This is a genomic window from Halobium salinum, from assembly GCF_026586625.1.
GTDB classification, from domain to species: domain Archaea; phylum Halobacteriota; class Halobacteria; order Halobacteriales; family Haloferacaceae; genus Halobium; species Halobium salinum.
Genome location: NZ_JAODIW010000004.1, coordinates 167850 through 221376, shown reverse-complemented (window position 1 = coordinate 221376; position 53527 = coordinate 167850). Strand labels below are relative to the sequence as shown.

The window sequence follows — 53527 nt, the reverse complement described above, 5'->3', positions numbered from 1 at the left end:
ACGACAGGCACGTCGAGCAGGCGGAGGAGCTCGCGGGAGGTCTCCTGAATCACCGGCGTGAGTCGCTGGGTGCGCGCTTCGAGTCGGGCGGCCTGGACGGCGTCACCGCGTTCGCGGGCCTCCGCGAGTTTCTCCTCGGCCTTCTCGCGCTGCTCGCGGCGGGCCGCCACCTCGTCGTCTTTGAGCTCGGTGACGCCGCCGTCGAAGACGAACACGGGGTCGAGGTCGTGCTCGAAGAACTTCGGCAACCCCTGGACGAGGCCGACGAGGTTCGCCACCTCCTCGCCGTCGCTCGTCGTGTACGCCTCGTCGCGGGTGAACTTCACCGTCGTCGTGAGATACCGGTAGAGCCAGTTGTGCGCGTCGACGGCGACGACGCCGGAGACCTCCTCGAAGGGGACCTCCCGGAGGGACGCCAGCGCGCGCAGGTCTGCGTTACCCATCGCCCGTCGTTGGGGCGCATCGGGTTTCAACCTCCCGAGTCCGGCCCTCGGCGATGCGGCGTGGTGTCGCCTCACTGTAGGCGTATCTCCCGGCGCCGCGTCCCTTCGATACGGGTTCGAACCTGCGTAGACGCCGCGCTGGCGGCCGTGGTGCCGGTTTTCGCCGTCGGGGTTCGGTCATCCCGCAGAAGCGGGGCGTCGCCCGTTATGCCCGCGTCGGTGGTCCGTGCCGGGAGACGAGCCGAGTCGTCGTGGTGTGAGGGGCTCGACTCACGCCTCACCCGATTCGCGGTCGGAGTCCGAATCGGCGTCCGAGTCGCGCTCGCCCCCCACGTCGACCCCGTCGACGTCGCCGTCCATCGGCGCGTCCAGCACCGGCGGCGCGTCCATCCCCTCCTTCCGGTCGAGGAAGTCGTGTTCGGCGGGGTCGAGGTCGCGCTCGCGGAACACGTCGAGTCCGCACTGGTAGGTCGGGCGGTCGCGTTCGGCCGGGTACTCGAGGACGAGTTCTGCGAGGCCCGTCTGTCGCCCGGTGTAGCCGAAGCCGGCCTTGTACAGCGCCTCGTAGGAGAAGGGGTTGTTGACGGCGATGCGGAGGCGTCGGTAGCCACGCTCCTTCGCTCGTTCCCGGACGAACAGGGCGAGACGCGTCCCGAGGCGCTCCCCTCGGCGGGTGTCGGCGACGTCGATGTACCGAATCCAGAGCACGCCGGGGTCGGTGCGGTCCTCGTTGAACGCGGCGGCGGCGAGTACGTCCTCCTCGAACACCGCGGGGTCGACGACCGCCGGCTCCTCGGCGTCGGCGCCGGCCGACCCCGAGTTCGTGCCGTCCGCGTCGGCGGCCCCCGTCCCCCCTTCGACCGTCCCGCTCCCGCTTCCCGGGTCGCGGACCACCGCCTTCCCGGTGGTCGACATGACGAACTTGCCCGCGTAGCTGAACCGTCGGTAGTCGAGGCGGAGCGTGGGTCCGTCCTCGGGCCAGCCGAGCAGGGCGAACTGCATACCCCCGTTATCGTCTCGACACTCAAGAGGGCACGGCTTCGTTTCGACGACGGCGCCGAAGGTCGTAACACTTGTACCCCGACACCCTACCGGTACGCATGTTCGGTCCCGGCGACGTCCGATTCTTCGACCGTCTCGCCCGCCTCTACGGCCTCGGGATGCCCGCCGCCGACCGCGGTCGACTGGCGGCCGGCCTCGCCCGCGCGAACCGGCCCGTCGAGCGCGTCGTCGACCTCGCGGGCGGCACCGGCCGCGCGACGACCGAAATCGACGCCCCCGAGCGGGTCGTCCTCGACGCCGCACCCGGGATGCTCCGTCGGGTAGGGGAGCGCGACGGCGACCTCGCTCCCGTCACCGGCGACGCTCGGCGACTCCCGCTCGCCGACGCCTCGGTCGACGCCGTCACCCTCGTCGACGCACTGCACCACCTCCCGAACCAGCGAGCGGTCGCCGAGGAGGTCCGTCGGGTGCTTCGACCGGGGGGCGCCTTCGTCGTCGTCGACTTCGACCCCACCCACCCGCTCGGTCGGCTGGTCGTCCTCGCCGAGTCGCTCGTGGGGTTCGATTCGATTTTCACCGGTCCCGACGACCTCGCGCGCTTTCTCTCCCGTGTAGGGTTTGCGGAGACGACGGTCGTCGACCGCGGGTTCGCGTACACCGTCGTCGGCCTGAAAGGTGACGAGGGGTAGAACGCCGCGGCGAAGCGCGCGCCGTAGGCCGATGCGCCCGGCCGTTCGCCGTCGTTCGACCGTTCGCCGTCGTTCGGTCGCGCGCTCGGTCCGCGTCGTCCTCCGACCCCGTCCGTCGTCGCTCGACCGCGTCCGCGTACCGTCGTCCGGTCGCGTCCGCACGGTGTCGTGTGAGTGTCCCTGAACCGCCGCCCGCGAATAGTCGCAGACGCTACTCTAATTACCCCCGGGGAGCAACGCTCTCGCACATGGCCAGTTCGCAGCAGTCGTTCCTCGCGAAGCGCCTCGACAGCGACGCGCTCCCGCTCGCCGTCGGGGACGTGCTCGTGTTGGCGGCGCTCATCACGTTCGGCGTGACGATGCACAACGGGACGGGAATCCTCGCGTCGGACCCGGGGTACGTCGCCATCACGGTCGGCGTGTTTCTCGTCGGGTGGCTCATCTTCGCGCCCATCGTCGGCGCCTACTCGGCTGGTGCGGCCGAATCGGCGAAGGCCGCCATCCCCCTCGCCATTCGCTCGTGGGTACCGGCCGACATCGTCGGCGTCGGCCTCTGGACCGTCATCCGCGGCACCGACCCCATCGGCATCGTCATCTTCGCCCTCGTCACCATCGTCATCGGCTCGCTCGGCCTCGGGGTCTGGCGCTGGCTCTGGTTCAAGCTGACGTAACGCGCCTTCGTCGCTCTTTTTTCGGTCGTCTTCACGCTCTCACCGCCGCGCCAGCACCAGCCCCGTCGCCGCGGCGACGGCCGCGAACCCGGCGAGCGTCAGAAAGAGGACGGCGGGCGTCGCGTACGTCAGGATGGTGCCGGCCACGAGTCCGCCGAGCGCGCCGACGCCGAACACGCCGAGGTACGTGAACCCGTAGGAGAGCCCACGCGTCCCGGCGGGCGTGTACTCCGCGACCGTCGCCTGGTAGAACGGCTGGACGACGAACAGGAACGCGCCGAGAACGACCCCGAGGACGAGCAGGGGGCCGAGTCCCGCGTCGGCTACGGGGAGGAAGACGAGCGCGAGGACGGCGAGGGCGCCGAACGATCCGGCGATTCCGTACTCCACCGGAACGCGGTCGGTGAGCTTCCCGCCGGCATACTGGCCGAGCACACCGACGACGAGCAGGCCGGAGTAGAAGTAGTTTTCCGGCTTCAGGGTGCGCCCGCCGGTCGCCTCGACGCCGAGGAGGTCGCGCAGACCGGCCGGGAGCAACGCGCCGAGCGGAACCGGCTCGAACCCGGGGAGCCCTTCCAACAGGCCGGGGAGGAAGGTGAGCACGCCGCGGTAGTACAGCCCCGAGCACATCACGACGAGGAACACGAGCAGGAAGCTCCCGGCGAACAGCCGCCGCGACTCGGCGACGAACTCGCCGAGCGAGTCGACGCCGGAGGAGGCCTTGGAGCCGCCGTCCGCCGCGCTCTCCGAGTCGGCCGGGTCCGGCGCGACCGCCGCCGACTCGTCGAAGCGCGCACGCGCCGCGTAGGCGGCCGCTGCGAGCGCCGGGAGCGCGAGGAGTCCTGCAACCAGGGTCCAGTCGAAAAAGAGCAACAGCACGGCCGTCAGGAGCGGTCCGAGCCCGATGCCGAGGTTCCCGGCGATGCCGTGGTACGCGAACCCCGTCCCCCGCTCCTCGACGCCCTTGCTCAACAGCGCCAGCCCCGCCGGGTGGTAGACGCTGGCAGAGATGCCCCAGAGCGCGAGTGCGAGCGCCACGACGGCGAGGTTCGGCGAGAGTCCCAACAGGAGGAACGACCCCGCCATCCCGAGCAGGCAGGCCGTGATGAGCCGCCGCGAGCCGACGCGGTCGACGACGACCCCGCCGGGCAACGCGCCGAGCCCGAACAGAGCGTACCCGACGGTGACGACCGCGCCGACGGTCGCCGTCGTCACGGGCAGTTGGGTCACGAGGAGGTCGATGGTGTCGAACTCGGTCAGCCAGATGGTGACGAAGATGGGAATCGACAGTTCGTACGTGTGGACCATCCCGTGGGCGAGCATCACGAGGCCGACGATGGCGCGGTCGTTCCGGTTCACCGTTCCCCCCTCCGCGGAGACGACGGTTCAACGCACCGGTCCCGGCGACCGTCGCCCGTGCATCCCGGCCCGAGTGGCGACCGCCGTACCTGAACCGACCGTTCCGCGGCCGACTCACGACCAACTCTACCGTCACGCGAGTGCGGGGGTACGCGCGAGAACTCACAATCGGCTCCGTGTCGACATTCAACACTCCCGATACATAATGGTCTATCACGAAACGTTCGGTGGTTTGCCGACTCCTCAGCGCCTCTGAAGGCGCTTTTATGAATAACTTATGAGGTACTTATCCATCAATACCGCAGTGATTACCACCAATACATGGGAAAGAATTATATGTGGCACTCCCATAGTAGGTAATGTATTATGACTGGCTACTACGACTACGTTCTCGGTCTCATCCCGGTGGCGATGCTCGGAATCACCGCAGTCCTCACGCTCGTCGGGTTCTCGTTGTCACTCGCAGTGCCGGTCGGTGCCAGCGCCTCCGCTCTCGTCATCGGTCACGCCCTCTTCGTCAACGGGCCGGTCACACCCGGGACGGACGCACCGACGCCCGCAACCGCCACGCAGCAGGCGCCCGTCAACGCCGACTAACCCCGCTTCACGACCGACTCCCGGCTCTCTCACCTTCTCGCTCTCACTTTCTCGCTCTCCCGGCTCTCGTCGTTCTTCGACCCGTCTCTCACTTCTCGCTACGCTTCCCGTCTCTCTTGGCTCCCGACGTCCTTCCACTCACGCTCGGCTCCGTGACCCACGCTCCACGAGCGATGCCGCCGCCCACACGGTTTTGCCCCGTCTCGTCGAACGCGACGGTATGACGGAGACGCTGTTCCTGACGAGCGACGACGTCGCCGGCCTCGCCACGCCGGCCGAGTACGTGGACGCGGTCCGCGAGGGGTACCGCCAGCGCGGCGAGGGCGCCCCGGCCGAGCCGCGCACGAAGCTCCTCAACGCCGACCCGAAGGGGATGCTCACCAGCTACGCCGCGGTGCTCCCCGACACCGGCGCGATGGGCGGGTACATGTACGCCGCCGGGTTCGGAGCGACCGACGCGTGGTTCATGACGCCGCTGTTCGACGCCGAGTCGGGCGAACCGCTCGCACTCCTCGACGGTGCGAGCATGAACCCGTACAAGACCGGTGCCGCGGGCGCGGTCGGCGTCGACGCCCTCGCCCGCGAGGACGCCTCGACGCTCGCCGTCATCGGCAGTGGGGCACAGGCTCGCGGCCAGCTCCGGGCGACGGCGACCGTCCGCGACCTCGACTCGGTGGCGGTGTACTCGCCGACCCGGGAGAACCGCGAGGCGTTCGCCGAGGAGATGGACGGGGCGCTCGACGCGTCGGTCGAGGCGGTCGACGCGGCCTCGGAGGCCGTCCGCGACGCCGACGTCGTCGTCACGGCGACGACCGCCTCGGAGCCGGTGTTCGACGGCGACGACCTCTCGCCGGGGGCGCACGTCACCGCGATGGGGCAGTACAACCCCGAGAAACGTGAACTCGACACGACCACCATCGAGCGCGCGACGTACGTACCGGACCTCCGGAAGCGCGCGACGACCGACGCGGGGTCGTTCATCCACGCACTGGAGGCCGGCGTCGTCGACGAGAGCCACGTTCACGCCGAACTCGGCGACGTCGTCGCCGGGACGGCGCCCGGGCGCCAGTCCGACGACGAGATAACCGTCTTCGACAGCGGCGGGACGGGTATCGAGACCGTCGCCGCCGCGTCGCTCCTCCACGAGCGGGCGAGCGCGGAAGGGCTCGGGACGACTATCGAGTTCTTGCCGGCGAGCGAGGCGCTCACCGGTCGGGACTGACGAAGCGGCTCCGCGAGGGATGAAACGGCAAGGAGAGGGGAGTTCGACTCGGGAGGGAGTGGTGCGGCGGTCGCGTGCCAGTGAGTTTTCGACCCGCCGCGTCGGACGCCATCGGGGACGTGCCCGGTCTGCGTTCGCGTGGTGCCTCTGTGTCGCCCGGCAAATATCTATCTGTGGGTGAATGACTTACTTATTGACGTGCTAAAACCGGAATCCAACGCCGAAAAACGACGTGCAACGGAACGGGACGGTGGGAGTCGACGCTCCCCGGCCGGGCCGACCGGCATACCGTGGTTCACCCCACGAACGTCCAGAATCGCGCGGCGCGTCGGGTCGCGGCGAACGCCTGCGGGAGGGCGGCGAGCGCGAGCGTGGCCACGGCGACCGACACGACTGCGAGGGGCCAGGGCGCCCCCACGCGGAGCGCCGCCTCGACGCCCGTGAAGGTCGCGGTCGCGACGGCCCCGCCGTAGTAGCCCGCGCGGAACGGGAGGCTGTGGAAGTCCGAAAAGCGCGGCCACCCCGACGGGTCGAGGCCGAGGTACCGGCCCCTGACCGCCGCGACGCCGGCCGTACAGGTAACGAGGGAGACGCTCGCCGCGAGCGCGACGTACATCGGGTACGGCGCGCCGAGCAACAGGACCGTCACGGGGAGCGACAACAGGAACACCTCCATCCCGCACCAGAAGACGTAGTCGAGCAGCCGCTCGAAGCGGCGCTCCAGCGGGCCCGGCGTCCTCAGTGACACACCGAACGTAGCCGCCACAGCGACAAAGCGGTTCGGTCGCGGAATCCGACGGGTGCGGAGCGAGGGCCGGGCTCCGACCGTCGGACGCGACCCGACGTCACTCCAGTCGGTACCGGAGCACCGCCGCGATGCCGCCGAGGTTCTTCAGCTGTTCGCCCGGGGCGAACTCCGCCGAGAAAACGACCACCTCGCCGCCCTTCTGTTCGACCGACTCGATGACCTCGTTGGCGTCGCGGTCCCACTCACCCCGACCCTGGCGCTCCTCGCGCAGGCGCTCGTCGAGGACGAGCAGGGTCTCGACCGCGCCGAAGTCCGCGGCCTCGGCGGTCGCGTCGATGCCGTAGGTCGCCTTGTTCCCCGCCGCTATCTGCTCGGTGAGGCGGTCGATGAGTTCGGCCTCCCGGGCGATGCGGGTCTCCGCCTGCACCTCGTCGACGGCGCCGCGTTTGAGCACCTCGTGGACGCCGCGGTCGCCGGCGCTGGAGGTATCGACGACCGTGATGCGCTCTTCCAGGTCCCGGAAGTTCTCGACGATGTAGTCGCGAGCGTCCTGCTTCGTGAACCCCGGCCCGGCGAGGATGATGGCGTCCGGGTCGAGGTGGGTGAGCGCGGAGCCGAGTTCGTCGAACAACTCCGAACGGGGCCGGGCGTACTCCCCCTTCCCCGTCGGGCGGTTGAACGAGGCGTACTCCTCGGTGCCGTACTGCTGGACGGTGTGGATGTACGCCTCCCCCTCCTCGACCGTCGCGATGGCCACGTCGGGGTTCTCGGTGGCCTCCTCGGCCTCCTCGATGCGCTGAATCTGGTCCGGTTTGAAGCGTTTCTCTATCTCGATTTCGGCGCGCTCCTCGACGTTCAGCGTGTGGTGGTGGCCGAGTTGGTCCTCGCGCGAACAGCCGATTATCTCCCCGCCGACTCGGAGACGGTTGGCGAAACGCGCGAACTCAACGTCGTCGACCGAGATGGTGACGTACATGTGCTCGCGCTCGCCGCCGGTGTCTCGCATCTGCTCGTCGTCGCGCTGGATGCGGCGGGTCGTGTCGCCGGAGACGCGGTCGCCCGGTTCGAGGACGTGTGAGAGGTGCCAGAGGTCGTCGACGGTCTCGGGGACGAGCGTGATTCGCTCGCGCCCCTCCTCGCCGCGACCGCGGTTCTGGATGCGCATACCGAGCGTGCGGTTCGTGGGGTTACGACCCTTTCCCTCTGGTGACGGGTTCGGTCGGTCACGCCGTCCCGCGTCGGGTTCACCGGTCGGGTGACCACTCAGACGCGGGTCGCCGCCGGGGTCGCACCGGGTGACCCGTCTCGGACGCCCAGTCCCTCCGCGAAGCCGCGAGCGGTGAGGTAGTAGACGGCGACCTGCACGTAGAACAGGAGCGGCAGGCCGACGAGCGCTATCGAAAGCGCCGCGGCGATGCCGCCGAGTACGACGCCGACGACGACGGCGAGGAGCCAGGCCTTCGCGTAGGCAGCCGTCGTCGCCCCCGCCCACACCGTCGAGACGTCGAACGCGGCGCCGAAAGCGGCGTCCTCCAGCGCGAAGTTCGCGTAGGCGGCCGGAAGGACGTACGCGACGGCGAGCGAGACGACGAGCACGAGCAGGAGGACGACCCAGAACAGCGCCGAGACGCCGGCGGACGGGTCGCCGGACAGCACCGTGAACTGGAGTATCCAGACGGGGATATTGATGACGAGCGAGACGACGAACCCGACGACGGCCAGTTTCAGGCCGTCGACGAACAACGCCCTCCAGTCGGTGAACGACGGAGCGGTTTCGGTTCCTCGCGCCGCAGCCTGCATGACTCGGACCATGTAGCCTTGCAGGACGAACGCCGGCAGGACGAGGAGGCTCAGCGGAATCAACGCGGCGCCGATGAGGAAGGTTTGAATCCAATCGTCGCTGCGCCGCGGGAAGGCGAGTGCGTCTCCGAGCATCGTCCGAATCCACTGACGGCGTCGGGATAACCCTTCTCCCGCGCTCACTCCCGCCTCCGTCCTCTCCCGCGGCCTACCGGGCGCCTATCCGGTGTCGCTCTCGACCGTCGACTCGGCCTCCGTATCGGCATCGAAGCCGGTGCCGACGTCGCCGCCGGGTTCGACCCGTGACTCGGTCCGACCCGTCTCGGTTCCGTCCACCCCGACCACCCCGACCACCCCGTACATCCCTTCGACGACCAGCGCCGCCGCGGCGACCTCGAGGTAGAACGCGAGGAAGAAGCCGACGAGCACCCGGTCGAGCCCGCCGGCGGCGACCGCGGCGAGCCCCAACAGCGTCCCGGCGCTACAGAACGCGACGAAGTAGCGCGCGTCGGTCGCCGCACGGAGCAGCGACGCCCGGTCGAACGCGGCCCGGAGCCGCCCCGCCGCGGCGTAGTTCGCCAGCGCGGCCGGCAGGAGGTAGACGAACGCGAGCGCGAGGAACAGCGTCGTCAGCGACCCCGCGAGCACTCCGACGGTGGGGCCGAGTCCGAGGCCAGCGTCGCCGACGCGTCTGCTCAGCGCGCCCGTCGCGGTCACGGCGAGCAGGACCGTCGGCAGGAGCAGGTACGCCGCGCTCACGAGGAGGCCGCCGACCCCGGCACGTCCGACCCGCCGGACCGCGCGGAACGTCGGCGGCGGGCGTTCGGCGAGTCCTCGTGGCCCGTCGGCGGCACGGGCGAGCACGTGGACGAGAAAGCCGAGGACGAAGACGGCCCCGACGGGCGCCGCCGGGGGGAAGGCGGCGGCGAGCAGGTGGAGGCCGCCGCCGACGAGGAGCGTCTCGACGGCGTCGTCACCCCGCGTCGGGTAGCGAAGCGCCTCGCGTAGCATCGACCGACCGTTTCCTCGCCCCCGGTTTCACGGTGTCGCTTACGGCTGGTCGGCGTCGGTGAGGTCGGTGTCGATGCGGTCGGCGTCGGTGGGGTCGGTGGCAGCGTGGTCGGCGTCGGTGGGGTCGGTGACGGCGTGGTCGGCGTCGATGTGGTCGGCACACCGAGTCGACCGCGACGACCCCTCGGGGCGGGTAGACCCACGTTCCCACGCTCCGGGCCACTCCGAGCGCTCGGTCCGCTCCGTCTCCCCATCCGCCTCCGAATCCGGCCCGTCCGTCTCCTCGCCCGACCCGTCCGAGCCGGCGCCGGCGGGACGCATTGTCCCGTGTCCCTTCTCCCGTCCGCTTCCGGCTCCCGGGAGCGGCACCGTCCGGCCGGACTGGACCGACGCCGACGCCTCGGGGCGGACGCGGCTCGCCGCCGCACGGTCGGGCTCTCGGGGGGTGACCGTCGGAGTCGAGCCGGCCTCGGGCTCCGTTTCGGCAGGCCGTTCTAGGTCGGTTCGGCCCGACGCGTCAACGTTGAGGCCGACGGACGCACCGCGAGCGTACAGCGAGACGGCGACGACACGGGCGTAGAACAGGACTACGACGCCGACGAGGGCGACCGACAGCGGGGTTCCGAGGACGACCCCGACGACCCAGACGGTCGTCGCGAGACTCCAGGCGACGACGTACTGGTCGCTCCCGGTCGCGGCCCGGAGCCGACGCGGAGAGAACGCCGGAGCGACCCGGCCCTCCGCGGCGAGGACGGCGAGTGCGGCGGGGCGGACGTACGCGAAGACGAGGGCGTACGCGGCCGCGAGGAGGAGACAGAGGAGGGCGGCGAGCCCGCCGGCGGCCGTTCCGGTCGACACCCCGTCGAAGGCGCCGCCGGCCGCGCCGACGCCGATGAGGAGTCCCGCCGCCAGCAGTAGCAGGCCCGGGAACGCGTACGCGAACGTGACGACCGTCGCCCGGACGCCGTCCACGAGGAGGTCGCGCCAGCGCACGAACGACGGGGTGGCCCGCTCCCGTCGGAGCCCGGCACGGAGCGTCGCCACGTCGTAGCCGCCGAGGACGAGTCCGGGGAGCACGACGACGGGAGTAGCGAGGAGGGCGAGCGGACTCACGGCGAGCGCCGCGAGCCAGCCGCCGGCGAGGAGGGCGGTCGCGGCGACGAGCGCGCCGCCGACGAGGAGTGTCCCCGCGGCGTCGTTCGAACGAAGGGGCGCGTACAGCGCCTCTGTGAACATCGGCCTCACGTTGGGCCGGAGCGACATGAAGCTGTGGCTCGGTCGCCGTCCGGAGACGCGTGAGAGCGAACGAGAGAGGAGAGGAAGAAAGAAGAAAAGAGAGGTGCGCTCAGACCGCCGGCTGCTGGCCGGGGGCGTCGTCGCGCAGTTGGACCGGGTGGAGTTCACCCCAGGTCGTCCCGAAGATGTACGCGGCGGCGACGCCGACGTAGAACGACACGAACGGGGCGACGATGGCGCCGACGCCGGTGATGCTGACGATACCGACGAGGACGCTCGCGCCGATGGCGATGGCGATGGCGTAGGCCCACGCCGTCAGGTACTTGGTGCTAGTGAGCACCGGCCGAAGCTCGCCGAAGGCGAAGCCGGAGCCGATTCGCCCGGTCTCGCCGTAGTTCGCGAGCGCCGCGGGGATGAAGTACGCGGCGACGAGGCTGAGCACGAGCGTCAGGAGCACCCCGAACAGGACTCCGGCGGTGCCGAGGCCGGCCAGGATGCCGGAGTCGGTGCTGCCACCCGTGAAGAGGGTCAGTACGCCGAACCCGATGAACACCGTCCCGAGGATGGCCGGGACGATACCGTAGACGAGCGTGATGACGAACGCCTTCAGACCGTCGACGGTCATGTCGCCCCAGTCGTCGAACTCCGGGACGCGCTCCTCGCCGCGCATCGTGGCGCGCAGGACCCGCATGAGGTAGCCGTACACGATGAACGTCGGGACGATGAGGACGCCGAGCAGGCCGAGGACGCCGCCGATGAGTAGCGTCTTGACCCAGTCGTCGCCGTTCCGAAGGTAGTTGAGTGAGTTCTCGATCATGATGTGGCACGAGCCGGCCGGCTTTGCCGGTAGCTCTCGAACACATGATGGTTTTACAGGGATATAAGGATATGCCGAAATACCGGATATCCGGACTTTCCAGCCGTCCCTTCTCCGGTGATGGCCTACTCGTCCACCATCTCGCTCCCGCCCGGCGGCAGGAACTCCTGCAGGCGGTCCGCGCTCGCGACCTTCCGGACGAACGACTGGTCCGCGAACCGACCGCGGAACTCCCGGTACAGCATCTTCGCCATGTCGTTCTGGGCGTAGCGGCCGGGGCGGACCGTCACGCTCGTCTCCGCGTCGGGTTCGACGGCGGCGGGCGGCCCGCCGACGACGCGGGTGTCGGGTTCGCACCTGATGCCGACCGCGACCTCGCAGGCCACGTCGCGGTAGTACTCGCGGTCGCCGCGGACGGCGAACCCGCCTTTCTCGAGGTACTCCCCGCTCTCGGGCGTCTTCGACACCTGTGAGGCCTCGACCATGTACGCGTCGTCGGCGAAGCGGCCGTCCTTCCACACCGAGGAGTACGAGACGGCGAACTGCGCCGCCTCCTCTCGGGACTGCTCGGGAATGTCGACGTCCCTCGCCGCCTCGCTCGGGCCGGTCGCCTTCACGACCGTCACGGGACCGCCGTGGGCCTGCGTGTGAAAGAACAGGTCGTGCTTGCCGAGGTACTTCTTGACGATCTCCTCGTTCTGGTCGGCGTTGCGCCCGCCGATGACGAGAAAGCCGTCGCTCGTGTGGAACCAGCGGAAGCGCTCGTACCACTGCTCGTTCTGGCGGATGGGGATGGACTCCCGCGAGAGCCAGTCGACGTCCTCGAACTCGTCTTCCTCCTGGTCCGCGTCGTCCCCCGCGTCCTCCTGCTCCCACGCCTCGCGGCGCTTCTTCACGGCTTCGAGCTCCTCGCGGGTGTCTTCGATGGCCGCCAGGGCACCCTCCTTCTTCTCTTGGATGCGCTTCGCCTCGGTGTAGAGTCGGTCGGCGTTCTTCTCGACGCCGGTCGAGACGACGAGTTCGATGCGGTTCCCCTCGACGTCGACCGTGACGGTCCCCTCGGCGCCGTCGACGCCGACGACGGCCTCCGCCGCCGGAATGCCCTGTTCCGCCCCGGCGTCGAGTTTCTCCTCGATGTCGTCCCACGGGACGCCCTCCTCGCGGGCCGTTCGAACGGTGGAGAGCACCTCGTCGACGAGTTCGTAGTTCGCGTACAGCGACTCGGCCTTCTCGCGCTCGGCGGCGGCCTGCTCCTCGAACCCTTCGATGGCGCCCTCCTGTTGCTGGATGATGCGCTTCTGTTTCTCTATCTGCTCCTCGAAGTCCGGGCGCTGGCGGCCGCCGCCACCGCCGCCGCCGGCACTCCCGCCGCGTTCCGCGCGCTCCTCGTCGCGCTGGAGTCGGTAGAAGTACTCGTCGACGGCGGCGTTGAACGAGTCGAACCCCTCGCTGTCGACGCCGTCGCGCTCCTCCATCGGGATGGGCGTCACGTCGACGACGCGCTCGTACGACTCGGACTCCCCGTCGCCGCCCTCACCGTCACCGTTCGCGTCGTCGGGCGTCACCTCCTCTACGTACACCCGCGGGTCGAGCTCACCGGTCCGGATGGGTGCTTTGACCCGCTGGAACGCGTCGTACAGCGCACGGTACTGCTCCTCGGTCGCGTCGTCGATGTCGAGGGTCTTCTCGACGCCGGCGCGGGTGCACAGCTCTTCGGCCCACAGCCCGCCGAAGTTGAGTTGGGTGGCGAGCGTCCGCACCACGTCGGTGTCGGAGTCGTCCATGTTGGCCGCGAATCGCTCGTAGGAGGCCGTGAGCGGGTTCACCCGCGACGCGGGGAACTCGTACTGCGACCCCGGCGCCACGGTTCTCGACTTCAGCCTGACCGTGTCGAGGCTCTGGACGACCTCGCCGTTCTCGTCGAGGACGGCGACGTTCCCCTGGCCGAACAGTTCGACCACGATGTCGGTGTCCTCGTCCCCCCGCTCGAAGCTGAAGGTGAGGATGCGGTCGAACTCGAACTGCTCGACGCCGGCGAAGTCGGCGCCGCTCAGCCGGTTCCGGAGCATTATCGCGAAGTTCGGCGGCCGACCGGGCGCGTCCGGGACGTGCTCCGGGGCGGCGACGTGGGCGCGCTTGAGGTCGCCGACCTGGAGGAGGAGTTCGACGCGGCCGCGGTCGAAGTCGCGGAGCTTCAGGCGGATGAGGTCGTCGTCGTAGAGGTAGGCCTTGTCGACCTTGGCGCCCTCGTATCGCCCCAGCTCGGCGGTGAGAGCGGCGAGGTCGATGCTGGTCAACTCCCGCTTCGGGTCCATGCGTCGGAGTTTTCGCGGCGCGGGAAAAGGCGTGTCGTTGTGCGATGCTCCGAGGCGGCCGCCTGCGGCTCAGAACCCTTCCTCGTCGCGTGCCAGGTCGAGGTAGGGTTCCAGTCGGTCGAGACCGGCGGCTCGCTCCAGTTCGGCGCTCTCCCGGTCGTACGTCACGACGCCGTAGTCGACCAGCCGTGGCAGGTGGACGTGGTCGAGCGAGACCGTCACGCGGGTGATGCTCTCCGCCGGCACGTCACCGAGGTCGCCACCGTGTTCCCAGGTCGCGACCTGCCGTGCGAGTTCGTCGCGCGCAACCGCGCCGTCCCAGTCGGCGAGACAGTAAAGCACGTACCGGCGCCGTCGGTCCCCGAGGAGGTCAAAGACGTCGTCGAGCGGAAGGTCGCCGCCGTCCGTCGATCGGCGGGGTCGCTCCCGAGCGTCGTCCCCGTCGCCCGTGTCCTCACCCCCGTCCGTCATCGTCCTCCCACAGCGTGTGAGACCAACATCTATCGTGTTCAGGTACAGTCGCTGCGGATAAAATACCTTCCCACGGTTCGATCACACCGCGGACGCACGGTCCGCGACCCCCCAGTCCGTCCCTCCACGCCGGGTCTCAGTCCAGTCGCTCGAACGTCAACTCGTCGGTCGTGACCGTCACACGACAGCCCTCGACGCGGAACGCGACCGGACCGCCTACCAACCCTTCTCCCGTCGGTCCCGACCCGACGAGCGCGTCGAACGCGTCGGTGTCGAGACATCGGTGGAGCGGTTCTATCTCGTCGGTGTCGACGCCGAGCACCTCCGCGAGCGCGAGCGCCACGTCGACGAGTAGCTCCTGTGTCGGTGCGCCGCCGTAGTCGGCTCGATACTGGTCTCGTCGGTCGTCGTACCGGAAGTTCCGGAGCGCCCGGAATGGGGGCGTCACCGACCGACCTCCTCCGATTTTGGCCGCCATGATGTACTCACGTACGCCGGAGGAGTGCGTGCGCCGGTAAAAATATCACGGAACGAATACTCAAAATTTGATTCTATTTCACTCGTGAAAACGTTTTCACGGCTGGGAAGGCGTCGCTGGTCGCCCCCGTCGACGGGCCGGTCGGCTCGGCTTCGCCGGAGCCATCCGAACGGGACACGGTGCCTCGTCGACGTGGGCGAGACCCCGGCGAGGGCCACAGGGGGTTCCCGAGGGTCACTCGCAGAAATCAGAACACGGTCGCGAACTCGGCCTCGGAGCGGTAGCGCTCGAACAGCCCCTCGGCCCACTCGTAGACGCTCGGGTCGTCGGACTCCACGAACTGGGTGACCTGGCCGGCGTCGTCGTGAGCCGTCATCCCCACCCGGTCGTCGAACAGGAACAGTTCGAACGGGCAGTCGTCGTGGATGCGGACCTCGAGCTCGCCCTGTTCTATCGCCTCGCGGTAGTCCGCGGCGTACTCGTTGAACAGCACGTCGACGACGCGGCGGTCGAACACGGCCCGGACGCGGGCACCCGCCTTCGCCTCCCGACAGCAGATGTCGACGTAGATGGGGGAGACGACCCCGGAGAACGTCCGGAGCGACTCCGACCCGGCCATCAGGTCGGAGATTCGTTTGACGGCGACGTGCGCTCGCCCCCGTTCCGGCCCGGAGACCTCCGCCTCCGCGAGTCCGTCGAGGGGGAGTTCGACGGTTCCCTCGACGGCGTCGAGGAAGGGCGAGAGCCGGTCGGCGGTGTCGAGGTCGCGTCGAAAATCCACGAGCCGACCGCCGACGAGCCGGCCGAACGCCGTGAGTTCGAACCGACCCTCTCGCTTCCGAATCAGCCCGAGGTCGGCCAGGTGGTTCGTCGCACGGTGAATCGTCGAGCGAGAGAACGCGAGTCGCTCCTCCAGGCGGTTCGCGTCCTGTGGTTCGTCACGGAGTGCGTCGAGTATCGGGGCGCGCTTGACTACTTCGGTGATGTCGTCGTCGTCCATCGGTGGGTAGGGCGGTCGGGACGGGGGACGGAGTCCATCTCAGCCGTGCTCGATCTCGGCCGCGATCGTCTCGTCGTCCAGCGTGAGGTCGTGGGTGAACTGCGCGTGTTCCTGGACGAGGTGGACGACCTCGTCGTCGCTGTCCGCCCGTACCATGAAGTTACAGCCGTCTTGGAAACACTCGAACTTCGAGGGCATCTCGGCCGAAACTAACGGGTCGTTCCTCATAAATACACCCCCTTCCGTGGGAACCACCCCGCAGACGGCGGCGAGGAGGCTCACCCGTACCGGTCCAGCAGGTCGCCGATGCGGTCCCGGAGTCGGCGCTCCTCCCCCGACGGGACCCCCTCGGTGAGTCGGGCGGCCGCCACCGGGAGTTCGTACCGCTCGACGAGTTCGCGGTCGAACCCCGCTCCGTCGAGATACGACCGGAGGTACGTCCGCCGGTAGGTCTCGACGAGCCCTCGGAAGTAGCCGGCTCGGAACGGCCCGTAGTCGTCGTCGGCGACGGCCAACCTGAGTAGGAGCGACGACCGCGCCACGTCGGCGGCGGGGTGGCCGGCGGCGGCGTCGACCCAGTCGATGACGACCGGCTCGCCGTCGCGAAGCAGGACGTTCTCCGGGTGGAAGTCGCCGTGACACAGCGCGTCGCCGGCCGGTAGGGCGTCGAGCACCGTGAGGGTCCCCTCCCGCTGCCGGACGCCGATGGCGCCCGCCTCGACTCGCCGGCGGAGTCGCTCGCCGAGCGAGGGGAGGTCGCCGCCGTCGCAGTCGTGCATCCGGCGGTGGACGCCCGCGGCCGTCCGTGCGGCTTCGACGACGGCCCACGGGCGCTCTCGCATCCTGTCGGCGAGGTGGGGTCCGTCGACGCGTTCGAGGACGATACCTCGGCGGCCGTCGACGTCGACGGTTCCGAACACCTCGGGGGCGGCCACGCCGGCGGCGACGGCGACCCGCGAGTACGTCGCCTCGCGGTCGACGACGGCGTCGTCTGCGCCCCGCTCGTAGAGTTTCACCGCACGGGTCGAGTCGTCGGCGACGGCGTACACCTCCGCCGTTCGGCCCTCGCCGAGTCTGTCGCCGAGTTCGACGCTTCGGCTCACCGCGCAGACCGCCCGTGGTGGTCGGCGGATTCACGTCGGTGACTCGTCCGGAATCGCTCCCCGTCCGCGACTTCCTCAGAGTCGTTTCGAGACATAGGGGCCGTCCTGGTGGTAACCGAGTTTCTCGCGGTAGTACTGGCGGACACCGATGCCGGAGATGATGGAGAGCTTCTCGAAGCCGGCGTCGGCGGCGAGGTCCTCCGCGGTGTGAATCAGCTCCCGGCCGTAGCCGCGGTGTTGCCAGTCCTCGTCGCCGGCGGCGTCGCCGATACCCGCCTCGGAGCCGTACACGTGGAGCTCCCGGACGAGGGCGGCGTCTTCGAGTTCGCGCCGGACGGGGTCGTCGTCGCCCTCGGGGCCCGCTCCGGGCGCGGCGTGAGAGTACGAGGGAAAGCGGAGGCGGCAGAACCCGACGAGCAGGTCCCGCTCGGTGTCGCCGGACTGCGTCCGGCTACCTGGGGCGCTTCGCGCCCCTCTGTCCTCGAAGGAGAGGAACTTCTCGACGCCGCCGCCGGCCTCGTACGTCATCACGTCGAGTTCGATGTCCTCGGGACTCGGGGTGGCCTCGTTCATGCCCACCTCGCGGGCGCGGATGTCGCGCTGGACGATGCCCTTCTTCTCGGCGCGCTGGCTCGCGAGCTGGCGGAGGTTCGACTTCCAGACCCCGGCGTCGATGAAGTCCGCGGGGATGTCCCGCTGGACGCGCTGGAGCCGGGTGTACTTCGGAATCATCCCCATCACCTCGCTCACGACGTCGGCGGCCTCGTCGTTCGTCAGCGGGTCGAACTCCTCGCGGCGCCACGCGTCGTACACCCGGGTGCCGCGGACGACGAGCGTCGGGTAAATCTTCAGGTAGTCGGGGCGCCAGTCGGGGTGGTCGAACAGCTGGCGGAAGTCCTCCAGACACATCTCCCGCGTCATCCCCGGTTGGCCGGGCATCATGTGGAAGCCGACCTTGAACGCCGCGTCCCTGAGTCGGCGGTTGGCGTCCTTCGACGCCTGGTTCCCGTGGCCGCGGTGCATCTCGCGGTTGATGCGCTCGTAGGTGGTCTGGACGCCCACCTCCACCTTCGTCGCGCCGAGGTCGAGCATCCGGTCTATCTGCCCGGGGTCACACCAGTCGGGCTTCGTCTCGAACGTCGTCCCGATGTTCCGCACGTCGGCGGTCTCGTTCTCGGCGATTACGTCCTCCAGGTAGCGAAACTCCACGTCCTCGGGGTCCGGAGCGAACGACCGGCCCTCGGCGGGGTTCGGCTCCGCGTCGGTGTCGTAGTCGTTCAGCGCCTGCAGCGCTCGCTTCACGAACCACTCCTGGTAGTCGTGGCTCCGGGCGGTCATCGTCCCGCCCATCAGGATGAGTTCGACCTTGTCGACGGGGTGGCCGATGTGCCTGAGCTGCTCCAATCGAAGCGTGACCTGCCCGTACGGGTCGTAATCGTTCTGCTCCCCGCGGGCCGCGGCGGGCTCGTGGCCCGTGTACGACTGCGAGGAGTCGAACTCGCTGGCGGGGCCGCCGGGGCAGTAGAGACACTTCCCGTGCGGGCACATGTGCGGCGAGGTCATGATGGCGACCGGCGAGACGCCCGAAGCGGTGCGGACGGGCTTGCGCCGGACGACCTCCTTCACGTCGTCGCGGTGGGCGAGCGGGGCGTGCTGGAGAATCTCCGTGTTCTTGGGGACCTTGGGGGAGGAGAACTCGGAACACACCTCCAGTTTGGTCTTCTCGAGGTTCTCCCGGTCGACCCCGCCGTCGACGATGCGGGCGGCGAGTTCCTCACAGACGCGCTGGAAGGCGTCGGTCTCGGTCGGGTCGGTGGATTCGGCGGATTCGGTGCTCTCCGTGTCGGAGCTCATCCCGACGCACCCCGTTCGTGGCGTGTGTGTCGGTCCGGAGAGGGGAGAGAGACGGCGTGACTCATTGGACGTGTTTCGTTCGGTGACGTGGTTAAGGATGTCGTTGGGAGTCGTTCGTGGGTGGTGTTTCGGGTGTCGGGTCCGTGAGTGTCGTGAGATAGATGGTGAAGTCACTCCCGGAAGCCTCCCGTGGCTCCGGTCGCGCGGCTCGCTGTGCGCCTCGTTCGGTCGCTTCACTCTCTCACTTCGGTGCTTGCGTCGTCCCGAGAAGCCTCCGGCTTCTCGTGGGCCCACGAGAGCAACGCTCTCGTGAACGCCGTGCTTCCCGGAGCCACCGGCCCCTTCCGAAGTCCCGCCCACTCGCACCGCACAGCCTCACGCCTCCCCAGCCTCGGGGCGGTCGCCACCGGGGCGACCGCGGTCCCTCGCGCGGAACTGAGGCGGCGCCCGAAGGCGCCGCCAGCGCGCGCCGAGTGGTCGTGTCACTGGTCGTCGCCTCGCATCCGAAAAAAAGTCGCCGACCGCCTCAAACCGCGCCAATATCCTCCGGTACTGGCCTCGCCGGGACCGACAGCGAGACGGCGGCCACGAGGAACGCGGCGACCCCGGCGGCGAGCAGCAGCGGCTGGTACCCCGTCGTCGCGGCGAGGCCGGCGAAGACGACCGGTCCCGAGGCGCGTCCGAGGAACGTCGTGCTGTTCCGGAGCGACAGCGCCCCGGCGCGGTGGGCATCGGAGACCGCGCCCGACAACTCGGCGTCGACCGACGGCAGGACCAGCCCGATACCGGCCCCGACGGCGAGCATGGCGACCCCGACGAGCACCGGCGTCGGGGCGAGCCACGCGGCGACGAAGCCGACGCCCAGCCAGCCGAAGCCGGCGGCGACGAGCAGACGGTTCGAGGCCCGCCGCGCGAACCGGCCGTTGGCCGCGGAGACGGCGACGGACGCCACCTCGGCCGTCGTGATGACCGCGCCGACGAGTACCGCCGCGAGCGCGAAGGAGTCCACGAGCAGGAACGGGAGCGCCGTCAGCACCGCGCCGAACAGCAGGAACTCCCCGGCGAACGTCGCGACGTACAGCGACAGCGTGGCCGGGGGCCGGAGGTCCCGCAGGACGCCCCGCGCGTACGCTCGGCCCCACGTCGGCCGTCGTCCCCCCGACGCGCCCGGTTCGTCGAGCCACAGGTACACCGCGACGGCGAGCGGGACGGCCGCGAAGTAGGTCAGAAACGGTGCGTTCCACGCGACGGCCACCAGCAGGCCGCCGACGATGGGGAACAGCGCCGCCCCGGCCGACAGGACGGCCGTGTTGACGCCGAGCACCGAGTTGCGCTGTGGCCCGTCGAAGGCGTCGCCGATGACGGTAACCGTCGAGACGAAGATGCCGGCGGCGGCAGTCCCCTGCACCGCTCGGAGTGCGACTACCGCGTCGAACGACGGGGCGAACGCGGTCACACCGCCGGTCAGCCCGAAGACGAGCAGGCTCCCGGCGAGCACGCGGCGCCGGCCGATACGGTCGGCCAGCGCCCCGACGAACGGGGACAAAGCGATACCGACGACGAAGTACGCGCTGACGAGCAGGCTCGCCTCCGCGTCGGTCACGCCGAACGCGTCGCGGATGGCCGGCAGTGCGGGGCTGACGAGCGGGACGCCGAGCGGCGCGAGCAGCGTGCTCGACAGCACGAGCCGTACGGTCCGGGAGTCCCACGGGACGCCCGACGCGTCGGCGCTCGAGTCGGAGTCGACCTTTCGAGTGGATGTCGTCGTCATCGTCTCAGCTCACGGCGTCAGCCGGTAGAACCGGAAGAAGAAGCTCTCGATGGGGAGCACGTCCACCTTCGAGAACCCCGCCTCCTCGGCGTACTCGCGCAGCGTTTCCTCCCGCATCACGGTCCCCGTTTCGGCCGAGGGCTCCTCGGTCCGGCCGACCGGGAGGCAGTGGAAGACGCTCCAGCCGTACATCAGCCCCTCGACGAGGTCGGACTCGCCGGTGAACGTCTCGCCCACGCGCTCGTCCATCACGAGGACGGCCCCGTCGTCGGCGACGACCTCGCGCATCGTCCGCAGGACGCCGACGGGGTCGGGCATGTCGTGGACGCACTCGAAGGCGGTGGCGAGTGCGTACTCGCCCGCACCGTCGAGGTCGGCGGCGTCGCGGTGGTGGACCTCGATTCGGTCGTCCAGTCCGGCGGCGGCGACGTTCTCCCGTGCGACCGCCACCGACGCCTCGTCGAGGTCGACGGCGTCGACGTAGACGTCCGAGTAGACCCGTGCGATGCCGATGCTGGACCACGCGTGGCCGGTCCCGACGTCGACGACTCGGGCGTCGGGGTCGCTCCGAAGCCGTTCGTCTACGTCGGCCATGGTCGGAATCCACTCCTGTCCGAGCTGGTGGAGGAACGCCGGCCGGTTCATCCGCGCCTGCCCTTCGTGGAGGTCCGCTCCGTAGTCCTCGAAGGGAATAGCCTGGCCGGTGCGGTAGGCGTCGACCACCCGCTCTATCGGTCCCACCGCGCCGACGAATGTCTGACACAGCGGCGCGAGGAAGTCGAGATGCTCCTCTTCGACGAGAAGCGGCTCGTACGCCTCGGGCAGTCGGTACCGACGCCCGTCGGGGGCGCCGCTCGCGTCCGCGACCGTGAGTACGCCCCCTACGGTTTGCGCTTCGAGCCACTCTCGGGTGTATCGCTCGTCGGTCCCAGTCGCGGCCGCGAGCTCCTCGGCCGTCAGCGCGTCCAGTGTGTCCGCCAGCGTCCGGTAGTATCCCAACTGGTCGCCGAGGTACACCTGGAATACCGTGAACGCCCCGGCGGCGTCGGTCAAGAGCCGCTCGGCGAACGCGTCGGCCGCCTCGGTCGGTTCGGATTCGAGTTCGCTGGGGTCGGTTGCCATACTCGTACGAGGCCCCGGGACGTGCTATAGTTGATTTCTGAGAGTCGAATCATCGAAAGAACGCGCTCGCTCGGTGCGAGCCGTGTCTCGCCGCGTGAACTGTCGCTCGACTCGTGAGACACCGTTATCCCGTGCGGCCACGTACCGTGTTATCGATAGTCGTGGCTCCGGCGACGGCGAGGATTCACATGCCAGAGAACAGCGTCTTCGACGAAATCGTGCGGAACGCGCTCGAACTGCGGCACTTGGACGGGCTCCCCTCACCGACGGGTCGGCTCGACACTGACACGCTGCTGGACGTGATTCGCCACGGGCCACTGCTCGAACTGCTGTTCGACGGCCCGCGCGACCGCCGCGACATCGAGACGGAGCTCGACGTCTCCCGTGCGACGAGCCACCGGTTCACCCGCTGGCTCGACGACCACGACCTCGCTGAACGCGTCGACGGGCAGTTCCGGCTGACGGGTAAGGGACAGGTGGTCGCCGAGTCGGTGCTCTCGTTCGAGCGCGACCTCCTCGCCGCCGACCGCCTCGCTCCGCTGCTCGACAGCATCTGTGAGTACCACCAGGAGTTCGTCGTCGAACCGTTCGCCGACGCGACAGTGACGGTGCTGACGCCGGCGGACCCCTACGCGCCGATGACCCGATTCCTGACGCTCCTCCGGCGGAGCGACTCCTTCCGTGGCTTCAACACCACGCACATCGTCCCGCCGTCACTCGCCCCGTACGAAGAACTGTTCGGCGACCGTGACGTCGAACTCATCTACCTCCCCGAGGTAGTCGAGTCGCTCGACGACGACTCGCTCGAACAGGTCCGCTCTGCCGTCGACGTGGGGCGGCTCACCCTCCACACGCGCGAGGCCCTCCCGTACGGACTCGCCATCTTCGACGACCGAGTCGGTATCGCCGGCTACGACGACGAAACGGGAACCATGCGGGTGTTCGTCGACACCGACGCGATGCTGGCGCGGGAGTGGGCCGAGCGCGTCTGGCGGACGTACCGCGACGACTCGGAGCCGCTCTCGACGGGCTGAACGGCCGCCGGGTCAGCGCCCCGCCGCCTCGACCGCCGCGAACCGCCCGAACGCCAGCCGGTTGATTTCGGGGAGCACTTCGCGCATCTCCGTGACCGGTCGACCCATCAGCTCCGACAGCCACTCGTGGATGGTCGGGTCGGCGAGACAGCGGACGTGTCGACCGACGAACTCCAGCCACCGGAGGACGAGGTGGACGTCGAATCCGGCCCGCACGTCTTCGCTGTCCCCCTCCCAGCCGCCCTCCCGGAGCCCGTCGAGGTACGCGTCGAAGACCACGTCCGCCAGACGCTCGCCGCGCCGCGGGTCGAAGTCGGCCCAGACGAGGCTCAACATCACGAGCGCGGCGGCGTTCTCCCCGACGGCGCCGTCGGCGAGTTGGTCCCAGTCGACCGCGACGGTCTGTGGGCCGTCCTCGCTCGGGCGGAGAAAGAGGTTCCGCGGGTAGGCGTCGAAGTGACAGAGCGTGGTCGGCAGGTCCCGCCTGCGAGCGAGTAGCGTGTCGCGGGCGTGCCACGCGTCGAGCAAGCGGTCGGCCTGCTCGCCCGGGAACGCCTCGCGGACGAGGTCGTCGTCGGGGAGGGAGTCGACGAGCGCGACCGTCGGCGCGGTCTGCCGGAAGTCGAACGCGCGGACGGTGAGCCAGTCCGGGCGGGGCTCGACCGGGTGGTGCGCGAAGTGCGCGTTGAACCGCCCGAGGTCGGAGGCGACGACGGTGAAGTCCTCCAGCGTCCAGTGGGCCTCGCCCTCGGTCTCGTCGCTGCCTCGGGTCGCCCCGGTACGGCGGCCTCGACTTCGGGACTCCGCTCCCGGGCGCTCGACGGCCGCGGCCCGCCGCGAGGCGAGCGTGTCGGCCGGACCGCGGACGGCGCCCTCGGCGAGGTCCTCCAGCCAGAGCCAGCACCCCTCCCCCTCGAAGATGCGGACGGCGTAACAGCGTGGCATCGCCAGCCCGGGGGCGTCGGCGGCGACGCCCGAGCGGTACACCTCCGCTTCGCGGCGCCAGTACGCCGGGTCGGTCGGTCGCTCCCAGACCCGCTCGGCGACCGTCTTGAGGACGACCGTCCACGCCGTCTCGCTTCCGTCGTCCAGGGCGGCGACGCCCGCGAACCGCCAGATGGCGGTGCCGCCGTACCCGCCGCCGGCGCCGGCGCGCATCCGGTCGCGGTACCACTTCGTGACCGTCGCGGCGGCGTCGCCGACGACGGTCCGGACCACGGGCGTCAACTCGGCGCGGTCGACCGCACGGACGCGCCGGTCGAGCGCCGCACCGGGGTCGGTGACGGGCGGGGCCACTCCCGTCTCGGTAGATTGCTCAGTCATATGGAGGCGTACGGACCCCACGTGGGGAGCGGACATAGCGCCGTCGGCACCCCGGCGGGTTGTACTCCTCGCCGTCGGCCGAGGGGTCCCGGCCGCTCAGAGCGGATACTCGCGAACCGTCTCGAACCGGCGTTCCGGGCTCGACGGGTCGTCCGCGACAAGCCGGAGCCGTTCGACCCGGAGCCGACCGGCGTCGACCGTACGGTTCGCTTCGAGCCAGTCGACCGCCGCGGCCACGTCGTTCGGGTCGTCGCCGACGAAGTGGGCGAGCGACACGTGTGGCGTGTACGCGGCGCCGTCGAACTCCCCCCGAGGGACTTCGGGCAGGTCGAGCACGCGCCGGTGGAGTCGCGCGAGGGTCCCCTCGTCGCGGGAGTCGCCGGCCTCGCGAGCCTCACAGAAGACGACCGTCGGCCACACGTTGAGCCGGGGGAGCGCGACCTCGAAGGGTTCGATATCCGCGCCGGCGACGGCGTCGTCGATTCGGCGCTCGACGCGCTCTGCCGCCTCGGGTGTGAGGTCGCGCTCGGCGGTCGGGTCGTCGCCGACGAGCCCGACTCCCTTCACCGTCACGTGGAACCACGCGGGTGGCAGCCTTCGGAGGGCGTCGAAGCGGTCGAGGTCGCGAGCGGCCGCGTCGAGCGCCTCGCGGGCCGGCCCCGACTCGAGGTCGACGACGAGCGTCAGGCGACGGCCACAGCCGGGAACCGGGTCGAACCGGTCGACGACGGGGTCGAGGTCGCGGCGTGCCGCCCAGGCCTCGGCGTACGCGTCGGACATCGTCGGGAGGTCGGGGCCGAGAGACAAAGCTGTAACTGGCGGGTGTCGCGGCGGGAGAAACGGCGAGTCGGCGGACCGCTCCGGTCGCGTTCCGTCGTATCCGGGACCTTACTCGAACTGCGCGGCGACCGCGCTCAGCACGGCCGTCTCGACCTCGTCGCGGGCGCCCGAGAGGAACTCGATGCGGTTCTGTCGGACGCCGCTGGCGGCGATGCCGGCCTCCGGCGCCTCCTCGCGGGCGGCCTCGGCGACGGCGCGCACGTCGAGGGACTTCGTGGAGCGGAGGTACAGTTCGTCCATCCCGAGGCCGACGGTGACGAACTGCTCGCCCTGTCGGTTCCGGCGGTGGAGTTCGTCGAGCAGGAGCGTCGTCGGCGGGAAGTCGAAGCGGTGGGTGAACGCATCGGTGTCGATGACGGAGAACTTCACGTCGCCCTCGCCCTTCGCGGTCATGTTCGCCTCGGCGGTCTCGACCTCGTCGTCGAGTTTGACGCGGAACTGCTCGCTGACGTGGCTCGCGAGTCCGCCGTCGGCGCCGTCCTCGGCGTCGGGGTCGGCCCACAGCAGGTCGGTGATGAGTTCGCGCTTGTCCTCGTAGGACTGGTAGTACGCCTCCAGCGCGACCGCCTCGCGGATTTCGCGGGTGCGCTCCGCGTCGAAGCCGGTCTCGCTCGCGAGGTCGACGTAGGCCTCCGGAGCGTCCTCCCAGTAGGAGACCGCCGGGAGGTGCGCGAGGTCCTCGCGCACGTCGTCGTTGACGGCGGCGGCGAGGTTCGCGGCGAGCGCGCCCGTCGAGAGGTCGTCTGCGCCCTCGGGGGCGACGAGCGTCTCGCAGTCCTCGGCCACGTCATCGTCGGCGGCGACGGCGTCGACGACGACGCGCTTCGCGTCGTACACGCCGAGCAGACCGAGGCCGTCACGCGACTCCGAGGTGCTCCCCGTCCCCAGCAGGAGGACGAGCGGGAGCTTCTCGTCGTGGCGGTCGCGGTCCTGGAGCATCCGCGTCACGTCGTTCGTCGCGGCGTCCATCCCGTAGACGACGTCGTCGAGCGGGCGCCGGGTGAAGTAGTGGTACTCGGCGTCGCTCTTGGCGTACTCCTCGCGGATGAGCGGGAGGACGGCGCGCTCGACGGCGGCGCCGGCGACGTAGCCGTCGGCGGTCGCGGCGTGGCGCACGACGATGGGGCGCGATTCGAGCACGGCGCGTCGGATGGCCTCGGCGGCGTCGAGCAGGCGCTCGGAGCTCTCGGAGACGGCGTCGTGCTCCGCGAGCGGCAGCAGGCCCTCGGGTCGGGCGCGGTCGGTGAGGGCGTCGGCGAGTCGCTGGCTCACCGTCTCGGCCTCCTCGCCGTCGAGGGCGAGGAGCGCCTCGGTCTCGACCTGAATCTCGCCGCGGCGGCGTTCGACCTCGCCGTCGAGACGGACCATGTCGCCGACCTCGATGTCGGGGTAGGCGCGCACGCCGGCTTCGACGAAGGCGGCGCAGTCGACGACGCCCGTCTCGTCGCGAACTTCGAACACCGTCGGGCCGCCGGTCTGGCGGGCGCCGACGACCTCGCCCTCGAGGCGCACGTCCTCGCCGACGCGGTCGGTGAGCGTGCCGATTTCGACGCGCTCGCGTTCGGCGGTCGGCTCTGACTCGGCGTCGCGGTCGTCCGACTCGGCCTCAGCTCCGTCGCCGGCGTCGCTCCCCTCGTCGCCGTCGTCCGAACCGTATCCTCGGGCGCCGGCCTCGACGTCGGCCGCGGAGTCGGCGCCCTCGCCGGCGTCTGCGTCCTCGGCGTCGCGCCCGGGACCGGTCGACTCGGCGGCCGTCCCGCCGTCGCGGGCGGGCGACTCGGCCTCACGCTCGCCCCCCGAGCTCTCGCTTTCCTCCTCGGGGTCGTGGTCGCCCTCGGCGTCCTGGACGAGCGCGCCGCGGAACTCCCGCTCGCGCTGACGGATGGACCACCCGAGGTCGATGTTGCCGTTGTCGCGGACGTTCTTCACCTGGACGAACACGGTGTCGCCCGCCTCCCAGTCGAGGCTCTCGAGGCGTTGGTCCAGTTCGCTACGGTGGAGGAGGCCGGTGACGCCCGGGGCGAGGTCGACGAACACGCCGAAGTCGGCGTAACCGTCGACGACGCCGGTGTAGAACCGGCTGGGGGTCAGTTGGTCGGCGCTGTCGCCACGGAATTCGAAGACGACGTCCTCCTGGTGGGACTCACAGATACGCCCGTCCACAGGCGTACCACAGATGATACACGAACCCATTTGAATCGATAGAACGGTTCCGCCCTAAAACGGTTGTCGAAAGTCGCTCAGCGATTCTTTCGTCGAATTCGTCGGCGAACGCCGTCGGAAGCCGAGGATTCCTCGCGCGTGTCGGCCGACCGGTCGTTACTCGAAGACGACACCTTCCTCGCGGACCGCCTCCACGTCCGCGAGGAGCGACTCGACGGCCTCGGGGTCGAGTGCGACCTCCACCTCGTTACCCTCCCCGTCCTCGAAGGCGAACTTCACCTGCGAGTCGCCGAAGGCCCGGGCCTCGGCTTCGTCGACGTGGTACAGTTTGACCGTCGCCGCCGTGTTCGCGGCGCCGACGTGCTTGACCGTTCCCTCCGCCAGTTCGACCATGAAGTCGTCGAGGCTCAGCGTGAGCATGGCCGGGCTTCGCGGGGCCGCCGGATAAGCGCGGCCACCGCGCGGGCAGTTAGACGACTCCCGCGACCACGCCGAGACCGTCGCCGGCGAGGACTGCCTCCGCCGCCGCGAACCCGCCGAACCCGTAGCCGAAGACGAGCGCCGCCGGGACGGCGGCGGCGAGGACGGCCCGGACGGGCGACGCTCGGTGGACGACGGCGACGCCGACGACCAAGAGGAGGGCGCCGTAGGCGGCGCAAGTGACCCGGAGGAGGGGGACCGGCAGACCGGCAAACACACACGGGGCGGTCGCGTACGCGATAGTCTGGACGGTCTGGCTCACCCCGCCGCGGTCGGGCACGATGGCGATGAGCAGGAGCGTCTGGAGCGCCGCCGTCAGGTGGAGGGTTGCGGGAGCGACGAACAGCGCGACGGCGAGCAGGAGCAGGGTGGCGGTGGCGGCCTCGCTGCCGGCGACGAGGGGAATCGTCTCGGTGCCGACGACCGGCTCGGGCGAGAACGCGAGCAGGCCGACGACGTAACAGAGCGCGACGAACACGCCGAACGCCAGCCCGGGCGCCTGGTCGCCGGGGGCGATTCCGTTGCGGAAGAAGCGTCGCGGGCGGACGAGGGCTTCGAGCCAGGCCCGGGCGAAGCCCGCCGGACCGCGGTCGCGGCCGCCTTCGGGGTTCTCTATCCAGGTCGTCACGGGTCTCTACTCCGACCTAGTCGCTGCGGAGGGTATGACAGTTCCGACAGCGCGCCTCGTAGGACTCCTCGGCGCCGACGAGGATGGTCGGGTCGTCGGCGTGGGCCGGGTCGCCGTCGATGAGCCGCTGGTTCCGGGAGGCGGGTTCGCCACAGACCGTGCAGATGGCCTGCAGTTTGTCGACGTACTCGGCGAGGGCCATCAGTTGGGGGAGCGGTTCGAACGGCTCCGCGCGGAACGTCTGGTCGGTGCCGGAGACGACGACGCGGCGGCCGTCGGCGGCGAGCGCCTCGCAGACGTCGACCAGTTCGCGGGTGAAGAAGTTCGCCTCATCGACGGCGACGACCTCCTCGCCGTTCAGTCGGTCGTCTATCTCCCACACTCCCTCGCCCTCGTTCTCGACGACGGTCGCCTCCCACTGGCGGCCGTTGTGCGACCCGATGGTCGCCTCCCCGTAGCGGTCGTCGACGGCCGGCTTGAACACCGCCACCGACTGCCCGGCGATCTCGGCGCGGCGGAGTCGACGGAGGAGTTCCTCGGTCTTCCCCGAGAACATCGACCCCGTGATGACCTCGACCCAGCCGCTCTTCGTGATGGCGTGCACGTTTCCCCCCGGTGCGAGCGGGCTACTAAACCGTTGTCACTCGGCGTGACCGTCCACGGGAATCGACAGTCGCGCCCGCTAATCTCACGTTACCGACCTGCAAGGGGGACATAACGAAGGTCCTCGCGTGACACGGTGTCACTGAGGGGTGGGACCCTCACGCCCACGCTCCGACTGCCATACCGGGGTGGACGGGCGTCGGTTGCCTTCGTTCGTCGGTGCGGTCGGGTGGCTGGGGTCACCGACTGCCGCCGACGTTCTGGCCGCTCTCGAACGTTCGAGGGTCGGCCTCAATGTGTGCGAACTGCACGACTCTCCTGCCGAGCACTAGCGCCCGCTCTTCGATGCCGTCGTCGACGACTACGCCGCCCTCGAAGGCGCGGCTCGCCCGCGGAATCGCCACCTGGTGCGGGAGGACCCACGCGTTCAGCGCGCGGCAGACCGAGCGGAGGTGTTCGAGCGCCGTGACGGGGAACGAGCCGCCGGCGACCGCGAGCAGGCCGACGGTCTTCCCCTCGAACTCGTCGAAGCCGGCGTAGTCGAGCGCGTTCTTCAGCACGCCCGAGTACGAGCCGTGGTACATCGGCGTCCCGAGGAGCACGGCGTCCGCGTCGCGAAGGCGCTCCGTGAGGACGGCGCTGTCGCCCTGTGTGTCCTCGTCGGCGTTCAGCGCCGGCAGGTCGAGCTCGCGGAGGTCGAGCAGTTCGCCCGTGCCGCCGGCCTCGCGGACGCCGTCGAGCGCGACTTCGAGCCCGAGACGCGTGTAGCTGTGCTCGCGCAAGCTCCCGCAGACGGCGACGACGTGGGTGTCGGCTTCGCCGTCGCGGCCGCTTTCCTCGCTTCCGGTGACCGATTCGTCGGTCCCGTCGGCTGTCGCGTCCGAACGCTCGGTGTCGGCGTCGCTCATAGGCGTGGGTCGGAGTCGGGAGACAAAAACACGCCGCCGGGTCGAGCGGCCGCTCGCCGTCGGCGGTTCCTCGCCTCGACCGGTAGCAGGGTTATCCCGACCGAGCGCCTCCCTCCCTCATGGCAGTCATCCCCGAGGAGTACCGCGACCTCTTCGAGAAACGCTCGTTCGCGTTCGTCGCGACGCTCCTGCCCGACGGTTCGCCCCACGTCACCCCGACGTGGGTCGACTTCGACGGCGAGCACGTGCTCGTGAACACGGTCCCGGACACCCGGAAGGACCGGAACGTCCGCGGCGACCCGCGGGTCGCGCTCGCGGTCGCGGACCCGGAGAACCCCTACCGCTACGTCTCGGTTCGCGGCGAGGTCGTCGAGCACCGGACGGACGGGGCTCGGGAGCACCTCGACGACCTCGCCGAGCGTTACACCGGTCGACGGGAGTACGACGGGCCGGGGGCCGAGGAGCGCGTCGTCCTCGTGATTAGACCGGACAACGTCGTCGGGCAGACGCCCCCGTCGCGTTCGGAGTGAGCGAGAGCGGGCGGTCGGCGGCGGTCGCCCCCGTCACTCAGCGCCGGAGGCTCGCGACCGTCTCCGCCTCGCGCTCCGAGAGCGCGACGAGGCCGTCCGATTCGAGGTCGTCGACGAGTCCCCGGAGCCACTCGCGGCCGTGTTCGCCGTCGGGCGTGTAGTCGACTCTGACGCGCGGCCCGAGGTCGTCCAGCGCGAGTTCGTCGTACTGTCCCAGGGCGCGAACGACTCGGCCCCGCATCTGTCGGCGCGAGCCCTCGAACTCCGGCTGTGTCGGCACGTCGGGCGCGGTGAAGTCGCCGGTCTCGTAGGCGTGACACCACCGGCGCCACGGACAGCCCGCGCCGTCGCAGTCGGGTGATTTCCCGCAGGCGACGCCGCCGAGTTCCATGACGGCGTTGTTCCAGACGCGGGACTCGCCGTCGGGCATCAGGAGGGAGGCGGCTTCCTCGAACGCCGCGTCGTCGTCCGGCACGTCGAAGGCGCGGTGGAGCACGCGCTTGACGTTGGTGTCGACGACGGCGTCGCCGTTGTCGAAGGCGAACGACGCGACCGCGTTCGCGGTGTAGGGGCCGACGCCCATCAGCTCCTGGAGGCCGTCGGGGTCGGTGGGGAACTCGCCGCCGTGGTCCTCCTCGACCTGCTGGGCGGCCTCGTGGAGGTACTTCGCGCGGTTGTTGTACCCGAGCGAGTGGTCGGTCCAGAACGCGACCACGTCGCTCCGGTCGGCTACGGCGAGGTCGGCGACGGCCGGCCAGCGTTCGAGGAAGTCCTCCCACGCGGGGACGACGCGGTCGAGTTGCGTCTGCTGGCTCATCACCTCCGAGACGAGAATCTCGTAGGCGTCCTGCGTGCGGCGCCACGGGAAGTCCCGGTGGTCCTCCTCGTACCAGTCGACGAGGGCCCGTCGGACGGCTTCGCGGGTGTCCCCTTCCGGGAAGGTGCTCTCCTGCAGCGACTCCGGGAGGGCGTCGGCGGACGGCGAATCGCTCATGTGTTCGGGTACGGTGGGCCGGGTTTATCGGTGCTGGTTCGGGTTTCTTGAGTTGGCCTCGGAGCGGGTGGGACGGTCGGTTCTGTGGTGGCGCCCGGAAGCCCCTACGTTCTCGGGTCGCGCGGCTCGCTGTGCTCCTCGGTCGTCACTCCGTTCCTCCCCGCGGTGCTCACGTCGCCGTCCTTCCCCGAGAACTGGGCGAGAACGAAGCTCTCGCGAGCGGCCGGAAGCTCCGCCTCCGGCGACACGGCCCCTTCTGAAGCCCCGCCTACCGTATCCACGTCCTCCCCAGCCGCTTCCTTCGCTACGCTCACTCAGCCCTCGCACGGTGGCTCGCGGCCCGAAGGCCGTTCGGCGCGCGCCGCCGCGACTCCGTGTCGCGGCGCGTCGTGCGAGGGACCTCGGCTGGCCTCGTGCCAGCCGCACGGAGGGTGGGGAGGCGTGAGGCGGTGCGGTGCTGTGGGTGGGGCTCCGAAAGGGGCCGGGCGGTCGCCGTCGCTCGCGACGTAAGCACTGGAGCCGCGAACGGAGTGAGCGGTGAAGCGCGCAGCGAGTCGAGCGACGGCGAGCGGGCGGGGGCTTTCGTCGGTCCGGGTGGGAAACGTCCCCCTGCTCTCGATTCAATTGAATGTCGACGTACCGCTCGGCACACTTTTGTCATCCTACCGAAAATATAGTGCGTGTCCACGGCCCTCCACGTCCTCGGCGTCGCTACCGCCGTCCTCCTCGTCGGCGTCGTGTTCGTCGGCCTCGGTCCGCTGCTCGCCTTTCCCGTGTTTCTCCTCGTCGCTGCCGCGGGCATGGGTGCCTTCCACCTCTACACCCGACAGCACAGCACCGGACCCACCGACCGTGTGAACTGCACCGCCTGTGGGGCTCCGAACTCGACCGACGACGCGACGTGTACCTACTGTGACGCCGACCTCTGATTCTACGATACAGCAAAGAGGCGAAACCCGTATCCCCTCCCCTGCCGACAGCCACGACCATGGGACTCGACGAGTTGAACGACGACGTGACGAAGGCGTACTCGAACCTCGACGACCCGGTCGAACTCGACCTCGACCGCGAGACCCGAACCGAGCTCGCGATGCTCGTCGCCGTCTTCGGCACCGACGACGTATCGGAGCTGATCCAGCGCGGCGTCCACCAGCTGTTCCGCACCACCGTCGACACCGGCGACATGGACTTCCAGCTCCGCGGCGCCTACGACGTGACCTACGACGAGTACCTCTCGGGGATGACCTACGACGAGATGACGGGCCAGGACCAGTACCCCCAGCGCGACGACGAGCGTCGGTATCAGATGTAGAAAGCCCTCGCCAGCGCGCCGGAGCGCGCGCTGGCTCGCCCTTTTCATGTCCACCAGGCCCGCGAGAGCGAGCCGGCCGCGACGGGCCGGCACGCTCTGTGCCTCATCCTCCCCACCCGCTTCGCTCACTCCGTTCGCTCAGCCCTCGCGCGAGTGTCGCGGCGACGGAGCGCCGCGACGCACGCGCCAGTCGGCTGGACGACTCCCAGTGACTACGTCTCCCAGCCCAACCGCACTTCCTGTAACGCAACTTGGATTTCACCGGAAACCCGGTGTGGGAACACGTCGCTCACGGTCGGGTCGTTTATCCGACATCGTGACGAGCATCCGCCATGGACTGGAAGGACGGCGTCGTCGTCGGCGCGGCCCTGTTCTGCGGGTCGGTCGGCTTCGCGTTCGGTTTCGCCGGCATGGTCGGCGGCGTCCTCGTCGGCGCCGGCCTCGGGGCGCGGTGGGCCAGCCGAACGGACCGCGAGACCGACCTCGAACGACGGGTCGCGGCACTCGAAGCGGCGCTGGACGCCGAGACCGACGACCCTGCCGACGCCACGGACGCCGACGACTAACGACCCCTCCGCCGACCTATCAAATCTATGTATTTTCACCGGAAGCCCGGTGTGCACCGACCGAGGATGCGAGCCGAAGCGTGAGCTACGAGACGTCCGCGATGGACTTTTCGAGCAGGTCCGCGCCGAGTGAGATTTCGCGTTCGGTCACGTCGAGCGGCGGGAGGATGCGAAGCACCTTGTAGCCGCAGGCGAGAGTGAGCAGGCCGCGCTTCAGGGCGGCCTCCTGGACGGCGTCGCGGCGCTCCTTCGAGTCGAACTCGACGGCGAGCAGGAGCCCCTTCCCGCGCACGTCCACGACGCCCTCGGGGTTCGCGTCGCGCACGGTCTCTTTGAACTGCCGACCGCGGACGGTCGCGTTGGCGAGTAGGTCGTGTTCCTCGATGGCTTCGAGGGTGAGCACGCCCTGGAGCGAGGAGACGATGTCCCCGGCGCCCCACGTCGAGGAGAGCCGGGCGCGCTCCTCGGGGAACACGTCCTTGCTCGATATCGTCGCGCCGACGCGCAACCCTTTCGCGCCGGTGATGATGTCCGGTTCGAAGGGGTAGTGGTCCGACCCCCACATCTCGCCCGTCCGGCCGACGCCCGACTGAATCTCGTCGGCGACGAGCGTGATGTCGTGCTCCTCGACGACGCTCGCGACCTCCTCGGCGAAAGCGTCGCTCGGGAAACGGTAGCCGCCCTCACCTTGGATGGGCTCCATGATGAGGTAGGCGACCTCCTCCGGGTTGACGTGTCCCCGTTTGGGGTCGAGTTTCCGGCGGAGGGCGGAGACGGGGTCGTCCTCGCCCTCGCCGTCCCGACCGCCGCCGACGCCGCGGAAGAACCCACAGGAGCAGGTCGCGGGCGAACAGGAGCGGTCGTCACAGAACGGCACGTCGTGAATCGAGGGAATCTCGGGGAACTTTCGTCGATACACTTCCTTCGAGCGGTTGAGCGAGAGCGTCCCGAGTGTCCGGCCGTGGAACGCCCCTTCGAAGGTGATGCCGTACTTGGCCCCGCCCGAGGCGTCGTAGCTGATTTTCAATGCGTTCTCGACGGCCTCCGCACCCGAGTTCGAGAGGAAGACCGTGTCCATCCCGTAGTGGTCCGTCAACTCGACGAGCTTGTCCATCAGCTGAGTCGGACCGGGGAACTCGGACTGGTCCGGCGGGTTGCCGTCGCTGACGTAGAAGTCCTGCCCGGCGATCTTCGTCGGGTCGACGAGGTCGAACTCGCGGAGGGTGTCCATCACCTTCGGGTTGTTGTACCCCAGCGGTGCGGCGGCGACGTGACTCGTGAAGTCCATGAGCACGTTGCCGTCGACGTCCGTACAGAACGGCCCCTCGGCGTCACCCGAGAGGTCCCAGACGAAGTCGTACACGTAGGTGCTCGGTGCGGCGTTGCGGTGGTGGTGTTCCACCCACTCCCGCGCCCGCTTCCCGGGCATCTCGTCCACCCGCGGCTCGGCCGTCTCGCGGTCCATGCGGCGAAGTCGGAATCGGGGGTGTTAAAAAATTCGTTTAGGTAGGGGCGAAGATTGCGAACGTCGCCGCCGTCGCCGTGCCCGCGGCCGCGAGCAGGACGAGACTCCAGACCGCCACCCGATTGCGGAACTGCTCGGGGCCCGCCGCCGCGAGTCCGGCCTTCACGAGGATGGACGACCCCGTCGCGAGCAGGATGGAGATGACGGCCGGCTGGACCCCGAGACTCCCCTGCCGGTAGAGGAGAACGGCCGAGGTGGTCGTCCCCGCCGAGGAGACCAACCCCGAGAGGAGGGCGCTGACGTAGAAGCCGACGTTGCCGAACTCCTGTTGGGCGACGGTGCCGCCGACGAGGATGACGAGGAAGACGGCGCCGAAGGCGAGGACGTTCCACAGCGAGAAGGGGCTCTCGAGGTCCATGTCGACCTCTGCGCCCCAATCGGCGGCGAGCCACGCGACGACGAAGGAGCCGACGATGAGCACCCCGAGCGGGATGACGGCTCCCACCAGGGGCGGCTGGCCCGACGCGACCGTGAAGGCGACCGCGATGAGGAGGTTGCGGGTCGCCATGGCGGCGTCGGCGAGCAACACCCCCGCGACGGCGAACGACACCGCGTCCGCGCGCTGACGCACCTGGTCGAGCATCGTGCCGACCACCGCCGTCGACGACGCCAGTCCGCCGAAGAATCCCGTGACCGCCACGCCCCGACCGCCGTAGCTCCGCACCAGTGCGTAGTTGACGATGCCGATACCGGCGACGGTGACGACCATCAGCCACGCGACTTGGGGTTCGAGCCTGAAGGTGAACTCGCCGACGAGGTCGACCTCGTAGGAGGCCGGCAGCAGCGGGTAGACGACGAACGCGAGGATGGCGAACTCCACCGAGGAGCGCATCTCCTCCCGGGTCAACCCCCCGGCGAACCCGTGGAGCTCCCGCTTCAGGACGAGCAGGAGCGAGGAGACCACGGCGACGGAGACGCCGACGAGGACGTAGCCGGCGGCGACGAGCACGCCCACCCCGTAGGCCGCCATCATCGACATCGACGTGGTGAGCGACAGCGAGTCCTCTTCGCCGTTTCTGAGCCCCTGAACCGCCAACAGGACGCCTTGGACGATGACGAGCACCCCGCCGATGGTGAGAAGCGAGACACCCAGGTCCGACTCCTGGGCGACGATGGTGAACACCGCGCCGACGAGGCTGATGAGCGAGAACGTCCGAATCCCCGCCGACTTGCGCGACCACTCCCGCTCGAGTCCGAGAAAGAGCCCGAGCGCCGCCGCGAGGACGACGCGAACCACCGGGTCGTCGAGGGGGTTCGTCAACACCCCGCCGCCGTCGACACCCTGCAACACGACTTCGACCGGCATGGGCCGTCGGCTACGACGCCCGCTAGTATATAGCTTGTAGCCACCTCGTGAGTGCTCGTTACTCGGCCGGCCCGCCGCGACACCCTTTTGCCCTCCCCGGGCGCCACATTCCGTATGTCGCTCACCGAAGTCGACCGCTCGAGGCTCGCTTGGTGGCTCGGCGGCGCACTCCTCTTTCTGGCGCTCGTGTTCGTCGTCTACTCGTTCGTCGGCACGTTCGTCTTCGGAGTGTTCATCTACTACGCTACCCGCCCGGTGTATCGGCGCATCCGGCGGCGGGTCGGGTCGCCGAGCCTCGCCGCCGCGGTCTCCATCTTCGCGCTGGTCCTGCCCGCGCTCGGACTCGTGGCCTACGCGCTCGCCATCGTCTCACAGGAACTCCTCCGAATCGGACAGAACACGCCCTTCGACCCCAGCGACTACGGGGTCGACCCCGAACTGCTCGACGCCATCGCGGACCCGGCGACGCTGTTCCAGAGCGGACTGGTCGACTACCTCTCCTTCGGGAGCGTCTCCGCGGTGATCGCCCAACTCGGCGCCGCCGCCGGCACGCTCGCCGTCCTCGGCATCGCGCTCGTCCACCTGTTCGTCATGCTCGCACTCGCGTTCTACCTCCTCCGCGACGACCACACGCTCTCGCGGTGGTTCCTCGGACGGTTCGGCGACGCGGGCGGCGTCGTCGAGTCCTACGCCCGCGCCGTCGACCGCGACTTCAACAGCATCTTCTTCGGCAACATCCTCAACGCGGCGCTCACGGGCACCATCGGCGTCATCGCCTACTCCCTGCTGAACGTGTTCGCCCCCGAGGGCGTGTCGGTGCCGGCCCCGGCGCTCGTCGGCCTCCTCGCCGGCGTCGCCAGCCTCATCCCCGTCGTCGGCATGAAGCTCGTGTACGTCCCCGTCGCGCTGTACATGGCCGGCGTCGCGCTCGTCGGCCCCGGCTCCGGCGCCATCTGGTTCGTCGTCGCCTTCGCGCTGCTGTCGTTCGTCGTCGTCGACACCATCCCCGACCTCGTCCTCCGGCCGTACGTCTCGGGCCGGAGCCTCCACGTCGGCGCGGTGATGATCGCGTACACGTTCGGCCCGCTCCTGTTCGGCTGGTACGGCATCTTCCTCATGCCGATGCTCCTCGTCCTGTTCGTTCACTTCGCACAAATCGTCCTCCCCGAGTTGATGGCCGGCGAGCGTATCCAGCCGTACGCGCTCGACCCGTCGTACCTCGTCGACGACCCGGTCGCGAGCGACGAGGCGACCCCGCCCGCCGGCGAGCCCGCGAACGCGGGCGACGGTCGGAACCCGGGACACGACCCGACGCCCAGTTCGGACGGTGGCGAGGAGACGACCGGCGACGAGTCAGCCGACCGCGGTCAGTCCTCCAAATAGTCGGCTTCCCAACTCTGCCGGGCGTCGAGTTCGCGTCGGCCGCGGCGAGTCAGCGTGTAGTAGTTCGTCCGCCGGTCCTGCTTTCCCTTCTCGACCAGCCCCTTGTCGACGAGCGTGTCGAGGTTCGGGTACAGCCGCCCGTGGTGAATCTCCTTCTCGTAGTAGTCTTCGAGCTCCTCCTTGATAGCGAGCCCGTGGGGCTCCTCCAGCCCGGCGACGACGTAGAGCAGATCCCGCTGAAATCCTGTCAGGTCGTACATGGTAAATGTACACGCGGAGATTCTTATCTGAATAAAATAAGCATACCGGCCAGCAGTCGCGGATTTCGACCGACGGCTCCCGGTTCTCCCGCTCGACCGAACCTCCATCTTGCCGAACGGTTCGCCCGTCCGAGACACTGCTAATTCGATACCACCACCAACACGACATGTTGTCCCGACTGCACGCCCCGTCGGTTACGGCGGCCGGTGACTACGGACACGACGACCGTGGCTCGACGACCGCGAACCCCGAGAGCCGACCCGACCGACTCTCGACTCGACCGGGTCGTCGCCGCGCTTTATGTCCCCCCGCGTCGTAGACGACCCCATGCCAGAAGAGGTCCTGTTCAAGACGGAATCGGCACGGAGCCGCGAGCAGATCGCAGAGTACCTCCGGACGGTCGCGGATAAACTGGATGCGGGTGATGCGGTGACGCTCTCTGCCGGGAGCGAGTCGGTGACGCTCGACGTTCCCGAACGCCCGACCTTCGAGGTGAAGGCCGAGCGCGAGACGTCGAGCGCCGGCGGTCCGGGCGAACTGAGCGTCGAGTTCGAACTCGAGTGGGACGAGGACGGCGGCGACGACGCCGGCGGCGACCTCTCTATCGAGTAGTCGGCGCGCGTTCCGCTCCTCTTCTCCCGCCGAGCTATCGGGTACCCGTGTGGGACCGCAGACCCGGAGCGGCCGCTCGGGACACGGACGATACTGTCCCCGACACTCCTGCGGTGGGATACAGAACAGGGAGACTACGTACGCGGCGCACACGACGGCAGAACGGACGAAGCGACGGCTCGCCGACGCGAGTTCGAAAGGAAAGCAAGCCACGCGGAAACCGCGTGGATGCTTGCCGCCCTGAATTGGTCCCCGCTGACGCTTCGGCCCTCCAAAGCGAAGCGTCACTTCCACGTATCACAGGATATCACTTAAACCTACCGCACGGGCCGACGGACGTGCCGTACCCGACACATCCGACGGAGCCGACGCGCGCTCGTCGTCGGCCGACGTACTCCCCGGGACGGGCCGACCGCTCAGATGTGCTCCTCTTCGAGCACCCAGCCGAGCGCCCGCTTGTAGTACGTGAACATCTGCTTGACGCTTTGGTGGTTCATCTCGTCGGATTCGAGTTGCTCCGCGAGGAACTCGTACTGCTCTCTGATTTCCGCCTCGTCTCGCATACGGCCTCTTCGGGCACGAGTGGGCATCAACCCCATGGCCCCGGTCGGTCCGTCCACCCCGCGCGGCGCGTCTACGGGACCGCGAACGAGACCCCACGAGCGCTACTTCCGGTCGAGTCGCGAGAGGCCGTGCCAGATGGCGTCGACCATCCGCGCCTCCCCGTCGCTGGCGGTGTCACCGGCCGCGTCGTCCCAGCCTCGCGCCAGCGCGTCCTCCAGAACGGGCAGCGAGTGGTTCTCGAAGTTGTTCATCCCGCGGAACGCCTCCAGCGCCTCGCGCTCCTCGTCGCCGAACACGTCGTCCCCGTCGCCGCCGTCGCCCTCGTCGCCCCCGTCGTCGACCGCGACCGAATCGAGGAACCCGAGGCCCGCGAGCGTCTCGCGCACTGCCCGGGCGGTCTCGCCCGACAGTTCCCGGGTCGACTCGGGGGCCTCGCGTTCGAGCAACGTCACGTCGTATATCTTGAAGACGCGCTCCAACTCGTCGATGGGGTGGTCGTGGTCGTCGACGCGCACGTCGACCCAGCGGTCGTTCTTCCCGTCGTACCCGCCCTCGGGTTTGACGACGTACATCGCGGCGCTCTGCTCGCCGCGGCTGTCGCCGCCGGCGTCGTTGCCCGCGTGGAGGGCGGCGAGGAGGTGTTCGGGGAGGCCGCCGTCGGTCGACTCGAAGGCGTCGGCCATCGCGTCGAGGGTCGCCTCGTTCTCGAGGATGTTCCCCTGGACGGTGTAGGTCTCGCCCTGCCGGTCACCGGCCACGTCGAAACACTCCTCGCCGGTGTAGGCGGCGACCGACCCGTCGGCGCCGACGACGCCGACCTGGCGGGAGGCGGCCTCGTCGTCCTCGGCGGTCAGGCGCTCGACGACCTCGTCGGCCGGGAGGCCGTCACGCAGGAGCGCGAGCCCGTCCGGGCCGTAGGCGACGTTGGCGAAGCTCTGTGTGGCGACGGCGCCCGCGTCCGCGGCGGCGAAGGGGACGACGGAGCCGACGCTGACGAACTTGGACTGGACGGCGACACCGACCGCGCCCGTCTCCGGGTCGCGTGCGACGATGGAGAACGTCATGACGGGCGGTCGGGGCGCGCCGACAAAAGGGTTCACCAGCCGGAAACTGCCGGGTTCGGCGCCTCGTGGCGTCTCGGCCGCCTCAGACGCCCGGCGGGACGCCGATGGCCTGGAAGGAGCTGTAGCCGAAGTAGGCCGCGACGTAGAGGATGGCGAACGCCCCGACCCACGTCCCCACCGAGATGGCGACCGCCTGCCCGATGCCGCCGCCGTAGAGCAGGTCCACGACCAGGATGTACGCGACCACGGCCAGGGCCGGGCCGAGGGCCACCCAGAAGCCGGCGAGGCCGAGCGTCCCCGAGACGAAGTAAGTCACCCCGAACCACACCACGGAGGTGATGGCGGCCGTGACCAGCGAGTACCCGAAACTGGAGTTCTCGGTGAAGACGGCCGTGCTCACGTACGTCGCGACGGCGACGACGAGGAAGCTCAGCACGGTTCCGACGACGCTCGCGGTGACTGTGAGTGCCATCGTCCGCCTCGACGTACCGGCGGCTGTCACTTATCCGACGGGGCCGTGTGGGGAGTCTCGGCGAAGCGACACCGGCCGGGACCGGATGGTTCCCTCCGCCGACCGGCTCTCGTCCATCGGCTTCCGCTCGTCGGCGTGGCCTCGCCGTCGGCGACGGGTCAGTCGTCGGCCTCCGCAGGGTCGGCCTCCGCGGACGACGGCGTGGCCGGCTTCCCCTCCGAGTTCGACCCACGCTTTCGCGCCGTCAGCGGCTGTTGACTCGTCAACCCGCAGTCGAACGCCGGGTGTTCGGCGAGGTGCCGGACGAGCATGTGCCGGCGCCCGCCCGTGAGTCCCGACCGGCCGACCTCGTTCGCGGTGAACGTCGCGGGCAGGCGCTCGTACAACCGTTCGAGTTCCTCGAAGGAACGAAACACCTTGCTGTGGCCCGCCGAGTCGGCGCCACGTCGGGAGACGACGTAGCTCCCGTCCTCGCGGTGCTCGCCGACGGTGCGGAAGTACGTCTCCCGTCGGGTGAGCGCGTCGCCGAGGGCGTCGCGTAACGCGACCGCTCCGGCTCTGGAGAGCGTGTGCTCCTCCCGGCCGAGCGAGAGGCGGAACTCGGCGCCGTCGGCCGAACAGGTCACTTCGATTTCCCGGTCGGTCGACGCGTCGCTTTCGGGTCGCCGCTCCGAATCAGCGCCCGAGAATTTCGCGACCAGCCGCCTCGCGGCGACTTCCGCTATCCTCCGCGTCCGACCGTGTCGTGTCGTTCGACGACATCACGGTCACACGTACGTCCGCCCGACGGGATAAGCGGTCGGGTCGTGCAGGCCCGACTGTCGGACCACCTCCCGATTTCGCGGTCCTCCCGCCGAGGGCTCGCTGACTCGTCGACCGGCGGGTTACTCACGAAGGTGTCGGTCCGTCCCCCCCGAGTTCTCCGAGACGACCTCCGTCACTTCGACACCCAGATACGGACCGCCGTCGCCGTCCTGGCGGACGCTCCACCCACCGCGGACGTCGACGCCGTTGTGCTGTGCCGCCCGGAACAACTGCCCGAGGGCCGCCTGTAGCTCCGTCTCGGTCGTCGGCTCGTCGCTTTCGGGTCGTTCGTTCGACATGGTCGGTGTCGCTCCGGAACGCCTCCGGTAAATACGACGGCCCATGGTCAGTGACAGACACCCTTAGTGGACGCGGACGGTAAAAAATTTCCCTTCTAAGCTCGAAATTTAAGATAGTTTTCGCCCGTAGCCGACGTTCCAGCCCCGAGACGAACTTCGGCGACGAGGGTCGACCCCGACGACCCGACCACCGGCGTGTCGAGACCGCCCGCTTTTCCACCGGCGAGACGAAGGGCTCGGTATGAAAGTCCGCGGTCGCCGGGAGTGCAAGGCCTGTGGCCACCAGTGGTCGTACTACGACACCGGCAGCGTCGCCTGTCCGGCCTGTGACAGTCTGCGGAGCGTCGGCGTCGACGAGCGGACCCGCCACACCGCGTCGGCGACGACGCTCGACCTGAGCGAACACCGGGCCGCCGTCGGCGACGGCGACGGCGACGCCGCCGACCTCGCCGGCGAAACCGACGCCATCAAGTCGACCGTCCGGGAGTACGTCCGTCGGCGGGGGTTCATCCACGCAGGCGACCTCCAGCCGCTCGACGAGACGTTCCTCGCGGCTCACGAACTCCTCCACGCGACCGACGTGTACGCACGCGAGCGGAACCCGACGGACGACGAGGAACTCTACCTCGTCTCGCTGCTCAACGGGGCCGACTCGGGCGACCGTCCCGCTCCGGACCACGTCCCGCCGTCGATGGCGGCCGCACGGGGGCTCGGCTACGCCGACGCCGTCCGCGACTATCGGCGGGACGTCGCCACCTACCTCGACGACGAGCCGGACCCGGTGGCGAGACGTCTACTCGGCCGACTCACCGACCGGATGAAACGCGTCCGTGCGCTCGAAGGCGACGTGCCGGTTGAGGAGTCGGAGTCCCTCGCGCGGGCGACACAGGAGCTATCGTCGTACCTGACGACCGGCGACGAGAGCGCCGTCGCGGCGGCGACGGACCGGCTCGACCGGCTCGACGACCTCGACTGACCGACCCGACCTCGACTGACCGACCCGACCTCGACCGGTTCGACAACCCTGACCAGCCGGAGCGTCCTCCTCACCTGGTCGATTGCTGCCATAAACGACGAGAAATCGCACGTTACAGCCGGGTCCGACCGCTACGATTACACAAAGCTATAACACCCCCTACTCACAAACTCCCGACCGGTATGCCGATAGATAACGTAGACCGTACGACGCGACGGGGATTTCTCACGGCGGTCGGGGCTGGCGGGGTGGCAGCCACGGCGGGGTGTCTGAGTTTCGGTGGCGGCGGCGGTGGCGGTGGTGGCGGCGGTGACGGGGCTATCGTCCTCGGTCAGCCGGCCGCCCTCACCGGCGATTGGGACTTCCTGCAGCCGGGCGTCTCGCAGGCGACCGACGTCGCGATGCAGCAGATAAACGAGGCCGGCGGCCCGCTCGGCCGCGAAGTCGACGTGGTCCGGCGCGACACGGCGGTCAACCCGCAGGAAGCGCGGTCGGTGGTGACGCAACTCATCGAGAACGACGGCGCTATCGGGTTGCTGGGGCTGTTCTCGAGCGAAATCAACCCGCTGTTCGACTTCCTGCAGGAGCAGTCGACGCCCGTGGTCACGCCGTGGCCGGGGTCGGGGTTCCTCGACACCCGGGGTGGCGACATGGGGACGCCGGAGAACCTCGAGGACGACGAGTGGATATGGCGCACCGTCATCGGCGACACCGTGCACACTGCGGGCGGCGCACGCCGGGCGCTGGACCAGGGGAACGACACCCTCGGCGTCATCAACGGCAACTCCGAGGGGGCCAGAAGTTGGGCCGACGGGTTCGTCTCCGCGTACGAGGAAGGGGGCGGTACCGTCGCCCAGCGCGTCGAGGTGAGCCTCGGTCAGTCGAGCTATCAGTCCGCGCTCGACCGGCTGTTCGGGAGCGAGTTCAGCGCGTTCGCGGTGAGCATCCCCCTCGAAGACGCGACGACGCTCCTGACCGACTGGGCGGACGGCGGCTACGGCCGTCAGCCCATCCTCTCGGACCCGCTCGCACAGGACGACCTCGCCTCGCGGGTCGGCAGCGACCTCGACGGGGCGTGGGCCGCGAGCCCCGGCCAGGCCGGCCCGAGTTTCGACTCGTTCGTCGACACCTACGAGCAGGGCGGCGACGCTGAACTCAACGGTTGGACGCCCCCCGCGTGGGACGCGCTGAACGTCACCGCACTCGCCATCGAACGGGGCGGCGAGGCGACCCCGGAGGCCATCGAGCGGAACCTCGGCCCGGTCAGCCGAGAAGGAGGCACCGAGGTGACGACCTTCGCCGAGGGCAAGGACGCGCTCGCGAACGGGGACGAAATCTCCTATCAGGGTGCGGCGACGCCGACGAACTTCACGAACTTCGGGAACGTGTTCGGTCCGGTCGCCATCAACGTCGCGAGCGGCGGCGAGTTCTCCCAGGAGGAGGTCATCCCGGCCGACGACATCCGCGGGCTCGTCCCGGAGGACGAGTACTGAGCGATGGGAGTCGCACAGAACGTCGTCTTCGGGCTCGTCACCGGGTCGTACATCGCCATCGCCGCCATCGGCTTCACGCTGATTTACGGCATCGTGAACATGATCAACTTCGCGTACGGCGAGTATCTGACCATCGGCGCGTTCATCGGCATCCTCACGGTCGGTGTGTTGCCGTTGCCGCTGCCGGTCGCCGCGGTGGTGGCGATGGTCGGCGGCGGACTCGTCAGCCTGCTGCTCGCCCGCGTGTTCTTCACGCCCATCAACCAGACGGGGCCGGTGCCGATGCTCCTGACGTCTATCGGACTGGGACTGGCGTTGCGGAACGGGATTCGGCTCACGGCCGGACGGGGCTCACGCTACTTCGACACCGAGACGGCCACGCTCCGCTTCGACGGTCTCCCGGCGCTCTCGGTCGGACCGGTCGACCTGCTCGGGGACGTGTTCGTCACCTCCGAACAGCTCGTCGTCGTCGGCTGTGCCGTCGGCGTGTTCGTCGTCGTCCACACCCTGCTGACCCGAACGGACGTCGGTATCGCCATGCGGGCGATGGGCGACGACGAGAGCCTGGCTCGGGTGCGCGGCATCGACACTCAGCGAATTCGCGACAACGTCTGGGTGCTGGCCGGCGTGCTGGCCGCGCTCGCCGGGGTGTTGCTCGGCATCCAGACGAACGTCAGCGCCGGCACCGGATTCAGTCAGATTCTGCAGATTCTCTCGGCCGCCATCCTCGGCGGGGCCGGGAGCCCCTACGGGGCCATCGCCGGCGCGTACGTCATCGGCCTGGTCCTGGCGCTCTCGACCGTGTTCCTCCCGACGGGGATGACGGGCCTCTCCTCGGCCATCGCCTTTCTCATCCTCATCGGCGTGTTGCTGGTCAAACCCAGCGGGCTGGCCGGTCGGGAGGTGCGTGAAGCGTGAGCGTCCGCGAACGCCTTCCCGGAGGGAGCGTGCTTCCGGCCGGCCGCGCCGAACAGGCGCTCCTGGTGGGCGGGCTGTGTATCCTCGTCGCCGCGGTGTTCCTGCTCACGCCGCTTTCCGCGACGATTCCGGGGGCGCTCTACGTCTTCTTCGAGGTCGGTATCCTGTTCGTCATCTACGGGCTGCTCGTGCTGGGGCTGGACCTCCAGTACGGCCACACGGGGCTGGTCAACTTCGGACATGTCGTCTTCTTCGCCGTCGGGGCCTACGCGGTCGCGATGCTCTCGGCGGAGGGGTCGTTCGAAGGGGTCGCCCTCGGCTACCCGTGGATGTTCGCGCTGGTCGTCGGCGTCGTCGCCGCGGCGGTGCTGGGAGCGGTCGTCGGGGCGACCTCGCTTCGCCTGCGCGACGACTTCCTCGCCATCGTCACGCTCGCCACGGCCGAGATATTCCACACGCTGTTCGTCAACTTCCGCGGGGTCTTCGGGGGGAACGTCGGCATTCTGGGCGTCCCACAACCCGTGGCCGACCTCGCCGCCGACAGCGACACGTCGCTGGTCGCGACGCTCCTCCTGTTCGGCGGGGTGACGGCGCTCACGCTCGGGATGCTGACCCGCCTGACGGACGCGCCGTACGGCCGGGTCCTGCGGGCGATTCGCGCCGACGAACTCGTGACGCGGTCGGTCGGGAAGTCGACGTTCCGCTACAAGATGCAGGCGTTCGTCTACGGCGCCGCGCTCGCCGGCTTCGCCGGCGGCCTGTTCGCACTGTACAACGGGGCGGTCGCGCCGGGCTTCTTCACGATTCAGGTGACCGTCACCGTCTGGATCGGCATGCTGCTCGGCGGCGCGTCGAACCACCGCGCCGTCCTCGCGGGACTGGCGATTATCATGGGCCTGCGGCTCGTCTCGCGGTTCGCACTCGACGTCTCCCCGGTGGCCGCCGACGCGTTCGCGTCCGTCCGCCTCATCGTCGTCGGGCTGATTCTCGTCCTCGTGATTCGCTACCGGCCGGCCGGTATCTGGGGTGACGAGCGGGAACTGGGGGTAGAGTCGTGAGCCTGCTGGACGTCGACGGGCTGACGAAGACGTTCGGTGGGCTCCGCGCCCTCGACGACCTCTCGGTCGCGGTCGACCGAGGAGAACTCGTCGGCGTGATGGGGCCGAACGGGGCCGGGAAGTCGACGTTCTTCAACTGCGTGAGCGGCGTCGTCACCCCGGACGCCGGCCGTGTCACGTTCGACGGCCGCGACGTGACGGGCGACCCGCCCGAGACGCTGGCCAAGTCCGGGCTGGTTCGGACGTTCCAGCAGACCCGCGAACTGGAGACGATGACCGTCCGCGACAACGTTCGACTGGCCGCCCCCGACCAGCGCGGTGAACGGACGCTGCCGGCGCTCCTGCGCACCTCGGGGATGCAGGACGAGGAGCGGGCGGTTCGCGAGCGAGCGGACGACCTCATCGCGGCGTTCGAACTCGACCACCTGCGAGACGAGTACAGCGGGGCGCTCTCGGGAGGACAACGGAAGCTCCTCGAGTTGGCGCGGGTGTTGATGCTCGACCCCGACCTGCTGTTGCTCGACGAGCCGTTCGCGGGCGTCAACCCGACGCTGACCAACGACATCGCCGACCGGGTTCGCGGGCTCAACGACGACGGGATGACCGTCGTCATCATCGAGCACGAACTGGAGACGCTAACCGACCTCGTCGACCGCCTCGTCGTGCTCCAGCAGGGGAGCCTGCTCGTCGAGGGCGACCCCGCGACCGTCGTCGAGGACCCGCGCGTCATCGAGGCCTACCTCGGAGAGTGAGCATGCACGACCAGCAACTGAAACAGGGACACGTCACGGAGCATATGTACACCGAACGAGCACCGAGAGGTCCAGTGTCGACGGTCACGGCGTCGAAGGCGACGGCCTCGACGGCCGCGACCGCGACGGCCACACCCCCAATCGCGACGGCCACACCCACAATCACGACGACCACACTCGCGACGACGACGGGCGCGGCCGGGGGTCCATGAGCCTGCTCGACGTCTCGGGGCTGGACGCCGGCTACGGCGAGCTACAGGTGCTGAGCGACGTCGACCTGACCGTCGCGGACGGCGAGTACGTCGCCATCGTCGGGCCGAACGGGGCCGGGAAGTCGACGGCGATGAAGTCCGTGTTCGGCATCGCGGACCGGCAGGGCGGCACGATAACGTTCGACGGCACCGACATCACGTCGTACCCTCCCGAGACGGTCATCCACGAGGGGCTGAGCTACGTCCCACAGACGGCGAACGTCTTCCCCTCACTGACCGTCGACGAGAACCTCCGGCTTGGTGGGTACATCCTCGACGAGATACCGACCGCGCGCCGCGAGGCGATATTCGAGCGGTTCCCCGTGCTGGCCAACCGCGGCAACCAGACCGCGGGGACGCTCTCCGGCGGGCAGCAGCAGATGCTCGCGATGGGCTGTGCGCTGATGCTCGACCCCGACCTCCTCCTGCTGGACGAGCCCTCCGCGGGTCTCGCCCCCGACCTCGTCGGGGAGATGTTCGACCGCATCGACGACGTCAACGACGCCGGTACGGCCGTCCTCGTCGTCGAGCAGAACGCGAAGGAGGCGCTCCGACGCTGTGACCGCGGCTACGTGCTCGCGAACGGCGAGAACCGGTACGAGGGGTCGGGCGACGACCTCCTGAACGACGAGGAGGTCAGACGGCAGTTCCTCGGGGGCTAGCGCGGCCGGCCTCGTCGGTCGGCTCGACTCCGGTCGCCCGTGTCGACGCGTTCAGTCGAACTCGGGTGGCCGCTTCTCTAAGAACGCCGCGACGCCCTCCTCGTGCTCGGGGGTGTCGTACGCTTGCGACTGGAGCATCGCCTCGTACTCCAGTCCCTCCTGCCAGCCCCGGCCGGCGTTCCCGTGGAGTCCGCGCTTGATGAGGCCGATGGTCCGCGTCGGGCGCTTCCGGAGCGTCGAGAGCAGGTCCGCGACCGCCGCGTCCAACTCGTCGCCCGCGACGGTCCGGTTGACCAGCCCCATCGCCGCCGCCTCGTCGGCGTCGACGAGCCGGCCCGTGATGGCGAGGTCCTTCGCCGTCCGCAGGCCGACGAGTTGCGGGAGGAGAAACGTGCCGCCCGTGTCGGGAACGAGCCCGACGCGGACGAACGCGGCGCCGAAGCGCGCCGAGTCGGCGGCGTAGGCGAAGTCCGAGACGGCGACGAGCGCGAGCCCGGCGCCGACGGCGTCGCCGTTCACCTTCGCGACTATCGGCACCGACGACTCGATTGCGGCTTCGGCGACGCGCCCGAACGTCTCGCGCATCACGTCACAGGACTCCGTCGCCGACCACTCGCGGTCGGCCATCGCTTGTACGTCGCCGCCGGCCGAGAAGGCGTCGCCGTCGCCGGTGAGCACGCAGGCGTCGAGGTCGTCGGGGTCGAGCGCCGCCAGTTCGTCGGCGAGCTCGCTCGCGACCCCGGGCGTCATCGCGTTCTTCGCCTCGGGTCGGTCGAAGGTGATGGTCCGGACGCCGTCGTCGTCGGTGACTCGCATGGCCCGAGCGACGGCGCCGGAGGTAATAAGCGCTGGAGCGCTCGGCGCTCGAACCGCCGTCCGGAGCGGCCGGCGTCCGGAACGGCTCGTCCCCGAACGGCCGGGAGCCCGCAGGCGGCCACGTCGTTGATGAGACGACCGGGACTACCGACCCACATGTCGTCGTCATCCGGCGTCGTCTCTACGGCGAAGGCCGTCAAGAACGAGTTCAGCGGGAAGAACGTCACGTTCATGGCGGGGAGCATCGCCTACAACGCGTTCGTCTCGCTCGTTCCTCTCCTGGTCCTCCTCCTGCTCGCGGCCACGGTCTTCGGCGGCGGAGAGCTCGACAGGCGCATCCTCGCGCTCATCGAGCAGAACGCGCCGGGGGCCGTCGCGAGTATCGTGAACACGATGCTGAAGAGCTCCGGCGGCGCGGCCGGCGCGGGCGCGGTCGGTCTCGTCACCCTCGTCTGGGGGACGCTGAAGATTTTCCGCGGACTCGACACGGCCTTCTCGGAGATTTACGAGACGGTCAACGAGAACACCTTCACCGAGCAGATAAAGGACGGGCTCGTCGTCCTCGTGGCGCTCGTAGTCGCCATCGTGGGCACCGCCGCCATCACCGCCGTCTTCGGGGTGTTCTCGGACACGGTTCCGTTCCTCGGGTTCGCGACGCCACTGGTGCTCGTCGTCGGTCTCGTCGTCGCATTCCTCCCGATGTACTACTTCTTCCCCGACGCCGACGTCGAGGTTCGGGAGGTTCTGCCCGGCACCGTCTTCGCCGCGGTCGGCTGGGCGGCGCTCCAGGCCGTCTTCCAGATTTACCTCTCGACGACGGGAAAGACCGACCCGAGCGACGTGCTCAGCGGTATCGTCATCCTCCTCACCTGGCTGTACTTCTCCGGCATCATCCTCCTGCTCGGTGCCGTCGTCAACGCGGTCATCGGGGACCACTCCTCCGGTGCGGCCGGCGGCGTCGGGGCCGACAGCGGCTTCGAGGAGTCCGTCGGACCGGACCGGCGCCGGGACGTCCGGTTCACGGCCGGCGAGGCGGCGCCGTACCTCGCACGGCTCCGAGAGGACCTCACCGGCCGGTACGAGGGGATGCGGCCGACGACGGACGGCGGGCAGGCGCGTCCCCGACCGGCCGGCGAGATAGCACTCGCGGAGGGCGCCGCAGAGAAAGCGGACGACGAGGACGAGGACGGCGCCGAGCGCCCTCACTGGGAGATTCGGATTCGGTACCCGTACACCCCCGACGAGGGCCTGCGAGACGGAGAGGACGAAGGTGACGGGGGCGCCCGACCGGATGGGGGCACCCGAGCGGACGGGCCCGGCCGGGAAGAGTGACGTTCGTCAGTCTCCGCCCTCGCCGTCGTCGAACTCGGTACCGAACAGGGCGTTGAACGCGAGGTAGGAGACGCCGATGACGGCGGCGATTCCGCCGACAGTTCCGAGCACGCCCACCGCGCTGGAGAGCGAGGTGGTCGCGGCGACGAGAACCACCAGAACCAGCGCGCCGACGAGGACGGCGAGGCCGACGTGTCGGACGGACCAGGAGCCGAACATGCTCCCCTCTCGGACCCCGGCGCCGAAGTCGGTTTCCCTTCCGCGCGGAGCCGCGCAGCCGGCTCCAGTGGTGGGTTGTGGCAGTTTGCGCGGCGGTTGGCGTCTCACCGAAGCGCTCCCCGGAGGAGCCCGTCCTGTCCCCGCCGGAGGCGCTCGAGAAACGCCGACTTGCTGATTCCCAGTTCGTCGGCCACGTCGCTCGCGGTCGCCCCGCGCGGGACCGTGAAGTAACCCATGTCGAGGGCCGCTCGCAGGGCCGCCTCCTGTGCCGGCGTCACGTCCCAGCGTCGGGTCGCGCCGCTCCCTCCCGACTCGGGGCCGAGCGGGTACACCCGCTCCAATCGCACGCCGACGGTCTCGCCGGCGGCTTCGAGCACGCCCCGGAGCACGTCGTGGCCGACGACGGCGCCGACGTGGCGCTCCTCGCCGTCGCGGTAGCTGAGCGACTCGGCCATGAAGCCGGCGTTCGTCAACTCGTGGACCGCACAGGGGTGTTTCGAGAGACAGCGGTACTCGTCGCGGTCGCCGTCGACCGCGCGGTGGAGGTAGCGGATGCGCTCGTCGGCGTCCAGCGTCTCGGCGAGCGCGTCGCTGTGGGGGGCGCCGAACCGGAGGAGTTCGTTCCCGTCGTCGCGATGCTGCGGGGGTTCACAGTCGACGGGGACGCCGGTCGCTCGCGTCGCGACCGCGAGCGGGCAGTCGTCGCCGGTGACCCGAAACTCGACGGCGAGGCACTCCTCGATCATCGATAGAACGGAGCCGCCGATAGTATATAAATGCAGTCTATAGCCGGGGCAACCGGTAAGCCTCACGGTCTATAACGAACGTCCATGGACCTCGACACCGTCATGGCGGAGGCCGCGCCCCGCCGGTTCTCCCCCAAGGACGACATGCCCGAGGAGTACCGGAAGGCGGCGACCCGGATGATTCAGTTCCACGCCAACAGCGAGGTGATGGGCGGCTACCTCGAGAAGCCGTTCATCCGGCAGGCGCCGAGTCTCGACCGCAAGTTGGCGTTCTCCGCGAAGGTGCAGGACGAAATCGGCCACGCGCAACTGCTGTACCGCGCCGCCGAGTCGCTCGGCGTGAAGAGCCGCGACCAGATGCTCGACGAACTCGCCGAGGGGGAGGGGAAGTTCCTGAACTGCTTCCACTACCCGATGGACTCCTGGTACGAGGTGCCGATGATCGCGTTCTTCGTCGACGGCGCCGCGATGCGACGGCAGGCGACGCTGAAGCGCGCATCGTGGGAGCCGTACGCGCACGCGATGGACAAGGTCTGTTTCGAGGAGGGGTTCCACGTCAAGCACGGCGAGGACATCCTTCGCGAACTGATGACCTCCTCGAAGGCGAACCAGGAACGAACGCAGGAGGCGTTCGACGAGTGGTGGCCGCGCATCCTCCAGTTCTTCGGGCCGACGAACGACAAGTCCACCCACCACGACTTCTCGGCAAAGGTGGGCCTGAAGACGATGACCAACGACGAACTCCGACAGGCGTTCCTCAACGCCTACATCCCGAAGGCCGAGAAGTACGGCCTCGAGATTCCGGACGACCCCGGCCTCATCTACCACGAGGACGAGGACCGCTACGAGGTCGTCGAGGAGGACCTCGACTGGGACCAGTTCTTCACCGTCACGAAGAACGCGAGCGAGGGGAGCGAGCGGCAGATTCTCTCGCGCGCCGACCGTCAGGAGGCGGTCGACTGGGTGCGCGAGGCGATGGACGGCTGGGAACGCATGGGAAGCACCACGACGCCGCAGGCGGCGGACTGAGGTCTCAAACATGATTTGGGAAGTATTCCGACAGGAGGAACCGGGCGACTACCACAAGCACTGCGGCAACGTCCACGCGCCGGACCGCGACATGGCGAAGATGTTCGCACAGATTCAGCACGGGCGGCGCATGAAGACCCACAGCCTGTGGGTCGTCCCGCAGGACGAGGTCGGCGAGGTGGACGACCAGGACACGGCCTTCGGCGGCACGACCGACAAGGCGTACCGCTGGGCGACGACGTACAACCGCGTCGACGCCAGCTTCGCGAAGGAGGTCGCCGACAGCGAGGCCGAACAGCGCGCGGCCGAGAAGAAGCGGGAGGCGAGCTCGCAATGACCGACGCGAAGACCGACTACGCCGCGGCCGACGACGTGGGCGAGGGAGAGCGACAGGCCCTCGAGGCGCTGCTGTTCAGGCTGGCTGACGACGAGTACGTCGTCGCCGAGCGGTACATCGAGTGGCAGATTTACGCGCCGTCGCTAGAGTCGGATCTCGCGCTCGCCAACATCGCCCAGGACGAGTTCGGTCACGCCCGCCTCTGGTACGACCTGCTCCAGGAGTTCGGCCGAAGCGAGGAGGAGGTTCTCTGGGAGCGCGACTCGGCGGACTTCCGGCACTCGACGCTCGTCGAACTCCCGTTCGAGGACGGCGACTGGGCCGACGTAGTCGTCCGGTCGTACCTCTACGACACCGCGGAACGTCTGCGACTGGAGGCGCTCGCGAACTCCTCGTACGCGCCTATCCGAGACCGCGTCGGGAAGGTCCTCTCCGAGGAGCGCTACCACCGCGAGCACGCGGGGAACTGGCTCGAGCGGCTCGCTCGCAAAGGTGAACACGGCGACGAGACCAGCCACCGTAAACTGGAGGCCGCCACCGAGCGCCTGCTCCCGCACGCGCTGTCGCTGTTCGAGGCCGGACCCCACGAGGCGGATATCGTCGAGTACGGCTTCCGCACGCGGACCTTAGAGGACCTGCGCGAGGAGTGGCTCGACATCGTCGTGTCGTTCATGGAGGGGCTGGACCTGGCGGTGCCGGACCCCGACGAGGTCGAGCGTCCCGAGGAAATCGGTCGCGACGGGAGCCACACCGACGACTGGTTCGACCTGTACGACGACTTCACGCACACCTATCGTGAGCTGGACTTCGAGGAGCCCATCAAACTCCGCGCGCAGGGGCCCAAGGAGAAGGGGGCCGCGAAATGAGCATGGGTTTCGAGGATTCGGGCGTCGGCACGGAGAGCGAGACGAAAGCGCCCGACGGCTCCGAGGCCTGTGCCTACACCAGCTACGAGGAAGGCGAGGTCGACGCCGAGTACCCGAAGACCGGCGAGGGCGCGGAGGGCGTCGCTCGCGAGGTGTGGGACGCCCTCTACGAGGTACAGGACCCCGAGATGCCCGTCAGCGTGGTCGACCTCGGGCTCATCTACGACGTGTTCGTCGACGAGGAGGCGCGGTCCGTCGTCGTGGAGATGACGCTCACGTACACCGGGTGTCCCGCGCGCGACATGATTATAAACGACGTGCGTTGTGCCGCCGAGACGGCATCGGGCGTCGATTCGGCCGAGGTGAAGCTTCGCTACTCGCCCGGCTGGAACGTGAACATGGTGACCGAACAGGGCCGCGCCGACCTGCGCGAGTTCGGGCTGAGTGTGTAACCATGCGAGGATTCAGAGGGAGGAACACGGGTTCGAGTCCGGACCCGAGCACCGACACGACCGGCGAGGCGGAGGGCGCGGAGTGTCCCTACTGCGGGTCGACCGAGACGGTTCGCGAGCATCCGAAGGGCCCGGGGCTGTGCCGGTCGATGCACTACTGCAACGGCTGTGAACAGCCGTTCGAGAAGTTCGGGTGAGGTTCGCGGGTTGGGTTCTCTTCGGCACGGCTTCTTTCAGGCT

At 69.3% G+C, this 53527-nt stretch carries 61 protein-coding genes (1 of these 61 running past the window's edge); 23 read left to right on the top strand and 38 right to left on the bottom strand.

Translation table 11 applies throughout. From position 1 onward, the window contains the following. Together fen and N5095_RS01150 are read right to left on the bottom strand one after the other, a co-directional pair. Window positions 1–443 carry the beginning of a flap endonuclease-1 gene (gene fen / locus N5095_RS01155; RefSeq protein ID WP_267620143.1) on the bottom strand. 535 nt of this gene lie to the left of the window's left edge, so only the first 443 of its 978 coding nucleotides appear in the window; the start codon lies at window positions 441–443; the stop codon falls past the left edge of the window. Between the two features lie 270 nt (window positions 444–713). After that, on the bottom strand, window positions 714–1445 hold the full coding sequence (locus N5095_RS01150; protein ID WP_267620141.1) for a GNAT family N-acetyltransferase: 732 nt from the start codon (window positions 1443–1445) through the stop codon (window positions 714–716). 98 nt (window positions 1446–1543) lie between these two features. Between N5095_RS01150 and N5095_RS01145 the strand changes: the two genes are divergently transcribed. Together N5095_RS01145 and N5095_RS01140 are read left to right on the top strand one after the other, a co-directional pair. Continuing rightward, window positions 1544–2134, top strand: coding sequence for a class I SAM-dependent methyltransferase (locus N5095_RS01145; RefSeq protein ID WP_267620139.1), 591 nt, complete (start codon window positions 1544–1546; stop codon window positions 2132–2134). 248 nt (window positions 2135–2382) lie between these two features. After that, window positions 2383–2805, top strand: coding sequence for a DUF3054 domain-containing protein (locus N5095_RS01140; protein ID WP_267620138.1), 423 nt, complete (start codon window positions 2383–2385; stop codon window positions 2803–2805). Window positions 2806–2844: 39 nt separating this feature from the next. Here the strand turns inward: N5095_RS01140 and N5095_RS01135 are convergent, their stop codons facing one another. Further along, a complete protein-coding gene (locus N5095_RS01135; protein ID WP_390202401.1) occupies window positions 2845–4164 on the bottom strand; it encodes an MFS transporter in 1320 nt (439 codons plus the stop codon). Between the two features lie 366 nt (window positions 4165–4530). Between N5095_RS01135 and N5095_RS01130 the strand changes: the two genes are divergently transcribed. After that, entirely contained in the window at window positions 4531–4761 is a 231-nt protein-coding gene (locus N5095_RS01130) for a DUF8015 family protein (protein ID WP_267620136.1), read from the top strand. A gap of 220 nt (window positions 4762–4981) precedes the next feature. Next, complete coding sequence (locus N5095_RS01125; protein WP_267620134.1) at window positions 4982–5983, top strand: ornithine cyclodeaminase family protein; 1002 nt, start codon at window positions 4982–4984, stop codon at window positions 5981–5983. A 295-nt stretch (window positions 5984–6278) separates the two neighbouring features. Here N5095_RS01125 and N5095_RS01120 read toward each other — a convergent pair whose 3' ends face one another. From N5095_RS01120 to N5095_RS01050, 15 genes are all read right to left on the bottom strand, one after another. Next, window positions 6279–6731 (bottom strand): DUF8215 family protein, encoded by a 453-nt coding sequence (locus N5095_RS01120; RefSeq protein ID WP_267620131.1) that lies wholly within the window; start codon window positions 6729–6731, stop codon window positions 6279–6281. 97 nt (window positions 6732–6828) lie between these two features. Beyond that, window positions 6829–7896, bottom strand: a complete 1068-nt coding sequence (locus N5095_RS01115) for an mRNA surveillance protein pelota (RefSeq protein WP_267620129.1) — start codon at window positions 7894–7896, stop codon at window positions 6829–6831. Between the two features lie 98 nt (window positions 7897–7994). After that, a complete protein-coding gene (locus tag N5095_RS01110; RefSeq protein ID WP_267620127.1) occupies window positions 7995–8666 on the bottom strand; it encodes a DUF4013 domain-containing protein in 672 nt (223 codons plus the stop codon). An 84-nt stretch (window positions 8667–8750) separates the two neighbouring features. Next, window positions 8751–9542: a DUF4013 domain-containing protein gene (locus tag N5095_RS01105; RefSeq protein WP_267620125.1), complete on the bottom strand. Its 792-nt coding sequence runs from the start codon at window positions 9540–9542 to the stop codon at window positions 8751–8753. A 39-nt stretch (window positions 9543–9581) separates the two neighbouring features. Then, window positions 9582–10778 carry a DUF4013 domain-containing protein gene (locus tag N5095_RS01100; RefSeq protein WP_267620122.1) on the bottom strand — a complete coding sequence of 399 codons (1197 nt, stop codon included), beginning with the start codon at window positions 10776–10778 and terminating at the stop codon, window positions 9582–9584. A gap of 109 nt (window positions 10779–10887) precedes the next feature. Next, on the bottom strand, window positions 10888–11595 hold the full coding sequence (locus N5095_RS01095) for a DUF4013 domain-containing protein (protein WP_267620121.1): 708 nt from the start codon (window positions 11593–11595) through the stop codon (window positions 10888–10890). A gap of 125 nt (window positions 11596–11720) precedes the next feature. After that, window positions 11721–13910, bottom strand: coding sequence for a ribosome rescue protein RqcH (gene rqcH / locus N5095_RS01090; RefSeq protein WP_267620119.1), 2190 nt, complete (start codon window positions 13908–13910; stop codon window positions 11721–11723). Between the two features lie 69 nt (window positions 13911–13979). Next, window positions 13980–14381, bottom strand: a complete 402-nt coding sequence (locus N5095_RS01085; protein WP_267620117.1) for a DUF7344 domain-containing protein — start codon at window positions 14379–14381, stop codon at window positions 13980–13982. Window positions 14382–14517: 136 nt separating this feature from the next. Further along, on the bottom strand, window positions 14518–14829 hold the full coding sequence (locus N5095_RS01080; RefSeq protein ID WP_267620115.1) for a HalOD1 output domain-containing protein: 312 nt from the start codon (window positions 14827–14829) through the stop codon (window positions 14518–14520). A 277-nt stretch (window positions 14830–15106) separates the two neighbouring features. After that, complete coding sequence (locus N5095_RS01075) at window positions 15107–15859, bottom strand: helix-turn-helix transcriptional regulator (RefSeq protein WP_267620113.1); 753 nt, start codon at window positions 15857–15859, stop codon at window positions 15107–15109. 39 nt (window positions 15860–15898) lie between these two features. Beyond that, window positions 15899–16057, bottom strand: a complete 159-nt coding sequence (locus tag N5095_RS01070; RefSeq protein WP_267620111.1) for a DUF1059 domain-containing protein — start codon at window positions 16055–16057, stop codon at window positions 15899–15901. Window positions 16058–16137: 80 nt separating this feature from the next. Next, on the bottom strand, window positions 16138–16962 hold the full coding sequence (locus tag N5095_RS01065) for a phosphotransferase family protein (RefSeq protein WP_267620109.1): 825 nt from the start codon (window positions 16960–16962) through the stop codon (window positions 16138–16140). Window positions 16963–17037: 75 nt separating this feature from the next. Further along, window positions 17038–18816 carry a tRNA uridine(34) 5-carboxymethylaminomethyl modification radical SAM/GNAT enzyme Elp3 gene (locus N5095_RS01060; RefSeq protein ID WP_267620107.1) on the bottom strand — a complete coding sequence of 593 codons (1779 nt, stop codon included), beginning with the start codon at window positions 18814–18816 and terminating at the stop codon, window positions 17038–17040. A gap of 526 nt (window positions 18817–19342) precedes the next feature. After that, a complete protein-coding gene (locus N5095_RS01055) occupies window positions 19343–20587 on the bottom strand; it encodes an MFS transporter (protein WP_267620104.1) in 1245 nt (414 codons plus the stop codon). 9 nt (window positions 20588–20596) lie between these two features. Beyond that, the gene (locus tag N5095_RS01050; protein WP_267620101.1) at window positions 20597–21709 is read right to left on the bottom strand and encodes an SAM-dependent methyltransferase; all 1113 of its coding nucleotides are present in this window, start codon (window positions 21707–21709) and stop codon (window positions 20597–20599) included. Between the two features lie 188 nt (window positions 21710–21897). On the opposite strand from N5095_RS01050, the gene N5095_RS01045 reads away from it, so the two are divergent. Beyond that, on the top strand, window positions 21898–22743 hold the full coding sequence (locus tag N5095_RS01045) for a helix-turn-helix transcriptional regulator (RefSeq protein ID WP_267620099.1): 846 nt from the start codon (window positions 21898–21900) through the stop codon (window positions 22741–22743). A gap of 12 nt (window positions 22744–22755) precedes the next feature. On the opposite strand, the gene N5095_RS01040 is transcribed toward N5095_RS01045, so the two are convergent. The 7 genes from N5095_RS01040 to N5095_RS01010 all read right to left on the bottom strand — a co-directional run bounded on the left by N5095_RS01040 (window position 22756) and on the right by N5095_RS01010 (window position 29688). Then, window positions 22756–24066, bottom strand: a complete 1311-nt coding sequence (locus N5095_RS01040) for an aminoglycoside phosphotransferase family protein (protein WP_267620097.1) — start codon at window positions 24064–24066, stop codon at window positions 22756–22758. Window positions 24067–24162: 96 nt separating this feature from the next. Continuing rightward, window positions 24163–24846, bottom strand: a complete 684-nt coding sequence (locus tag N5095_RS01035; RefSeq protein WP_267620095.1) for a 2'-5' RNA ligase family protein — start codon at window positions 24844–24846, stop codon at window positions 24163–24165. A gap of 108 nt (window positions 24847–24954) precedes the next feature. Next, on the bottom strand, window positions 24955–27099 hold the full coding sequence (locus tag N5095_RS01030; protein ID WP_267620092.1) for a DHH family phosphoesterase: 2145 nt from the start codon (window positions 27097–27099) through the stop codon (window positions 24955–24957). 126 nt (window positions 27100–27225) lie between these two features. Beyond that, on the bottom strand, window positions 27226–27489 hold the full coding sequence (locus N5095_RS01025) for a hypothetical protein (RefSeq protein WP_267620090.1): 264 nt from the start codon (window positions 27487–27489) through the stop codon (window positions 27226–27228). A 49-nt stretch (window positions 27490–27538) separates the two neighbouring features. Then, window positions 27539–28177, bottom strand: a complete 639-nt coding sequence (locus N5095_RS01020; protein WP_267620088.1) for a YIP1 family protein — start codon at window positions 28175–28177, stop codon at window positions 27539–27541. 16 nt (window positions 28178–28193) lie between these two features. Then, the gene (locus N5095_RS01015) at window positions 28194–28781 is read right to left on the bottom strand and encodes a thymidine kinase (RefSeq protein WP_267620086.1); all 588 of its coding nucleotides are present in this window, start codon (window positions 28779–28781) and stop codon (window positions 28194–28196) included. Between the two features lie 238 nt (window positions 28782–29019). Beyond that, on the bottom strand, window positions 29020–29688 hold the full coding sequence (locus N5095_RS01010; RefSeq protein ID WP_267620084.1) for an NADPH-dependent FMN reductase: 669 nt from the start codon (window positions 29686–29688) through the stop codon (window positions 29020–29022). 119 nt (window positions 29689–29807) lie between these two features. On the opposite strand from N5095_RS01010, the gene N5095_RS01005 reads away from it, so the two are divergent. After that, on the top strand, window positions 29808–30218 hold the full coding sequence (locus tag N5095_RS01005) for a PPOX class F420-dependent oxidoreductase (RefSeq protein WP_267620082.1): 411 nt from the start codon (window positions 29808–29810) through the stop codon (window positions 30216–30218). A gap of 37 nt (window positions 30219–30255) precedes the next feature. Here N5095_RS01005 and N5095_RS01000 read toward each other — a convergent pair whose 3' ends face one another. Then, window positions 30256–31212, bottom strand: coding sequence for an HhH-GPD family protein (locus N5095_RS01000; RefSeq protein WP_267620080.1), 957 nt, complete (start codon window positions 31210–31212; stop codon window positions 30256–30258). A gap of 104 nt (window positions 31213–31316) precedes the next feature. Then, complete coding sequence (locus tag N5095_RS00995; protein WP_267620078.1) at window positions 31317–31526, bottom strand: hypothetical protein; 210 nt, start codon at window positions 31524–31526, stop codon at window positions 31317–31319. Window positions 31527–31892: 366 nt separating this feature from the next. On the opposite strand from N5095_RS00995, the gene N5095_RS00990 reads away from it, so the two are divergent. The 3 genes from N5095_RS00990 (at window position 31893) to N5095_RS00980 (ending at window position 33090) form a co-directional block, all read left to right on the top strand. Then, window positions 31893–32141, top strand: coding sequence for a hypothetical protein (locus N5095_RS00990; RefSeq protein ID WP_267620076.1), 249 nt, complete (start codon window positions 31893–31895; stop codon window positions 32139–32141). Between the two features lie 59 nt (window positions 32142–32200). Beyond that, a complete protein-coding gene (locus tag N5095_RS00985; RefSeq protein WP_267620074.1) occupies window positions 32201–32524 on the top strand; it encodes a ribbon-helix-helix protein in 324 nt (107 codons plus the stop codon). Between the two features lie 332 nt (window positions 32525–32856). Further along, complete coding sequence (locus N5095_RS00980) at window positions 32857–33090, top strand: hypothetical protein (protein WP_267620072.1); 234 nt, start codon at window positions 32857–32859, stop codon at window positions 33088–33090. Window positions 33091–33175: 85 nt separating this feature from the next. Here N5095_RS00980 and N5095_RS00975 read toward each other — a convergent pair whose 3' ends face one another. After that, window positions 33176–34555 (bottom strand): class-III pyridoxal-phosphate-dependent aminotransferase, encoded by a 1380-nt coding sequence (locus N5095_RS00975; RefSeq protein ID WP_267620070.1) that lies wholly within the window; start codon window positions 34553–34555, stop codon window positions 33176–33178. A gap of 37 nt (window positions 34556–34592) precedes the next feature. Further along, a complete protein-coding gene (locus N5095_RS00970; RefSeq protein WP_267620068.1) occupies window positions 34593–35921 on the bottom strand; it encodes an MgtC/SapB family protein in 1329 nt (442 codons plus the stop codon). Window positions 35922–36035: 114 nt separating this feature from the next. Between N5095_RS00970 and N5095_RS00965 the strand changes: the two genes are divergently transcribed. Next, window positions 36036–37304, top strand: a complete 1269-nt coding sequence (locus N5095_RS00965; RefSeq protein WP_267620066.1) for an AI-2E family transporter — start codon at window positions 36036–36038, stop codon at window positions 37302–37304. On the opposite strand, the gene N5095_RS00960 is transcribed toward N5095_RS00965, so the two are convergent. After that, window positions 37289–37564 carry a PadR family transcriptional regulator gene (locus tag N5095_RS00960; RefSeq protein WP_267620064.1) on the bottom strand — a complete coding sequence of 92 codons (276 nt, stop codon included), beginning with the start codon at window positions 37562–37564 and terminating at the stop codon, window positions 37289–37291. The genes N5095_RS00965 and N5095_RS00960 overlap by 16 nt on opposite strands. A gap of 328 nt (window positions 37565–37892) precedes the next feature. On the opposite strand from N5095_RS00960, the gene N5095_RS00955 reads away from it, so the two are divergent. Continuing rightward, window positions 37893–38177 (top strand): amphi-Trp domain-containing protein, encoded by a 285-nt coding sequence (locus N5095_RS00955; protein ID WP_267620063.1) that lies wholly within the window; start codon window positions 37893–37895, stop codon window positions 38175–38177. Between the two features lie 416 nt (window positions 38178–38593). On the opposite strand, the gene N5095_RS00950 is transcribed toward N5095_RS00955, so the two are convergent. The 5 genes from N5095_RS00950 to N5095_RS00930 all read right to left on the bottom strand — a co-directional run bounded on the left by N5095_RS00950 (window position 38594) and on the right by N5095_RS00930 (window position 41380). Continuing rightward, a complete protein-coding gene (locus N5095_RS00950) occupies window positions 38594–38740 on the bottom strand; it encodes a hypothetical protein (protein WP_267620060.1) in 147 nt (48 codons plus the stop codon). 102 nt (window positions 38741–38842) lie between these two features. Beyond that, on the bottom strand, window positions 38843–39805 hold the full coding sequence (locus tag N5095_RS00945; RefSeq protein WP_267620058.1) for a DUF1028 domain-containing protein: 963 nt from the start codon (window positions 39803–39805) through the stop codon (window positions 38843–38845). Between the two features lie 82 nt (window positions 39806–39887). Next, window positions 39888–40277 (bottom strand): hypothetical protein, encoded by a 390-nt coding sequence (locus tag N5095_RS00940; RefSeq protein WP_267620056.1) that lies wholly within the window; start codon window positions 40275–40277, stop codon window positions 39888–39890. Between the two features lie 158 nt (window positions 40278–40435). Then, window positions 40436–40903, bottom strand: coding sequence for a DUF7528 family protein (locus tag N5095_RS00935; RefSeq protein ID WP_267620049.1), 468 nt, complete (start codon window positions 40901–40903; stop codon window positions 40436–40438). Between the two features lie 258 nt (window positions 40904–41161). Next, a complete protein-coding gene (locus N5095_RS00930) occupies window positions 41162–41380 on the bottom strand; it encodes a hypothetical protein (protein WP_267620047.1) in 219 nt (72 codons plus the stop codon). Window positions 41381–41621: 241 nt separating this feature from the next. Between N5095_RS00930 and N5095_RS00925 the strand changes: the two genes are divergently transcribed. The 6 genes from N5095_RS00925 to N5095_RS00900 all read left to right on the top strand — a co-directional run bounded on the left by N5095_RS00925 (window position 41622) and on the right by N5095_RS00900 (window position 47490). Continuing rightward, the gene (locus N5095_RS00925; RefSeq protein WP_267620045.1) at window positions 41622–42356 is read left to right on the top strand and encodes a DUF7117 family protein; all 735 of its coding nucleotides are present in this window, start codon (window positions 41622–41624) and stop codon (window positions 42354–42356) included. Between the two features lie 182 nt (window positions 42357–42538). Next, entirely contained in the window at window positions 42539–43849 is a 1311-nt protein-coding gene (locus N5095_RS00920; RefSeq protein WP_267620044.1) for an ABC transporter substrate-binding protein, read from the top strand. A 3-nt stretch (window positions 43850–43852) separates the two neighbouring features. Further along, a complete protein-coding gene (locus N5095_RS00915; protein ID WP_267620042.1) occupies window positions 43853–44767 on the top strand; it encodes a branched-chain amino acid ABC transporter permease in 915 nt (304 codons plus the stop codon). Next, window positions 44764–45825 carry a branched-chain amino acid ABC transporter permease gene (locus N5095_RS00910; RefSeq protein ID WP_267620039.1) on the top strand — a complete coding sequence of 354 codons (1062 nt, stop codon included), beginning with the start codon at window positions 44764–44766 and terminating at the stop codon, window positions 45823–45825. Before N5095_RS00915 ends, N5095_RS00910 begins: the two co-directional genes overlap by 4 nt. Beyond that, window positions 45822–46577, top strand: a complete 756-nt coding sequence (locus tag N5095_RS00905) for an ABC transporter ATP-binding protein (protein ID WP_267620037.1) — start codon at window positions 45822–45824, stop codon at window positions 46575–46577. The genes N5095_RS00910 and N5095_RS00905 overlap by 4 nt, the downstream gene beginning before the upstream one ends. 208 nt (window positions 46578–46785) lie before the next feature. Continuing rightward, window positions 46786–47490, top strand: coding sequence for an ABC transporter ATP-binding protein (locus tag N5095_RS00900; RefSeq protein ID WP_267620035.1), 705 nt, complete (start codon window positions 46786–46788; stop codon window positions 47488–47490). Window positions 47491–47541: 51 nt separating this feature from the next. On the opposite strand, the gene N5095_RS00895 is transcribed toward N5095_RS00900, so the two are convergent. Further along, a complete protein-coding gene (locus N5095_RS00895) occupies window positions 47542–48306 on the bottom strand; it encodes an enoyl-CoA hydratase/isomerase family protein (protein ID WP_267620033.1) in 765 nt (254 codons plus the stop codon). Between the two features lie 156 nt (window positions 48307–48462). On the opposite strand from N5095_RS00895, the gene N5095_RS00890 reads away from it, so the two are divergent. Then, window positions 48463–49638 carry a YihY/virulence factor BrkB family protein gene (locus N5095_RS00890; protein ID WP_267620031.1) on the top strand — a complete coding sequence of 392 codons (1176 nt, stop codon included), beginning with the start codon at window positions 48463–48465 and terminating at the stop codon, window positions 49636–49638. Between the two features lie 6 nt (window positions 49639–49644). Here the strand turns inward: N5095_RS00890 and N5095_RS00885 are convergent, their stop codons facing one another. Both N5095_RS00885 and N5095_RS00880 read right to left on the bottom strand, forming a co-directional pair. Then, a complete protein-coding gene (locus tag N5095_RS00885; RefSeq protein ID WP_267620029.1) occupies window positions 49645–49857 on the bottom strand; it encodes a hypothetical protein in 213 nt (70 codons plus the stop codon). A gap of 104 nt (window positions 49858–49961) precedes the next feature. Beyond that, window positions 49962–50603 carry a helix-turn-helix domain-containing protein gene (locus N5095_RS00880; protein ID WP_267620027.1) on the bottom strand — a complete coding sequence of 214 codons (642 nt, stop codon included), beginning with the start codon at window positions 50601–50603 and terminating at the stop codon, window positions 49962–49964. A gap of 84 nt (window positions 50604–50687) precedes the next feature. Here N5095_RS00880 and paaA point away from each other — a divergent pair, with 84 nt between their 5' ends. The 5 genes from paaA to paaE are packed head-to-tail and all read left to right on the top strand — an operon-like array spanning window position 50688 to window position 53484. Further along, a complete protein-coding gene (gene paaA, locus N5095_RS00875; protein ID WP_267620025.1) occupies window positions 50688–51632 on the top strand; it encodes a 1,2-phenylacetyl-CoA epoxidase subunit PaaA in 945 nt (314 codons plus the stop codon). Between the two features lie 10 nt (window positions 51633–51642). Further along, window positions 51643–51969: a 1,2-phenylacetyl-CoA epoxidase subunit PaaB gene (gene paaB, locus N5095_RS00870; RefSeq protein WP_267620023.1), complete on the top strand. Its 327-nt coding sequence runs from the start codon at window positions 51643–51645 to the stop codon at window positions 51967–51969. Beyond that, on the top strand, window positions 51966–52835 hold the full coding sequence (gene paaC / locus N5095_RS00865; RefSeq protein WP_267620021.1) for a 1,2-phenylacetyl-CoA epoxidase subunit PaaC: 870 nt from the start codon (window positions 51966–51968) through the stop codon (window positions 52833–52835). The genes paaB and paaC overlap by 4 nt, the downstream gene beginning before the upstream one ends. A 2-nt stretch (window positions 52836–52837) precedes the next feature. Beyond that, window positions 52838–53287 (top strand): 1,2-phenylacetyl-CoA epoxidase subunit PaaD, encoded by a 450-nt coding sequence (gene paaD / locus N5095_RS00860; RefSeq protein WP_390202422.1) that lies wholly within the window; start codon window positions 52838–52840, stop codon window positions 53285–53287. Window positions 53288–53289: 2 nt separating this feature from the next. Next, window positions 53290–53484: a 1,2-phenylacetyl-CoA epoxidase subunit PaaE gene (gene paaE / locus N5095_RS00855; protein WP_267620016.1), complete on the top strand. Its 195-nt coding sequence runs from the start codon at window positions 53290–53292 to the stop codon at window positions 53482–53484. Window positions 53485–53527: the final 43 nt, after the last annotated feature.

Excerpts from the sequence above, each read along its gene's own strand:
- N5095_RS01100 (WP_267620122.1), bottom strand. The coding sequence starts at position 10,778 with ATGTTCACAGAGGCGCTGTACGCGCCCCTTCGTTCGAACGACGCCGCG.
- N5095_RS01115 (WP_267620129.1), bottom strand. The coding sequence starts at position 7,896 with ATGCGCATCCAGAACCGCGGTCGCGGCGAGGAGGGGCGCGAGCGAATC.
- N5095_RS00945 (WP_267620058.1), bottom strand. The coding sequence starts at position 39,805 with ATGACGTTCTCCATCGTCGCACGCGACCCGGAGACGGGCGCGGTCGGT.
- N5095_RS01075 (WP_267620113.1), bottom strand. The coding sequence starts at position 15,859 with ATGGACGACGACGACATCACCGAAGTAGTCAAGCGCGCCCCGATACTC.
- N5095_RS00965 (WP_267620066.1), top strand. The coding sequence starts at position 36,036 with ATGTCGCTCACCGAAGTCGACCGCTCGAGGCTCGCTTGGTGGCTCGGC.
- N5095_RS00980 (WP_267620072.1), top strand. The coding sequence starts at position 32,857 with ATGGACTGGAAGGACGGCGTCGTCGTCGGCGCGGCCCTGTTCTGCGGG.
- N5095_RS01150 (WP_267620141.1), bottom strand. The coding sequence starts at position 1,445 with ATGCAGTTCGCCCTGCTCGGCTGGCCCGAGGACGGACCCACGCTCCGC.
- N5095_RS01030 (WP_267620092.1), bottom strand. The coding sequence starts at position 27,099 with ATGGGTTCGTGTATCATCTGTGGTACGCCTGTGGACGGGCGTATCTGT.
- N5095_RS00950 (WP_267620060.1), bottom strand. The coding sequence starts at position 38,740 with ATGCGAGACGAGGCGGAAATCAGAGAGCAGTACGAGTTCCTCGCGGAG.
- N5095_RS01040 (WP_267620097.1), bottom strand. The coding sequence starts at position 24,066 with ATGACTGAGCAATCTACCGAGACGGGAGTGGCCCCGCCCGTCACCGAC.
- N5095_RS01130 (WP_267620136.1), top strand. The coding sequence starts at position 4,531 with ATGACTGGCTACTACGACTACGTTCTCGGTCTCATCCCGGTGGCGATG.
- N5095_RS00890 (WP_267620031.1), top strand. The coding sequence starts at position 48,463 with ATGTCGTCGTCATCCGGCGTCGTCTCTACGGCGAAGGCCGTCAAGAAC.
- N5095_RS00915 (WP_267620042.1), top strand. The coding sequence starts at position 43,853 with ATGGGAGTCGCACAGAACGTCGTCTTCGGGCTCGTCACCGGGTCGTAC.
- N5095_RS00930 (WP_267620047.1), bottom strand. The coding sequence starts at position 41,380 with ATGTCGAACGAACGACCCGAAAGCGACGAGCCGACGACCGAGACGGAG.
- N5095_RS00955 (WP_267620063.1), top strand. The coding sequence starts at position 37,893 with ATGCCAGAAGAGGTCCTGTTCAAGACGGAATCGGCACGGAGCCGCGAG.
- N5095_RS01060 (WP_267620107.1), bottom strand. The coding sequence starts at position 18,816 with ATGAGCTCCGACACGGAGAGCACCGAATCCGCCGAATCCACCGACCCG.
- N5095_RS01050 (WP_267620101.1), bottom strand. The coding sequence starts at position 21,709 with ATGGCAACCGACCCCAGCGAACTCGAATCCGAACCGACCGAGGCGGCC.
- paaC (WP_267620021.1), top strand. The coding sequence starts at position 51,966 with ATGACCGACGCGAAGACCGACTACGCCGCGGCCGACGACGTGGGCGAG.
- N5095_RS00900 (WP_267620035.1), top strand. The coding sequence starts at position 46,786 with ATGAGCCTGCTCGACGTCTCGGGGCTGGACGCCGGCTACGGCGAGCTA.
- N5095_RS00885 (WP_267620029.1), bottom strand. The coding sequence starts at position 49,857 with ATGTTCGGCTCCTGGTCCGTCCGACACGTCGGCCTCGCCGTCCTCGTC.
- N5095_RS01025 (WP_267620090.1), bottom strand. The coding sequence starts at position 27,489 with ATGCTCACGCTGAGCCTCGACGACTTCATGGTCGAACTGGCGGAGGGA.
- N5095_RS00975 (WP_267620070.1), bottom strand. The coding sequence starts at position 34,555 with ATGGACCGCGAGACGGCCGAGCCGCGGGTGGACGAGATGCCCGGGAAG.
- N5095_RS01140 (WP_267620138.1), top strand. The coding sequence starts at position 2,383 with ATGGCCAGTTCGCAGCAGTCGTTCCTCGCGAAGCGCCTCGACAGCGAC.
- paaD (WP_390202422.1), top strand. The coding sequence starts at position 52,838 with ATGGGTTTCGAGGATTCGGGCGTCGGCACGGAGAGCGAGACGAAAGCG.
- N5095_RS01095 (WP_267620121.1), bottom strand. The coding sequence starts at position 11,595 with ATGATCGAGAACTCACTCAACTACCTTCGGAACGGCGACGACTGGGTC.
- N5095_RS01000 (WP_267620080.1), bottom strand. The coding sequence starts at position 31,212 with ATGAGCGATTCGCCGTCCGCCGACGCCCTCCCGGAGTCGCTGCAGGAG.
- N5095_RS01010 (WP_267620084.1), bottom strand. The coding sequence starts at position 29,688 with ATGAGCGACGCCGACACCGAGCGTTCGGACGCGACAGCCGACGGGACC.
- N5095_RS01085 (WP_267620117.1), bottom strand. The coding sequence starts at position 14,381 with ATGACGGACGGGGGTGAGGACACGGGCGACGGGGACGACGCTCGGGAG.
- N5095_RS00925 (WP_267620045.1), top strand. The coding sequence starts at position 41,622 with ATGAAAGTCCGCGGTCGCCGGGAGTGCAAGGCCTGTGGCCACCAGTGG.
- N5095_RS00940 (WP_267620056.1), bottom strand. The coding sequence starts at position 40,277 with ATGGCACTCACAGTCACCGCGAGCGTCGTCGGAACCGTGCTGAGCTTC.
- N5095_RS00920 (WP_267620044.1), top strand. The coding sequence starts at position 42,539 with ATGCCGATAGATAACGTAGACCGTACGACGCGACGGGGATTTCTCACG.
- N5095_RS01035 (WP_267620095.1), bottom strand. The coding sequence starts at position 24,846 with ATGTCCGACGCGTACGCCGAGGCCTGGGCGGCACGCCGCGACCTCGAC.
- paaB (WP_267620023.1), top strand. The coding sequence starts at position 51,643 with ATGATTTGGGAAGTATTCCGACAGGAGGAACCGGGCGACTACCACAAG.
- N5095_RS00985 (WP_267620074.1), top strand. The coding sequence starts at position 32,201 with ATGGGACTCGACGAGTTGAACGACGACGTGACGAAGGCGTACTCGAAC.
- N5095_RS01110 (WP_267620127.1), bottom strand. The coding sequence starts at position 8,666 with ATGCTCGGAGACGCACTCGCCTTCCCGCGGCGCAGCGACGATTGGATT.
- rqcH (WP_267620119.1), bottom strand. The coding sequence starts at position 13,910 with ATGGACCCGAAGCGGGAGTTGACCAGCATCGACCTCGCCGCTCTCACC.
- N5095_RS00895 (WP_267620033.1), bottom strand. The coding sequence starts at position 48,306 with ATGCGAGTCACCGACGACGACGGCGTCCGGACCATCACCTTCGACCGA.
- paaA (WP_267620025.1), top strand. The coding sequence starts at position 50,688 with ATGGACCTCGACACCGTCATGGCGGAGGCCGCGCCCCGCCGGTTCTCC.
- N5095_RS01145 (WP_267620139.1), top strand. The coding sequence starts at position 1,544 with ATGTTCGGTCCCGGCGACGTCCGATTCTTCGACCGTCTCGCCCGCCTC.
- N5095_RS00960 (WP_267620064.1), bottom strand. The coding sequence starts at position 37,564 with ATGTACGACCTGACAGGATTTCAGCGGGATCTGCTCTACGTCGTCGCC.
- N5095_RS01125 (WP_267620134.1), top strand. The coding sequence starts at position 4,982 with ATGACGGAGACGCTGTTCCTGACGAGCGACGACGTCGCCGGCCTCGCC.
- paaE (WP_267620016.1), top strand. The coding sequence starts at position 53,290 with ATGCGAGGATTCAGAGGGAGGAACACGGGTTCGAGTCCGGACCCGAGC.
- N5095_RS01055 (WP_267620104.1), bottom strand. The coding sequence starts at position 20,587 with ATGACGACGACATCCACTCGAAAGGTCGACTCCGACTCGAGCGCCGAC.
- N5095_RS01070 (WP_267620111.1), bottom strand. The coding sequence starts at position 16,057 with ATGCCCTCGAAGTTCGAGTGTTTCCAAGACGGCTGTAACTTCATGGTA.
- N5095_RS01045 (WP_267620099.1), top strand. The coding sequence starts at position 21,898 with ATGCCAGAGAACAGCGTCTTCGACGAAATCGTGCGGAACGCGCTCGAA.
- N5095_RS01005 (WP_267620082.1), top strand. The coding sequence starts at position 29,808 with ATGGCAGTCATCCCCGAGGAGTACCGCGACCTCTTCGAGAAACGCTCG.
- N5095_RS00880 (WP_267620027.1), bottom strand. The coding sequence starts at position 50,603 with ATGATCGAGGAGTGCCTCGCCGTCGAGTTTCGGGTCACCGGCGACGAC.
- N5095_RS00970 (WP_267620068.1), bottom strand. The coding sequence starts at position 35,921 with ATGCCGGTCGAAGTCGTGTTGCAGGGTGTCGACGGCGGCGGGGTGTTG.
- N5095_RS01105 (WP_267620125.1), bottom strand. The coding sequence starts at position 9,542 with ATGCTACGCGAGGCGCTTCGCTACCCGACGCGGGGTGACGACGCCGTC.